Genomic DNA, 57671 nt, shown 5'->3' on the forward strand with positions numbered 1-57671 from the left:
ATATCTGCACACAAACGTGTTAAAGTATTTATCGCTTTGGCGCGCAACAAACCAACTTTTGCATCATCATCTTCATAATCGTTTTGCAATCGATCGTCAATTGTTTCGGAATTTGCAAAAGGCAACAGGAAGCTTTTCACTTCATCATAAGAAAGAATTTTCAGTCGATGGGCATCTTCCAGATCGATTATACTGTAGCAAATATCATCAGCAGCTTCAACCAAAAAAACCAAAGGATGGCGTTTGTAAATTAAATGATCAGCAGGTTCCTGTTCAATATGAAGTTCTGAAGCGATGCGCTCGAAACTTTCGGATTCGGATTGAAAAAAGCCATATTTTTTTCTGTGTAAAATCGTCTTTTGTTTGCCAACTATTGATGCACAAGGATATTTAGCGATAGAAGCCAATGTAGAATACGTAAGTGCATAAGCATCATTTCCTTTTCCTTTAAGCGGATGGGTGAGAATCCGGATGGCATTTGCATTTCCTTCAAAGTTAATTAAATCGTGCCATTGCTCAGGCGTCATATCTTTTTCATAAACTTTGCCATCACCATCAGTAAAATATCTGGAAATGGCGGCTTCACCGGAATGGCCAAACGCCGGGTTGCCTAAATCGTGGGCCAGAGATGCCGCCGCTACGATATTGCCAACTTCATTTAATAAAGGAACTTCTTTAATTAATTGTGGATGATGTTCTTCTAATGCATTTAGAAACATATTTCCCATTGAACGGGCAACACTGGCTACTTCTAAACTATGCGTTAGGCGGTTATGTACAAATACACTTCCTGGTAAAGGGAAAACCTGCGTTTTATTCTGCAAACGACGAAATGGAGAAGAAAAAATCAATCTATCATAATCCCGTTGAAAATCTGAACGTGCACGATCGCTGCTTGCGCCATATTGTTCTTGTCCAAACCGCTTGTTAGATAGTAAGTATTTCCACTCCATTTGATGTATGATATTTGGCGCGAAGTTAAGGATTTCTCATAAAGTAGATCCCTAAATAAACAATTACTGTTCTTCGTAATGGTAAGTTAAACCGCCATCTACAAAATATGTTGAGCCTGTAACATATTTGGCATCATCAGACGCCAAAAACGCAACAACAGCAGCAACATCTTCTGGTGTACCCATTTTTTTCATTGGGATATTATCCAATACTTTTTGCAATTTCTCTTTATTATCCAATAGCGATTTATTAATTGGTGTAGCAATTGCACCTGGTGCTACGTTATTTACTCTGATATTGAATGGAGCCAATTCTGTAGCCAAATTTCTGCAAAGCATTTTCAACGCGCCTTTACTTGCACAATATGCTGCGAAATGCGGAAATACAATTTCCTCATGAACAGAACTCATATTCACAATTACACCTTCAACGGCGGCTTCCATACAGTGTTTTACGAAAGCCTGCGTACCGAAGAAAATACCTTTCAGATTGGTATCCATCACCATATCATAATCTTCTTCGGTTATTTCCCAAAAATTTTGATTTTTCTCTACGCCGGCATTGTTTACGAGAATATCCAATCTTCCGTAAACGGAAATCGCATCTTCTACCAGTTGAACAACATTGCTGGCCACACTAATGTCTTGTGCCAAAAATGTTGCTTTTCTGCCCATCTTGTTGATCTCTGCAATTAATTTCTCGCCTCTTTCATCAAGCTTTCTTCCGTTTAGTATAATATCTGCACCTTCATTGGCCAATCTCATTGCACATGCTGCGCCAATACCTTGACTGCTCCCTGTAACCAACGCAACTTTATTCTTAAATCTTTCCATTTATCTTGTGTTTTTAAAGTAAAGCCACTAATGCGGTCCATCCGGTTTGATGACTTGCGCCTAAACCTTCGCCTGTATCTCCGTTAAAATATTCGTAAAAAAGTATGTAATCCTTAAAATAAGGATCGTGATTAAACTTGGTATTTCCGGCATATATCGCCCGCTCACCATTGGTATTTTTCAGGAACAATGATTTCAAGCGCTCACTCAGTTTTTCGGCTATTTCTTGAAGCGAAAAAAACTCGTTCGATCCAGTTGGATATTCTACCCGAAAATCATCCGTATAGTATTCATGAAAATGCTTCAGTGCATCAATCAAAAGATAATTTATCGGGAACCAAATTGGGCCACGCCAATTGCTGTTTCCACCAAATGTACCTGTATCACTTTCTGCCGGAATATATTTCACAGAATAATCACTTCCATTTAACCAATAACGATAGGGTTCTGTTTGATATACTTTTGAAATTGAACGGATGCCATATTCGGAAAGAAACTCTGTGGTATCTAACATTCTGCGCAGCAACATTTTCATTCGATGGCCACGCAATAACGAGAATAAATGTTTATCGTTTCCGCTGTTGTCTTCCCAATGGCTAACCAGTTGCACCAGATCCGGACGTTGAGACATAAAAGCCTGTAACCGGCTTTTCAATTTAGGCAAGTCTTTCCAATCTCGATCGCTAAATACAATGACTGCAAACATTGGAATGAGACCTACCAGTGTGCGTACGCGTAATCGGTCCCAATTGCCATCTGGCTTTCTGAGTAAATCGTAATAAAAGCCATCTTGTTCATCCCACAAACCGGCATGATTCTCTCCCATGTTAGACATTGAACCAGCAATGAACAGAAAGTGTTCTGAAAATTTAATCGCCATATCTTCATATGTTGGGTTGTGAACGGCTAGTTCTATACTAATCTGCAACATATCTAAAGCATACATCGCCATCCAACTGGTTCCATCAGCCTGTTCCAAAAAACCACCGCCAGGCACAGCTTCGCTTCTGTTAAATACGCCAATATTATCCAATCCCAAAAAACCACCTTCAAATATATTATTGCCTTCGCTGTCTTTTTGATTTACCCACCAGGTGAAGTTTAATAGTAATTTTTGGAACACTCCTTCAAGAAAAACAAGATCGCCTTCGCCTTTAAATTTTTTATCAAGTTGATAAACTTTATAGGCTGCCATTGCATGAACCGGTGGATTGGTATCGGTGAAATCCCATTCATAAGCCGGAAGCTGCCCGTTTGGATGTAAATAATTATTGCTGACCAACAAGCGCAATTGTTTTTTAGCGAAATCAGGATCAATTGGAGCAAGCGCAATGCAGTGGAAAGCAAGATCCCAGGCAGCAAACCATGGATATTCCCATTTATCAGGCATTAAGATAATATCTTTCGCTAGAAAATGTCTCCAATGGTGATTTCTGCCATTGGCCCGTTTATTGTCAGCAGACGCAATTCCACTCTTTCCATTCAACCATTCATTGACATCATAATTATAATATTGTTTGCTCCAGAGCAACCCCGCCCAAGCTTGCCGCTGAACAGATTTTTCTTCTTCATCACAATTTTCCCGATGGCGTGTATCGTAAAAAATATCGGCTTCTTGTTTACGCGCGGATAAAACTTCATCAAAATTTGCAAAAGGTTCTTTAAGCGAAGTATTTGTTAACCTGATTTTGAATGTGGCGCTACTTTTCCCATCAAGCATGCAACTGTGATGTATAGCAACTTTGGTTCCGCCTTTTGCCGGGTTTACAGCAGATTGTACTCCATAAACAAGATAATCGTTTATACCGTCTTTGAGATAAGACGATTGATTTTCCGTTCCGTAAAGTTTTTGATTATTGGTTTCGTTATCTGTAAATAGAAAAGTTGGATTTCCATCGGCGTAGCAATACAATTTACCCAATCCATCAGAACAGAGTAAAAGTTGGTTCTTTGCGATTGTGGTAATAGACGGCTTCATCTGTTTTTGTTGTCCACTCCAGTAATTCCGAAACCAGAGTTGTGGCAAAATATGAATTTGCGCAGCATTTTCGCCACGGTTAAACACGGTATACTCGATCAATATATCGTCTTCTGTATGTTTAGCATGCGTAATAAAAACATCAAAATATTGATCGTTATCAAATATGCCCGTATCAAAAATTTCAAACTCGGCTTGTTCGCGGTTTCGCTTTGCATTTTCAGTTATCAGCTGCGCATAAGGAAATTCTGCCTGCGGATATTTATACAGCATTTGCATGTAAGAATGTGTAGGCGTATTATCCAAATAATAGTACAATTCTTTTACATCTTCGCCGTGGTTGCCTTCGCCATTGGTTAAACCGAAAAAACGCTCTTTGAGGATAGAATCATTTCCATTCCACAGGGCCAGAGAAACGCATAACTTTTGTTCGTCATCGCTAATGCCAGCTATTGCTTCTTCACCCCACAAAAAAGCTGTACTTCTGGCTGTTTCATGTGTGGTATACTCCCAGGCATCGCCATTTATACTGTAATCTTCCCTAACAGTGCCCCACTGTCGTTCTGCAATGTATGGTCCCCATTTGAGCCAATTTTTATTGTTCTGATACTGGTCGTGTATGCGATCCTGCTCTGCGTTTTTTTTGTCATTTGCCATTTTCGGTACCTTGCTTAAATTCAACGTTGTATTTCGGGACAGCAATAAATATCTGATATAATACTCAATAAACTTCTATTTTAAAGTCATCATATTGAAAACCTTTTGAATTACAAAACGTTCTAATAACATCATTATCAATTAAATCATTATGAAAACGAGCATTTATAACAAGAGCGAACATTTGGAAGGTTATGTTGAGCAAAACGAACCGGATAAGCAAAAGAGCGATGTTCAGAAAGCATATGAAAAGGGTAACGAAGGAAATGAAGTAACCGCATATGGCAGGGAAACGGTTGCAAAAGAAAATGCAGAATGGCCGAAGGAAATTACAGCAAAGGATGGAATGGACAATTCGGGAACGCAGGGTAAAGATTCGCTTAGTGATGACAGTTATAATAGCCATGACGAAGAAAATACAATAACGAGCGCTGCAAGCAGAACCGGAAGTTCATCAGATGATTTTAAAAACAAAACAGCTCCGGGACAACGGACTGAAGATGATATTTTAAACAGTGGAATTTAAAAAACATAATTATGGGATTATTAAAATATGCCTTATTGGGCGCAGCAGCAGTTTATGGCTTTAAATATGCTACGAAAAAAAGAGAAACGGATGGTAAATCTTTAGTAGATGACTTTAAAGAAAAAAGTCCAGAAGTTTTGGAACGCATTAAAAGATATGGTGATGATATACGAAAAGACTATACACAAACATCAGATTTATACTGACAACCATTAGTTGCTAAAAACTACAGCAGGCATTGATATATATCAATAATTATACAGTTCTGGCATTGTAAATTGACGATAAGTTTTAGACATTTGTGGCGTGATTAAAACTCGTGGCAAAGATTAAACTACTATCACGAAACTGAAAACTAATAAAAGGGCTTATGCTACTTGATTAAATTTATTTAGCTGCCGAGTTTTATGATGAATTTCATCTACCTTAGAAATCATTCACAAACGAAAAGGGACCATTTTAAAATGATCCCTTTTTATTTTTTCTGAAATTAAGCTATTCCCGATATGTTTCTCCGGGTATGTGCATCATCGCTTAGAAACTCCGGATTTAACCCCTTACTTTTTACAGTATCTTTTTTAAGTTGCGGATTTGCCGAAATTGACACAGACACCTTTTTTATACTATTTCTAATGTTGAAATGACCATAGGTAACATCGTCCAAATCCCATTCTACTTCGCCAAATTCAGAGAAATTCGCATCCCACTTATTTTCTTTTGCGTGTTTCATAACTGTATTCCTTAATTTACCATTCATGAAGACAACGCGAAATTGAAACGAAAGGTTTCAATTATTTAAGCAAATAATCACAATCGGGCCTATCTACTTACAAACAGGGCACAGAATACGTACTAATACGTATATTTCAAGTATAAACACAATTAATTGAACTTATTTTTATTTCGATATTTGGAATTACAGCTAAAGCTTAATTATCATTTAACATTGAATACCCCTGTAAAAGTTCTAATCGCTGACGATCATACCATTGTGAGAAATGGGATTGTCTCACTACTGGAAAAGCAAAAAGAAATCAACGTTATCGCCGAAGCAAAAAACGGCGAAGAAGTTTTAGAATACCTTAAATCGGGAACTAGCCCTGAAGTTGTCATTACGGATTTAAACATGCCAAAAATTAATGGTTCGGAGTTGGCAAAAATCATTAACGAAGATTTCCCAAAAATCAGAATCTTAATTCTTACCATCCTTGATCAGGACAACTATGTAATGCAGGCCTTTAATTCTGGCGCACATGGTTATTTGCTTAAAAATGCAAACATTGCAGAAGTTGTTTTCGCCATTAGGCAAATTGCGGCAGGTTACAACTATTTAAGTACAGAAATTGGCATGAAACTACTGTTCCAACAAAAGAACAGGTTTATGCAAAATACATCTGCACTCCAAAAAGACTTTAATATATCTAATCGCGAGCTGGAAATTCTGAGCCTCATTGCAGAAGGCTACACCAATAGCGAAATTGCAGAAAAGTTGTTTACCAGTAAGAGAACAATTGAAGGCAACAGACAAAGCCTGCTAACCAAAACCGGGCAAAAGAATACGGCATCGCTGATCAATTTTGTTATTCGAAATGGATTGTTGGATTAATCGTAACCTTTATCAAAAAACCACATATAAAACAAAAGCCTTTCAATAATGAAAGGCTTTTGTTTTAGTGAAATCTATCACACTTTGATTTCAACTTCAACACCGCTAGGCAATTCAAGTTTCATCAATGCATCAACTGTTTTAGAGTTAGAACTATAGATATCCAATAAACGTTTGTAAGCGCATAATTGGAATTGCTCTCTTGCTTTCTTGTTTACGTGTGGTGAACGCAATACAGTAAAGATTTTTTTCTCTGTAGGAAGTGGAATTGGACCACTTACAACTGCACCCGTAGGTTTAACAGTTTTTACGATTTTCTCAGCAGATTTGTCTACCAAGTTGTAATCGTAAGATTTCAATTTGATTCTGATTCTTTGGCTCATTTTTATTTAATTATGTTCCCTGTTAGAGCTATTTATAACAGGGCCCGGATTTATCTTTCGAGGTTGAGGGAGAGAAGGCATAAGGCTTGGAGCTTAAAACCCTCCACCTTATGCCTTTTTACCTTCTACCCAATTAGTCTTCAGATTTAATTCTGCCTTTTGATTTAGCAATTACCTCATCTTGTACGTTTCTTGGCGCTGGCTCGTAGTGATCAAACTCCATTGTAGATGTTGCACGACCTGAAGTGATTGTACGCAATTGAGTTACGTAACCAAACATTTCTGAAAGTGGAACCAATGCTTTGATTACCTGTGCACCATTACGTGTATCCATACCTTGTAATTGACCACGACGACGGTTCATATCACCGATAACATCACCCATGTTTTCTTCAGGGGTTAAGATTTCGATTTTCATGATAGGCTCCATCAAAGCAGGTTTACATTTAGGTAAGGCTTCACGATATGCCATACGAGCAGCAAGCTCGAATGATAAAGCATCTGAATCGACTGCGTGGAATGAACCATCAATCAAACGAACTTTCATATCAGGAAGTGGATAACCCGCCAATACACCGTTAGACATTGCAGATGCAAATCCTTTTTCAACTGAAGGGATAAATTCACGAGGAATTGAACCACCTACAATTTCATTTACGAATTGCAAACCACCTTTTTCATAATCTGAATCGATTGGAGAAATAACAATTTTAATGTCCGCAAATTTACCACGACCACCAGATTGTTTTTTGTAAACTTCGCGGTGTTCTGCAGTTCCGAAGATTGCTTCTTTATAAGCTACTTGTGGCGCACCTTGGTTAACTTCTACCTTGAATTCACGTTTTAAACGATCAATCAAGATATCTAAGTGAAGCTCACCCATACCTGAAATTACAGTTTGGCCAGTTTCCTGATCTGTCTGTACTTTGAACGTAGGATCTTCTTCAGCCAATTTAGATAAGCCCATACCTAATTTATCCACATCAGCCTGAGTTTTAGGCTCAATAGCTAAACCGATAACCGGATCAGGGAAAACCATCGATTCAAGAACGATTGGGTTTTTCTCATCACACAAAGTATCACCAGTTTTGATGTCCTTAAATCCAACTACCGCAGCAATATCACCAGCAGCCACATTAGGCACAGGATTTTGCTTGTTTGCGTGCATTTGGAAGATACGAGAAATACGCTCTTTACTTTCTGAACGGGTATTGTATATATAAGAACCCGCTTCTAAGTTACCCGAATAAACACGGATAAAGCACAAACGGCCTACAAATGGGTCAGTTGCAATTTTAAATGCTAAAGCTGCAAATGGCTCATTAATGCTTGGTTTCAATAATACTTCTTCGTTTGTATCTGGATTAGTACCCACAACACCTTCAGAATCTAAAGGAGAAGGCAATAATTCCATTACATAATCCAACATGGTTTGAACACCTTTATTTTTAAAAGATGAACCACAAACCATAGGTACAATTTTAGCATCAAGAACTGCTGCACGTAAAGCGTCTAAAACTTCGCGTTCAGTAATAGTTTCTGGTGCATCGAAGAATTTTTCCATTAGAGACTCATCATAATCAGCAACTGATTCTAATAATTTCTCTCTCCACTCTGCAACCTCATCAATCATATCTTCAGGGATTGGAACTTCTGTAAAAGTCATCCCTTTATCGTGCTCATTCCAAACAATACCACGGTTGTTGATCAAATCAACTACACCTTTAAATTGATCTTCAGAACCGATAGGCAATTGCAATGGAACTGCATTGCTACCCAACATGTCTTTAACTTGTTTAACAACTTTCAAGAAGTCTGCACCAGAACGGTCCATTTTATTTACGAAACCAATACGGGCAACATTATAGTTGTTAGCCAAACGCCAGTTGGTTTCAGATTGAGGCTCAACACCATCAACAGCAGAAAACAAAAATACCAAACCATCTAATACGCGCAAAGAACGGTTTACCTCTACGGTAAAATCCACGTGTCCTGGTGTATCAATAATGTTCATGTGGTAGTTTTGGTCTCTGTATTTCCAGTTAACCGTAGTTGCAGCAGAAGTGATGGTAATACCACGTTCCTGCTCTTGTGCCATCCAGTCCATTGTTGCAGCACCTTCGTGCACTTCACCAATTTTGTGGCTTACACCTGCATAATAAAGGATACGCTCAGTTGTTGTAGTTTTACCTGCATCAATGTGAGCTGCAATTCCAATGTTTCTTGTAAATTTTAAATCTCTTGCCATGTTATGTTTTTGATTTATCTGATCTTAAATAATTACACCGATTTTGTAAAAACAAATCGGTGTAATTTATCTGATCAGTATAATCTTTTAATTAAATCTGTGTAATCTTACCAATCTGTTAATTACTAGAATCTAAAGTGAGAGAACGCTTTGTTAGCCTCAGCCATTTTATGCGTATCTTCTTTCTTTTTAACAGCAGCACCTTCGCCTTTTGCAGCAGCAACGATTTCACCAGCTAATTTCTCTTTCATGGTTTTTTCGCCACGTTTACGTGCATATGAAATTAACCATTTCATACCCAAAGCTGTTTTACGCTCAGGTCTAACCTCAGTTGGAACCTGGAAGTTAGCACCACCAACACGGCGAGACTTAACCTCTACAGCTGGCATGATGTTACTTAAAGCACGTTTGAATATCTCTAAACCGTTTTCACCAGCTTTTTTCTCAGCGATTTCAACAGCATCGTAAAAAATTGCATATGCGATAGATTTTTTTCCATCGTACATCATATTGTTTACAAAACGAGTTACCTGAACATCGTTAAATTTTGGATCAGGAAGAATAATTCTCTTTTTTGGTTTTGACTTTCTCATTTCTTATTTCCTCCCGATTATTTCTTTTTGCCTTTTGCAGGTGCAGCAGCTGCTTGTCCTGGTTTAGGGCGTTTAGTACCATATTTAGAACGACGTTGGTTACGACCAGCAACACCTGATGTATCCAATGCACCACGAATGATGTGGTAACGTACACCCGGTAAATCTTTAACACGACCACCACGGATCAATACGATCGAGTGTTCTTGCAAGTTATGACCTTCACCAGGGATGTATGCATTCACCTCTTTACCGTTCGTTAAACGAACACGGGCTACTTTACGCATTGCTGAGTTTGGTTTTTTAGGGGTAGTGGTATATACACGTGTACATACTCCTCTTCGCTGTGGACAGCTGTCCAACGCTGGAGACTTACTCTTGAACTCCAGTGCTACTCTACCTTTTCTAACTAATTGTTGAATGGTTGGCATTGTTGCTTTTTATGTTTCTTTTTTATTAATTTTTTCCATCAAACAGGCTAACACATAGCAAGCCCAGTAAATGGACTGCAAAAGTAGAACAATTTCTTTTAACTATCAAGGGGTTAGATAAAAAATTTTCAGTATCCTTTTTAGCGTTCTGGTCCAATCAGCTTCCCGGCTTAAGTGCAGACAAAGAATATACCTCTGATAAAATCAAAGCTTCGGTATATATAGGTGTTGCTGACGTTATTTAGAAAATCAAAGGCACTACTAATGGCCGGGCCTTGTCCCGCTAATGTTTCAAGCCAAGCCGAAAAAGCTTGGGCTTTCCACGTATATCGGGTTTAGGCTTGAAAGTTCCGTTCTGCAATACTTATATTACTTACAAACCGCAGTCGCGTCAATTTCGATCTGCATACCAGACAAAGCCAGCCTGCTCACCGGAATTAACGTGTTAACAGGAAACTTGCCATCAGGCCAAATTCCTTTTGAAACTTCGGTCAATATTTCATGTTTCTTCTCGTCATAATCTACAACTAGAGTAGTCAACTTGGCTACATCGGCAAATTGCAATCCTTCGCTATTTAATGCAAGCTCAATATTTTGAAATACAATTTCTACCTGAGTTTTAAAATCGTTGCTCAAAACTCCATCAAGACCACTTCCTCCCTGACCGGCAATATAAATAAGATCTGTATTCGCTCTAATTCTTGCAACGTGAGAATAACCATGCGCTGTTGGATCATATATTCCTTCTGGATTCGTGATTATTAAATTCTTATTTTCCATTTATTTTCTATTGGGCCATGAAGGTAAATAAAAGTGCTAAAGCGAGCGTCAAGCCTCTGTAATTCTAAAAGTAACAAGATGAAACAAATCAAATAAGATTGAGGCAATTGTTGTTTCTTTGCAAACAAAATATCCATCATGACGGAGTTACTCCAGCGACTTAAACTCAGCGATAATTTCCGAATCAAACTGAATACAACTGGCGATCACTTTATGCGAAGATTTGAGCAAAATGTAGATTTTGGCAATACTGGTACATTGAGCAATCCATTTGAAGCATTCAGCTTTGGTGTTCATCAATATAAAGGAAAAATAGACGGCCAACAATTCGAAATCCGGAAGAAGAAAAAACTTTTCGCATTCAGATCTAGCTTGGGTAAAGCTACTGGCAGATATTTTGAACAGGGCGAAACCTTGATAATTGAAGGTGAAATTACCGGATTCAGCAAAATATTTATTTCTGTATTTGCCTTTGCTATTTTAGTATACACCACATTTATTGCCCTTGCAATTTTCTCTAAAAGCGTCCCCATCTTTATCATCCCATTCGTATTTATACATGCCAGCATGCTCTTCGGAATACCGTATATCCTTATGCGCGGTGCCGTGCAACAACTTAAATACGATTTGGAACGTGAGTTTCATTTCATTGTGAAAGATTAAAATACTTTCGAGAATTAGTACAATACGGTACTTGCATGCACCATATTTTGCTTTCATTATGTTATTATTTGCTGAACGTTTCCAGATACAAATCTTCAATCTTCTTACGCGCCCAGGCTGTTTTTCTTAAAAACTTCAAGCTGGATTTAACGCTGGGATTATTGATGAAACACTCAAAACGTAATCGGTAGCCTAATTCGGCCCATCCATATTTCAATTGTAAATCGGTTACTATTTTTTCCAGTGTAACGCCATGAAGCGGATTATTTTTCTGTTGTTCGGCCATCTTGCAAAGGTATAAATTTCGCGACCCAAATGGTTGCGTATCCACATTCAGGATCTGAAACAACATGCAGAAGTACTTTAAACTGATTTTCTTCCAGTAGCGAACGGTATGCAGTTGTACTTAATGATGCATGGAATAAATTTTCTCCGCCATTTATCCCCCAGGCTTCTCCATTTTCAGTTCCGGATGTGAAAATAAGAATTCCACCGGGTTTTAAATGTTCTCTGAAAACACGAAACATTTCTGGTTGGTCAATGGCTGGCAAATGAAAAAAACTGTTCCAGGAAATTATAGCATCAAAAAGCTGATTTAACTGAAGCGCTCTCATATCTTGCAATACAAATTGATGGTACGGAAAGTTCGCTCTGGCAATAGCGAGCATTCTCTCACTGGCATCTACACCCAGAACGGTCATGCCGTGTATACTGAGATAGTCGAGAATGGGTTTTCCGGTACCGCAGCCAAGATCCAAAACAAAAGCGCCTTCACCAATTAAGGAAATTAAGGTATCGAGGTATTTCTTTTCAGATAAATCCTTCGGCCGGTTTTCATCAAACCAAACCGCAATTTTATTATATACTTTAAACACATTTTGGGATTCGTCTTTTTCCATGCAGCTGATCAATTTAAAAGCCATTCTTTTCAGAATGGCTTTTAAAAATAAGATATAAAATTAGTTTCCAGCTGCCCAGCTATTATTAGATTTATTTCCATCTGGCAGTACGTGTTTTGGATCTATCACCACCGAAACCACATCTTCTGTTGTTGGATAACGCACCAACCAAGTTTTTCCTTTCATCCAAACATCCACCGGAATCTTCAGCATTTCGGTTTTACCGCTTTTTGTTTTAATTTCTAAAATAATTGGCATTGGCATTTTTTCAAGATTATTTACACGAATGGTATACGCAACCAATTGTCCGTTTTTTTGCACCGGCTGCACATCGCCCAATCCCTGATCCATTTTCCAGTTGTTTAACCACCAGCTTCTCCAAAACCATGCAAGGTCTTCGCCAGCGCCATTTTCCATAGAACGGAAAAAATCAAATGGTGTTGGATGTTTAAAAGCCCAGTTTTTAATATACTGGCGAAAAGCGTAATCAAAGCGATCTTCCCCCAGAATCTGATCTCTCAAAATATCCAATCCCCATCCAGGTTTAGAATATAAATTTATACCGATGTTTCGCTCTGCCATTCCATCGGGCATTTGCATTATGTTATCTAAGTTTGGATTACCAATCGAACTATTTCCAATAGTATGCATATCGGCAACTCTTTCGGCATATTCACCATTGTTGAAGTTTTTGGACGAGATACCATTTATAAACGTGTTGAAACCTTCATCCATCCAACCAAATTTACGTTCGTTAGAACCCACAATCATTGGAAACCAAGTGTGGCCAAATTCGTGATCAATTACGCCCCAAGCGCTGCCATTTTTGGCTTGCCACCCGCAAAATACAATTCCCGGATATTCCATACCACCAATATTTGTTGCAACATTTACAGCCATTGGGTATGGATATTCAAACCATTTTGTAGAATAATGCTCGATAGTTGATTTAACGTATTCAACGCCACGGCCGTAACCATCTACTCCATTACTTTCTACTGGTTGAGCTGAAACCGCTAATCCGGTCTTACCACTTGGCAGCGTATATTTTGCAGCATCTAAAACAAATGATTTAGATGAAGCCCAGGCTGCATCTCTTGCATTCGTGATTTTAAATTTCCAGGTTAATTTTTCTTTCGCCGGGCGAGATTTTGGATCGGTTACTTCTGCTTCAGAACGGATATGAATAGTTTTATCGCTTAATTTAGCTGCATTCCAACGTTTCAACTGCTCTGTTGTAAAAACTTCTTTCGGATTAAGCAACTCGCCAGAACCCATCACGATGTGCGTTGCAGGCACAGTAATTGCAAAATTGATATCGCCATATTCGCAATAGAACTCGCCACCGCCCCAATATGGCAAGGTATTCCAACCTAGAACATCGTCATATACACACATCCGTGGAAACCATTGTGCAATAGCGAAAATTTCTCCATTTTTTGTGGATAAATGACCAGTTCTGTCCGATCCTTCTTTAGGCACCACATAGCTATAATCCATTTTAATGGTTACTACATCGCCATTTGCCGCCAGAGGCTGATCAAGACGAATCTGCATGCGGGTATCTTCTACAAGAGAAGTAAATTTAACAGCGCCGGCTTTTTGTGCAACGCTAATATTTTTAATTGAATATCCACCTACAAACTTCTCGCCTTGTGCGCCATATCTGCTTTTTGATGGTGTAATTGCAGCACCGCGAGAATTTTCTTTAAATGTATTTTGATCCAGTTGAAGCCATAAATACGGCAATTTATCCGGACTATTATTTTTATATGTAATGGTTACGCTTCCTGTAACGGTGTTTGTGTTCTCGTCTAAGTTTGCGTTGATGTTGTAATCTACTCTGTTTTGCCAATATTTGGCACCGGGCGCACCGTTAGCAGAGCGAAATTCGTTTCCATTTTGCGTGTAAAACAACGGGCCGAAAGCCTCTGCTGCATCGTAATTGCTATGAATGGTTGTGGTACTTTTTGGTTGCTGGGCATAGCTTTGAAAAACTATAGTGCAGCCGAGCAAACAGGTAGATATTAATCTGTTTATTTTGATTGTCATAATAAGGTTGTTATCAGCTGTAAATATAAAGAATAAGCACAAACCGTAGGGTTTGTGCTTACAATGTTACTGATTCTAACCAATCAACCTAATTTGTCTTCAAATTTGGCAAATCCTTCAGTGTTTTTTGCTCTGGAGTTAATTTTTGCCAGGCCGTAAAAGACTTTGATATATAGTATGGATAGGAAAAAGGTCTTTCGGCCATTACTTGTTCTGCAGTAGGCCGGTATAAGATCATAAAATTTTTAAGTTCCGTTCCGTTTAATTTAGTCAGATCGGTAACTGCCTTTTCTGTAAAATTTGCATCAACCTCTTGCATGTAAGCCTCTTTTTGTTCTAAAGCAGCTTCCTTGCGTTGTTGCTTTTTGTATTTGCCATATCCCAAATTTAAACCTAAACTACCAACTTTATCATTCATTCGTTTACGTTCCAGATTTCCACCAGTGGTTACACGTGTATATTTTTCTGCCAATGGATCTGCCGCATTTGTTATTCCCTTACTCATTTTTACGGCTTCTACATTTACTTCTCCAAGCGAATTTGTTCGCTCAGGCAAATAAATTGTTTTCTTCGATAAATCGGAAAGGTAAAGTGTATCGGTTTGGTAACCTACAAGTGAGAACTCTATCAAATCACCAATATTGGCCGCAATGGAATATTTTCCATCTGTGCTGGTTATTGTTGCTTTTTTTGTGCTCAAATTCCGGACAGCAACACTTGGTAGTGGAAGATTTTTTTTTGAATAGTCGAAAACTGATCCCGTAGTTACGGATTGTCCAAATGCAAAACCGGGAATAGCAATGAAGAGAATTAAGAGGAGCCTGTACATATTCAAAAATAATTTAGTTCGACAATGAAAATTTGCTTTTAACAAAGTTTAACATAAGAACAACTCAACTAAGCGAGTGTTTCAGAATATTTGTCATCATCGAATCCTATTAAAACTGCTTTGCCGTTTTGCTCCACAATCGGTCGCTTAATCGCGCTGGTATTGCCAAGCAAATACTCTATAGCGCTTTGTTGATTGTCTATCTTCAGTTGCTCTTCTTTAGTCAGTTTTTTCCAGGTTAAGCCCTTACGGTTCAATACGGTTTCCCAACCAAAAATATTGCTCCATTCGTTTAGTTTTTCTGCCGTAATGCCTTTTTTCTTAAAATCATGAAATTCAAAACCAACCTGGTGTGCTTTTAACCAATCCAGAGCTTTTTTAACTGTGTTGCAATTTGGTATTCCGTATACGATCATATCCTGAGTAAATTTGAATAAACGAATGAGTAAATTTTAAATACATGCACTATGTATGTACAGTAAAGGTATAAAATTTATCATTCATCACATTTTTGCTGCAATCTGTCACATTTTGAAATTCGGCTCCGTTCATATTCGTAGAATTGCAGTCTAGATACAAGGAAATGGAATATACTTCTTATAAAACAGAACAATTGCAAACCAAAGGCATTAACCAACTTGAGTTTTGGATATCGACCATCATTTACATTTTCGCACTCATTAGTGTTTGTACACAAACGGCTTACGGTTCTGTAAATTCGTATTTTTTTAATGAAAGCCAGATTAGCTACAGTGTTATTGCCAATTATTTTCTTCCAAATTTATTTAAAATCAGCGTGGTGTATGCTAGTTTTTTGTTGATTAATTTCTGTTTTATGCCACAGATTATCAAAAAAAGATACCTCACCATGAATGTTTTACTTACGGGAATCATCACTTTTGTGAGCATTTTGGTTTGGATGATTGCGAATACGTATTCAGAAGCGTATCGTTTATTGCGGTATTCAGATCTGCAAGAAGCTTATGATACGTTTTTTGGGGAAGCTTTTGTTTACATCACGTTTCTATATATTATTTTTAATGTATACGCCTATTTTAACGAGCAGGGCATCCATTTACTTAGCAAAATTCCATTTTTAAAATCAGATCGTTTCAACGTTGGCGACGAGTTGTTTAGTGTTATCCGCATTTGGTTAATTAGCATCATGATTGTAGGCGTAGTTTTATCTGCGCGCTTAGATTATGACATCTTTATCTTCTGGATAATTTCGCCGCCCGTGAATATCGGCCTTGCCTTTTTATCTATCTACTACGTGATTCCCAATCTTCGGAAAAATTTCAAAGGTTTTGGACGTTACTTTTGGGGAAATACGCTTATCAGTATTTTGATTTCATTATTGTTATTACTTTTCTTACTGGCATTTATGCGCAACGGAAATGCCATTCCACTGATTTTGATTTTTAATGCCATTGCGCTGGTTTGTGTAACCACACCACTTTCGTGGTACATCTATAAACACAAATTCGAAAAATTGTCTGAAATCCAGATGTTAAAATCTGAACTTGGAAAATCGGATGCAAATTTAAGCTTTCTAAAATCGCAGATTAATCCACATTTCCTCTTTAATGCTTTGAATACTCTTTTCGGAACTGCTTTGCAGGAAAATGCCGAAAGAACCGGCGAAGGCATCCAAAAGCTAGGCGATATGATGAGGTTTATGCTTCACGAAAATACATTAGATAAAATATCGCTTACGCGAGAAGTAGAATATCTGAACAATTATATTGATTTGCAAAAACTAAGAACCTCCCGTTCTGCTGATATACGTATAGAAACACAGATTGAAGAACAACTAAACAACCTGCAAATTACGCCCATGTTGCTTATTCCATTTATTGAAAATGCGTTTAAACACGGAATAAGCTTACAACAACCATCTCACATCAAAATCACGTTGCAAACCAAAGCGAAGACACTTTTCTTCGATGTAAACAACAGCATTTATATCAAATCAGATAATGATCCAGAAAAGCTGAAAAGCGGTATTGGATTAGAAAACGTAAAACAAAGGTTATCGCTGCTTTACTATGGAAAACACGAACTCATCATCCGCGAAAGTGCAAATGAGTTCTTTGTTCATTTAACATTGCAGCTTGATTGAGCGATTGTTATCTTGCCAAAATATTTTGACAGATGATTGCCATAGCTATTGATGACGAGCCCATTGCATTAGAGATAATTAAATCTCATGCCTCAAAAGTTCCCTTTATCGATCTAAAGGAGACTTTTACTGATGCTTTTGCAGCTATCGGCTATTTACAACAAAACAAAGTAGATTTAATTTTTCTGGACATTAAAATGCCTGATATCAGCGGAATTGATTTTTTGAAAAGCCTGAACAATCCGCCGATGGTTATCTTTACTACGGCTTACACAGAACACGCTGTGCAGAGTTTTGAATTAGATGCCGTAGATTACTTGCTTAAACCATTCTCACTTTCACGGTTTTTGAAAGCCTGCAACAAAGCACATGAATGGTTTAACTTGCGCGGCCAAAAACAAGAAGCCAAACCAGATTTTATTTTCATTAAAGATGGTTATGAACAAGTAAAAGTATTACTGAATGATATTTTATTTATCGAAGCTTCGGGCAATTACACGCAAATTCAGCTTGAAGGTAGATTGCTCAGTTCACGGATTACAATAAACGATCTGGCAGAACTGCTGCCAAAAAGTGATTTTATCCGCTGCCATAGGGCTTTTATAGTAGCTAAAAAGAAGATTTCCAAGTTTGACCGCAACCAAATCTGGATTGGAGAAAAAATTATCCCGATTGGCGCTACATACAGTGGCATCCAACTAATTGCTTAAATACATAAGCACTTAAATCTTACAAGCAACAAACATTAAGTTTTTTACATTTGTGGCATAACATTATCTTTGCCTTATGTCAACACAACTCAAAAATCTTTCTGATTTTTCTCATACAACTGTTCCGAGTGGAGCAAATTATACCTTCGGGATTATTGTTGCCGAATGGAATGCTGAAATTACCGGTGCATTATATAATGGAGCTTTAAAAACGCTTTTAGAAAATGGCGTAAAAGAAGAGAATATTATTTCTTTACCGGTACCCGGAAGTTTTGAACTTACTGGCGGAGCAGAAATTTTACTAAGCAAAAGAAGCGATGTAGATGCTGTAATCTGTTTAGGCTGTGTGATTCAAGGCGACACAAAACATTTTGATTTCATTTGCGATGCTGTTGCACAAGGCGTTACCAACGTTGGGATAAAATATAGCAAACCGGTTATTTTTGGCGTACTTACCACAAATAACTTAGAACAGGCACAAGATAGAGCTGGCGGTAAACACGGAAATAAAGGTGATGAAGCGGCAATTACAGCAATTAAAATGGCAGATTTTTCTGCAAATATTTAGTCTTGCGCTTTCAGAAACTATTTGTAATTTAGTGGTTTAAAAATCATCTCTCAGATATCCCGGCAACAGATTGGTATATTGAGAATAAAACGTATATCGATGAAAAAAGTAGCCATTTTATTATTGGCGGTGTTCTGCACCATTACCATTTTGGAATCTTGCTCTTCCAAACTTTGCCCGGCTTACGGTTCTTATCCAGAAGGCAAACGCAGAAGAAACTAACATCAGTTAGCGGATTTTCATTTTCAGGTCATTTGCAGAACATTCATTCTGCATTAATGTTATCTGATAGAAACAACAATTATTAATCATGACTTGGGTTAACTTAACTTCTATAGAGCAACTTGATGAAATCAAAAAATCAAGCGGCTATAGCCTTATATTTAAACACAGTACGCGTTGCTCCATCAGTATGATGGCCAAACGTAGTTTTGAATTTAGCTGGGATGTCATTCCTGACGATACAAAACTTTACTTTTTGGATTTAATCAGCTATCGCGATATTTCCAATCAAATTGCAGAAACTTTTCAGGTTGCACATCAATCGCCACAAATTTTACTAATTAAAGATGGAGACTGTATATTAGAAGCATCGCACAGCGATATTTCTGCAGAAGAAGTTGCAGAAGTTATTGCCGCTTAGTTTAAAATATTTTGCCATAAAAAAGGGCTTTGATTTTCGCAATCAAAGCCCTTTTCTTTTTCTAAACTGAAATTACACAATCTTTAAAGCAGCTGTTGTACGTGCACGTGTTGCTTTACACAACGCTTCGTTTTCCGCTAATGCCTGACCATAAGTCGGGATCATTTCTTTAATTTTAGACTGCCATTCTGCAGATGCAAGATCTTCAGCAAAACAACGTTTTAACAGATCAAGCATAATAGAAACTGCGGTGGATGCACCGGGAGACGCACCTAAAAGTGCAGCAATTGATCCATCAGCAGCATTAACCACTTCAGTACCAAATTCCAGTACACCGCCTTTTTCTTTATCTTTCTTAATCACTTGTACGCGCTGGCCGGCATGCTCAAGTTCCCAGTCTTTCATTTCTGCTTTTGGCAGATATTCTCTCAAAGCAGCCATTCTATCCTCTGGCGATTGCATAACTTGTTGGATTAGATATTTAGTCAAATCCATATTGTGCAAACCCACAGAAATCATTGGGCCAATATTATTAAGCTTAATGGATTTTGGTAAATCCATATAAGAACCATTTTTTAGAAATTTGGTAGAAAAACCGGCGTAAGGTCCAAATAAAAGCGCGCGTTTTCCATTAATCATCCGGGTATCTAAATGCGGAACTGACATTGGCGGAGCGCCTACAGCAGCTTTACCATATACCTTTGCTTCGTGTTGTTTGATAATATCGTCATTGGTGCATTTTAACCATTGCCCGCTCACCGGGAAACCGCCAAAGCCTTTTCCTTCCGGAATGCCAGATTTCTCTAGTAGCGGCAAAGAACCACCACCAGCACCAATAAAAACAAATTTTGCTACACGCTTTCTGATTTCGCCACTTTGCAAATTTTTTATTTTTACAACCCAGTTGCCGTTTCTGTCTTTCTTTAAATTGCGGATGTCAGAATTGAAATGTAAGCCTACCCCAGTTTTAGATTTTAATGTACCGAATAAATCGCGCGTTAGCGATCCAAAATTCACATCTGTTCCCAAATCCATCTTCGTTGCAGCAACTTTACTTCCGGTATCACGGCCATCAACAATTAGCGGCGCCCATTTTTCAATTACAGAAAAATCTTCTGTAAATTCCATATCATTAAATAAATCAGACTTCTGTAAAGCCTGAAATCTCTTCCGAAGATATTCTACATTTTTTTCGCCCCAAACAAAACTCATATGCGGAACTTTACGAATAAAATTTTCCGGACTGGAGATCATCCCTTTATCGACTAAAAAAGACCAGAATTGTTTTGAGACTTCAAATTGTTCGGCAATTTGAATGGCTTTATTGATTTCGACAGTTCCATCCTTTTTTTCTGGAGTATAGTTCAACTCACAAAATGCAGAATGGCCAGTTCCTGCATTATTCCATGCATCAGAGCTTTCTGCAGCGGCAACATCTAGCCGTTCGTAAATTTCTATACTTAAATTTGGTTCTAGTTCTTTCAATAAAACACCTAGAGTGGCACTCATTATACCTGCTCCAATCAAAATTACATCTGCGTCAGTTTTACCAACTGTCTTTTTATTCTTCGTCATCTTCTATTAGGTGTAGCAAATTTATGATGATTTTTGATCATCGCGCTAATCTTTCGACCTTTGAAAGTCAAAAATTTGCCTACAATATAGGATACTTTTCTCTTTTGAACAAATTTTAGAAAGGGATGACCAAAATTTATGCAAGTGATTAAAAACTTAGCCGTATCTGTCCTTGAAATTTGATTAAAATATGAATCTGTTGGAAAAGCTATGTTTTAAAACGTGTTGTTTACCAAACCCACAGTTGCGTAAAAGAGCGGTGAAACATTACAAGGCCCAAACATTTTAAGCATCTGAGTTTTCATTTGTATTGTTTAACTTTGCAACATGATTGATTTACCAGTTGTACCCGCTGTAACCGAAGTTAAACGTAAACCAGATTGGTTGAGAGTTAAATTACCTGTAGGCAAAGAATATGCACAGGTGCGCAGTTTGGTTGATACCCATAAATTACACACGATATGCGAAAGTGGTAATTGCCCGAATATGGGCGAGTGCTGGGGCGCAGGTACAGCAACATTCATGATTTTAGGCAATATCTGCACGCGTAGCTGTTCATTTTGCGCAGTAGCCACCGGGCGTCCTTTAGCTGTAGATCAAGATGAGCCAAACCGCGTGGCCAACTCGGTAAAATTAATGGGCGTTAAACACTGTGTGATTACTTCTGTAGATCGGGATGATCTTAAAGATGGTGGTTCTATAATTTGGGCAGAAACGCTTCAGGCCATCCGCAGAGAAAGCCCAATTACAACATTAGAAACACTTATCCCTGATTTTAAGGGCCAATGGGATAATCTTTATCGCGTATTAGAAGAAAGACCAGAAGTAGTATCGCACAATATGGAAACGGTAAAGCGCCTAACCCGCCAGGTACGTATACAAGCAAAATACGACAGGAGTTTAGAAGCTTTAAAAAGAATTTCTGAATTTGGATTGAGAACAAAAACCGGCATTATGCTGGGTTTGGGCGAAACGGATGAAGATATTTTTGAAGCAATGGACGATCTGGTAGCCAACGGTGTGCACATTTTAACTTTGGGACAGTACTTGCAACCTACAAAAAACCACCACCCGGTTGTAGACTGGATTCATCCGGATACTTTTGCAATGTATAAAGAAGTTGGAATGGCCAAAGGTTTAAAATATGTAGAAAGCGGCCCGCTGGTACGTTCTTCATACCATGCAGAAAAACACCTTTTCCCTATTGAAGGCATTAAATAATCATATTTAATAAGTATGGTTTTTATATTTATAACGAAGAAATTCAACCTATTTTAGGGTACAAAACTTTTTTTTGCATTTGATGTTAAGTATTGTACCTTAGTAAACATAGTGACTGCATATAAAAAACCATCCTTAACTGAACCTCAAATTGTTTTAGGACTTCAATCGAAAGATTCGCAAGTACTGAAAACAATTTACAGCATGTATTCCTCAGCGCTGTACGGTGTAATTTCGCGTATTGTAATCAATACCGAACTTGCCGAAGATGTTCTGCAAGAAACATTTGTAAAGATCTGGCAATCAGCCGGTAACTACGACGAATCTAAAGGTCGTTTGTTTACCTGGATGATGAATATTGCCCGTAACCTATCTATTGATAAACTCCGCTCGAAAGATTTTAAGAACTCCCTCAAAAACCAAGATATCGAAAATAACGTAAGTTTCGTTGAAGAGCAAAACAAGGTTACTTTTAATCCCGATGTTCTTGGTGTTAAGCAACTTGTAGACAATTTAAAACCTGATTTAAAAGAGGTTTTAGACTTAGTTTACTACAAGGGCTTTACACACGTAGAAACTGCAGAAAGGTTAAATCTGCCTCTGGGTACGGTAAAAACGCGTGTCCGTTTGGCTATAATTGAATTGAGGAGGAGTTTTAATTGAGCGTGGAAAATTTAAAGGCATATATCGAATCTGGGGTACTTGAACTGTACGTTTTAGGTGATTTACCATCTGAAGAAATGTTGCAGGTTCAAGAAATGGCATCCCGCTATCCTGAAGTTCAGGAAGAAATTTCGGCCATAGAAATCACTATGGAGCAGTATGCTATGCAAAATGCAGTAGAGCCATCTGCTGATGTTGAAGAACAATTGTTTAATAAATTGGGGCTTTTAACAGACAGTTTTGAAGAAGAACATAAAATTACTGAACCGATCAGCGAACCAAAAATCGTTAGAATGGATCATAGTGATGGTAAAATCAGGGTACTAAGATTTGCACTTGTGGCTTGTATTGCACTGCTGGTAATCAGTACTGCATCTTTAATCATCACTTACGGAAAATTAAACGACGCACATGATCAGATCGCGAGCCTGAATCTCGATAAAGAAAAATTTGCCGGTGTGGTAAGTCATCTTGAGTTTGAGAACAAAGGATTGGATAATATGGTTCAAATGAACGATAGCAAAGAATGGGCAACCATACGCATGCAGGGCCAGGCATTTAGTCCGTCTTCTAAAATGAATGTGTATTGGAACAAAAAAGATAAAAGTGTTCTGATCAATTATGTTGCGATGGATCTGCCTAAAACGGATGATACACATGAGTATCAGCTTTGGGCTCTTGTTAATGGAAAGCCAGTAAGCTTAGGTGTTTTTGGCAAAAAAGATTCTGTTGCCAATGAAGCCTTGTTAAAAATGCAAGCAATCCAAGAAGCGCAGGCTTTTGCTGTTACGGTAGAACCAATGGGTGGCAGTGTTAATCCGACTATGGAGAAATTAACTGTTATGGGCGGCGTTTAGATAAAATAAATCACCAAAGTACATAAAAGCCCCGGAAATATTTTCCGGGGCTTTTTTTATTAAACTGATAGGTTTTTAATTGTTACAGGCAACTGGCGGGCGATTTCGCCCGCGGGTACTACAAATCTCAGATGCGAAAGTTCATCGCCTGCTTTTCCATGCACGTAACAAGCCAACAGAGCCGATTCTGTTGGTGTGTAACCCTGTGCAACGAACGCCGCCAAAATGCCCGTTAAAACATCTCCCATCCCGCCCTGCGCCATCGCCGGGTTTCCACTTGGATTGATGTAAATTCTCCCATCTGGCACGCACACAAATGTATATTGGTTTTTCAGCACGATTACCAACTTTCTCGCTTGTGCCTCTATTCTTGCTTTCTGAACTCGGGCCCACCAATGCTCGTGATCTCCAAATATGCGGTCAAACTCTTTCATGTGTGGTGTAAGAATGGTATTTTCAGGTAGTTTATTCAACAAATCTTTACGCTGCGACAGAATGTTCAATGCATCTGCATCAAGAATTAGTGTATAAACAGATTGGGTAATAAGTTGATCTAAAAGCACCTCGTTTTGTTTTGAAATACCTAAACCTGGCCCAACAGCTATCGAATTATAAGCCTCAAATTTTTCAATTTCTATAGATCCATCGCGGGTTAATGCCATTACTTCTGGCAAACTGGTATTCAGCGCAATTAATCCGGTTTGCGGGATACAGGCAGTTGTAAGTCCGGCACCGCTGTGCAAACAAGCGCTGCTGGCTAAAAGTGCCGCGCCCATCGTATTTACGTTACCAGCTACAATCAAAGCATGTCCATAAGTTCCTTTATGCGTAAAACACTTTCTTGATTTTAGCATTTTTCTAAAATCCGAATCTTCCATTAACGTAAATTCGCTCTTCTGTTCTTGAATGAAGGTTTCATCAAGTCCGATATTTACCACCATAAATTCTTCTGTTGCAGCGATAGATTCAGGAAAGAAGAAATTTATTTTAGGCCGTTGAAATGAGATGGTTTTATTCGCTTTTATTCCACTAAATCCTGTAGTTATTGGCCCTTCTGAAAAAAAACCGGTTGGTACATCGACGGCATAAATTTTCTTGTGCTGCGCATTAATGATTTGTGCCAGATCTGCATATTTCCCCTCCAAAGGTTTATTTAAGCCAGAACCCAGAATGGCATCAATTATTAATGAGCCTTTCAGTTTTTCACAATCAGCAGGTTGGCTAACCTGAATCATTTTAAGTGCCGATTCTTTGATACGTTGTTTGTTTATGGCAAAATCAGGCGTTTCTTTCTTACTAAAATTGACGAGATAAATCGTGATATTTTGGTAACCATATGCAGACAACAAATGCGCGATAGCAAGTCCGTCGCCACCGTTATTTCCTTTCCCACAAACGACAGAAATCATCTGATCCCGATCTGGCTCATCAAGAATAAAGGCGTGTGCAAAAGCGCGTGCGGCCTGCTCCATCAAATCTATAGAAGCAATTGGCTTATTTTGGATGGTAAATTCATCCGCTTTCCGCATTTGATCGGCTGTAATCAGGTTTAGCATTTTCTAAAGGTATTTATATAGTAATGCAAGATATTGAGTTTTTGTTTGGCTCTTGGAGATTCGCAATTATTTATTACCTTAATGCCCTTATCCGTAATTTTTGCGGGTAACATGATAAATTAAAATCTCAAACATGAATCAAAAACCATCAAACGCATTTATTGCGGCTGCCTGGCTGGCATTAGGAATTGGAATGATTGGCTTCATTGTAGGCCTGTGGCGCTCTGATATGCTGCTTAATGAAAAAGGTTACTATTTCACCGTACTTATGTTCGGTTTGTTTGCTGTAATTTCATTACAAAAAGCGGTAAGAGACAGACTGGAAAATATCCCGGTAACGGATATTTATTACGGTATAAGCTGGTTTTCTACTTTACTTACCATTGCTCTGCTCGTAATCGGGTTATGGAATGCAACCTTATTGCCAAGCGAAAAAGGTTTTTATGCATTTGCATTTTTATTGTCTCTCTTTGGTGCAATTTCTGTACAAAAAAATACCCGCGATGCGCAGGTTTTAAAAAAAGAAGATTAATTTTTTAAAGGGCCGATAGATTGTCTATTGGCCTTCTACATTCATCGGAACTGCGTCAATCAATGCCGACTCAAAAACCAACAACTCTTTCCGGACAGCAAATTGAGTCTGAAAAATAATCTGTCCAAAAGTATTTATAGCCTTCATCAGTTCTTCCACCTGTAGATTAAAGTAAATTTTTCCACCAAAATAAGCCTTATCTGTTTCGAGATAGTGTTCAAAATCCGTTCTTGATTTTTGCTCTAAATTGTATAGCGGATGAACAAGCAAATCCTGGATAGCGGCCTTAAAGTTTTTTTCTTCCTTTTTCAGCATAAACATATTCTGCTCGATCAATTCGAAGGTCATCGAAGTATGCACAAATGCACTTGTCTGCACCATCTTATTATAAATTGCTTCCTGTTCTAAAAACACCAGTGCAATCTTATTGTACTTTACATACTTCTCATTAAACGTTTCTAAAAGATTTTGTTCAGTGGCAAGTTGTTTGAATGCATAATAGATTTGTTTATCCAAATCATCGAGTGTAATTTCAATCTTTTTAATCTCTTCTTTCAGGTAAACAATAAATGCCGCTGCATCGAATTTTGAATATCGGACGCCATCATAATCAAAAGATTTTATATCTAAGTTTCCGCTGGCAACATCCTGAATTATAGCAAGATCTGAAAGCAATGCCTCTCGTTCATAAATCAGATCCAACGTTTGGTCGCCAAATACCTTACTAACCTTAATACTTGTATGTTCGTTTTCCTGTGCTATTGTTTCTTTTTGTACATATGGATTTCGAAAGTCAAAAAATCCATTAAAAACATCGGGAAGTGAATTTTCCTTACGTTCTTTAAGAAATTCAGCTTCAAAAGCTTGTTCATCAGTAACAATAGGCGTATCCGAAAAAGTTACCGTTTCAAATAATTTAGCCGTAATTTGTTCCATGACCACTTCTTTGTTATTTAGTAGTGTTGTAGAAATACCACTACCGTAATTGCGCAGTGGCAGATTGAGGTTTTGCAAATGTACAATACGATCTGCCGTACTCGGATGTGATGCCCACTGATCTTTTAAAACCAATTTACTTTTATTGAATTTTTTATGGGTATCCTGTAAAATTAAAGGAAGATTATCTTTAAAATCAAGCTTTTGATCCTTTGCAAATAAGCAAATCAAAAAATAATGCTGCGGAAAAATATTATTGGTTTTTTCATTACATCTGATTTTAGCATCGTAGAAAGAATAAATGCGATTCATGGAATAATCGGCCAGTTGCAAGCGCAGCAAAGAATTAATTAAAGGCGCAGAACCTGCCACATGTGCCGCAACTGTATCGGCATGGAATTCCATTTCTCTTGAAAGCGCCATATGGCTTAAGTTAACCCTGGTATACACTTTTCTTAAAATATACTGAATACCTTCTATTACTTTAGCGGCCAGCATAACAAATAAGGCGATAAAGTTGCTCATACTTGCCCATTTATTTATGGCATTTCCAAAACCGTCGTTTTCGTTAAGTACATTGTAAATAATTCGGTTTACATTGTAAACGTATGCACCAACACGCATGCTTTTCTGCGAGAAGTGACCAAACTCATGTGCTAAAATGGCTTTAAGTTCATCAATGGATACGGAATTCATCAGCCCCAAACCAATTTGCAGATTCTTCCTAACCGGGAAAAACATACTCCAGAAACTCGAATCGTAAAAAACCGAGGCATTTACTTCTGACGAGAAATACACGCGTTTTGGGAAATCTGTTCCTACCTCTTTCACGATTCCGGAAATCATTTTGAATAATTCCGGTTGTTCACCTGGTTTAATTTCAGTTAAATGTGATCGGTCTATTACCACCCGCCGAAAGATAAACTTCACCAAAAAGATTAAAATCAATACGCCAAAAGACATTAAACCCAAACCCAATGCGAAGGTGATAAACATCGGTTTTATTGCAATGATCAGCACGCCGCCCATTGCGGCCAAAACTGTGAGTGCTATAGCCAGTAATATTAAAACGAAATAGGTTGCTATAAATAAAACAATAGACCAAACGGCCTGCTTGGCCATTTTTCTAAATTCGGTAGAAGGTTGGAGCGCGTCAGTTTGCATTTTGAAAAGAATAGTCATGCAATATAACAAAGCCCGTTGAAGTGTGCCTTAATAATCTGCATAAAAACGATCAGATAAAATTTCAGCAATTCAGGTGTTAAACATTGTTTGTTATTCTAACGTGATCCGTGTATTTTGTTCCTTTCAAAAAATCAAAAATGTCGGATACTTTAAAAATTGGTGTTATCGATTGCAGTAAGTTTGAAATTTATGCAAATTGGGTTCACAGAGACTATTCAAATATTGAAATTATTCGCCTCGGCCACAAATTCAACAATTTCAATGCCATTGAAAATTGTGACGGCATTGTGCTTACTGGCGGAGAAGACGTTCATCCGCGCTATTATCATCAACCAGAATATTATGTTTATTGCCATCAGGATGATGTAGACGAAAAACGGGATGAATTCGAATTTGCAGTTCTAAACTATACAGAAAAAAATAGAATCCCAGTTTTTGGAATTTGCCGCGGCATACAGGTTGCCAATGTTTTTTTCGGTGGAACTTTAATTCCGGATATTGCAAGTTGGGGTAAATTTAACCACGCTAAAATGCCTGATAAAAGCGACCGTTACCATGAAATTATCGTAAATCCATCTTCTTGGTTAAGTCAGATCGTGAATACAAATGCAGGTTTGGTAAACAGCAATCACCATCAAAGTCCGGATAAAGTTGGCAAAGGCTTAGTCGCCTCTGCCATTACAACTGACGGTGTCATAGAAGCGATTGAACGCCAAGAAACAGAAAACCATGCATTTCTGTGTTTGGTACAGTGGCATCCTGAACGGATGAAAGATCAGCTTAGCCCGTTTTCCAAAAACCTTCATGAGGCATTTATTGCCGCTGTAATTCAAGAAAAAATCAACAGATGATTGGCACAAACCAACCCCGGATTTCCGGCGAAATTGCCGATAACGTGTTTAAAATGACGTACTATTTTCTTACTCAAAATCAGTTTCGAGAATTGTAAGAAATATAACAGCCCATGTAGAGCTTGTCAAAAAGATTACAAATAACCAGAGAGTTCCACTGTTACTTTATCTTAAAAATTCGCCTGTAGCCGATAGGGAAACCCGAAAATTCTCTACAGAAAAATTGCCTGAAATATATACTGCAATGGCTATGAAATCTAAAAAAGGTCTTTCACAATTTATCATCAAGCTATTGTTTAAACTGAAAAACCACCCATTCCTATCCAATCTTTTTCTGACGATGTTGATCAGTAGAATGGCTTTGGCAATTTTCTGGCTAACAATTTGCACGGCGCATTAATCTTTTTTTGATACATTGCAGATTAATAGTTAAAGGTTAACCTACATTTAATTTTGATGAAGAAGTTATTTCTATTCCTGTCAATCTGCGCGATTGGTGCAGGAAGTTTTGCACAGACTATTGTGAACGAAACTGAAATTGGCGAAACAGATGGCGCAGTACAAACAGCCATTGCAATTATTCCTGAACCGGTTTCTCTAATGAAAAAATCTGGCATGTTCGTTCTCCCGGAGAACGTTACTATCCAGACAACCAAAGGCGCAGATCTTAAAGAATCAGTAGAGTTTCTATCCGAAAAAATTACGACCGCTACAGGTAAATTTGTAAACACAGTTGCTTCTGCCAGCAATCCAACCATAAAAATGGTTTTAAATACGCAGAATGATGCCCAATTGGGTTTAGAAGGATATCGTTTAAGTGTAAATCCTTCGCAGATTATTATCACTGCAAATAAACCTGTCGGTATTTTTTATGGCGTGCAATCTTTATTGCAGCTGTTTCCGGCAGAGATAGAAAGTAAGGAAGTTGTGGCGAATATAGAGTGGAAATCGCCTTGCGTAGATATTGTTGATTACCCAAAACTCGGCTGGCGAGGATTGATGTTTGATGTTGCGCGGCATTTTTTCACCAAACAAGAAGTGAAACAATTTATAGACGATATGGTCCGCTATAAATTTAATCTGCTTCATCTACATTTAACAGATGATGAAGGTTGGCGGATTGAAATTAAAGGTTTACCAAAACTTACAGAAGTGGGTGCCTGGAGTGTAAAGAAGGTGGGTACTTTCGGCGATTTTATTCCGCCAACTGCAGATGAACCGCGTACATACGGCGGCTTTTATACGCAAGAAGACATCAAAGAATTGGTACAATACGCACAAGAACGTTTCGTAAATATTATGCCCGAAATTGATGTACCAGGACATAGTTTAGCGGTAATTTCATCGTATCCGGAATTGTCTTGCACAGCAGATGCCGTAAATTATAAAGTGCGTTCAGGTGAAAAAATTATGGATTGGAGCCGCGGAGCGCCACCTTTAGCTTTGGTAGACAATACGCTTTGCCCTGCAAACGAAAAGGTTTATGCTTTTTTAGATACCGTAATTACTCAAGTGGCTAAACTTTTTCCTTTTGAGTATATTCATATGGGCGGAGATGAGGCACCGCACAATTTCTGGGAAAAAAATGAGCAGGTAAAGCAACTGATGCAGCGCGAAAACCTAAAAACAATCCCGCAGGTACAGGCATATTTTGAAAAACGTGTAGAGAAAATCGTCGTATCTAAAGGAAAAAAATTTATGGGGTGGGATGAAATTCTAGAAGGTGGCGTTTCTCCAACAGCCTCGGTAATGAGTTGGAGAGGTATGAAATATGGTATTCAGGCAGCCAACGATAAGCACAATGTAGTAATGAGTCCAACAGAATTTGCTTATCTGGATTATATGCAAGCTGATGCCATTACAGAACCTCGTGTGTATGCGTCATTGCGCTTAAATAAAGCTTATCAATTTAATCCTCTACCGGCAAGTGTAAATGCCAAATACGTCATCGGCGGACAAGCAAACCTTTGGACAGAACAAATTTTTAATTTCAGACAGGTTCAATATATGGTTTGGCCACGTGCATTTGCTATTTCTGAATCTATCTGGAGCCCAATCGAGAAAAAAAACTGGACTAATTTTGTAGACCGTACCGAGCAACATTTCAAAAGGCTGGATTTTGCCAATGTGAAATATTCTCCGGCTTTGTATGATCCGATATTTACGGTAAAAAGAAGCGCGGATAAACAACTTTTAGTGGAGCTGACAACTGAAACAGATGGACTGGATATCTACTATAGCTTTGACAACTCAAGTCCGGATCGGTTTTATCCAAAATATACCGAAGCACTTACCGTACCTAAAGATGCGAGCATGCTACGTGTAATTACGTACAAAGGCAAATCACCTATCGGAAGGTTAATCAGCATGCCGGTTTCCGAATTACAAAAACGCGCCAGATAACATAAGTCTTGACATAAAAAAACCTTCAGATGTAAATATCTGAAGGTTTTTTTATGTTTTAAATATTCTCTATTACTGACCGTTTACAAACCTGCAGTCGCATTTCCGGCTTTCTGTATGCCTTTAAGTTCAACATCAAAAACCAACGGCGTAAATGGATTGATGGACGCACCACCATTTTCGCCATATGCAAGTTTAGATGGAATAATGAGTTTTACTTTTCCACCAATGCCCACCAACTGTATACCTTCTATAAAACCTTTCGGCAACATTACAAGAGGCAGTGGACGCGGGGTGTATTGTACCTGCGGAGAATAAATTCCGGCTTCTTTAGCAATTTTTTCATTTGTGGTATCAAATACATTTGGTTTACTATCGCTTTTTTTATTGGTAAAAGTACCGGTATAATTGACAAGAACAGTATCTGCAAGTGCCGCACGTTCTGTGTTACCCGGATTTTCGATGACGTATTGAAGTCCAGATGCAGTTGTTTTCACCTCCAGGTTATTTTCTTTTACATAGTTAGAAATTTTCCCGGCTTCAGAAGCTTTATTTTTTTGGATCAACGCTTTATATTCTTCTTCAAAGAAGTCACGTTTCTTTTTTTCAAAAACACTATCGGGTTCATTTTGAGCTTTATGCAATACCTTTTCAATTTTCACAGTGAAGGTTGCATAATTGTCTTTCGCATTTGACGGTTTGGGAACGCTAGAGTATTTTGCCATAGAATCCAGATTCAGTTTAAATACTGCGCTGTCTCCCTCGCCAAGTAATTTCAATCCGGCGGTCATATCGCCAACAAACATTTGTTTACTGATTTGAAAAAAAGCTGGTCTTTCATTATCATATGTATTAACCATAATAGAATCGCCATTTTTAGTGTCAACCACCTGGATTCCATTCATTTTTACATAATCGCCTTCTTTGATTTTTTCTTTACCATCATTACGGATGATCCTGTAGGTTAGGTCGCCCTCTCCTTTTTCAAATCTGTTGCATGCACTTAAACCCAAAGCTGCGGCAAAAAGTACAATCATTGTTTTTTTCATTGATATTCTATGATTTAGGTTTTGGACATGGATGATTTTTCCGTGTCCTAAAAATCGCAGGCAAAGATAGCCGATAATCTTTTTCCGTCCATTATCTATCTGCATAAAAACCTCAAATGAATGGTATTGTTTGATTATTCTGACCAAAAAAAAGCCCCGGCTTTTGGCCAGGGCTTAGAATAGTATTTTTAGCAATTATTATTTTGCAGCTGGTTGAGCAGCTTTTGGTTTAAGAATATCTACAATTTCGATTTCAAAAACGATTGGGCTGTACGGCATAATTCCTGCCTGAGGCGCACCTTGCTCGCCATAACCTAATTTTGAAGGGATAATTGCAGTGATTTTTCCGCCTTTACCAATTAACTGAAGTGCTTCAGTAAATCCAGGGATGGTACCTCCAACTGGCATTTTGGTAGGACCATATGGTCTGCCTGGCATAAATTTGTTTTCTGCTTTAGCCAATTTTTCATCGCTTGTATCGAAAACAGGATAATCTCCTTTATCGTTCTTTTTGGTCAATCTTCCAGTGTAGTTGATGTTTACAGTATCGCCAAGAACTGCTCTTTCCGCGTTTCCTGGTGCTGTAATGATGTATTGTAAACCACTTGCTGTAGTTTTGGTTGTCAATTTATTGTCGGCAATGTAGCTTTTTAATTTACCATCTTCAGCACCTTTTTTCTTTTCTACGGTTGCTGCATAATCTTTCTGGAAAAACTCGCCGGCACGTTTCTGGAAAGTAGAATCTGCTTCGTTTTTCTCTTTTTTAAATACTTTTTCAATTTTAACAGTAAAAGTAATGTATTTATCGTTTTTAAACTGCTCTGGTTTAGGCTGTTTTGTGTGCAAAGCCATTGTATCCAAATTCACTTTAAATGTTGCACTGTCACCTTCACCAAACATGGTTAATACATCATTCATATCACCATCATAAGTTTTCTTTGCTACCGGAAAAACAGCAGGCATTTCTGTATTGTAAGTACTTTGCAAAAGTGAATCTTTATCATTTTTCTGAATAAAGTTCATTTTAACAATATCACCTTCTTTAATTTTTTCTTTTCCTTCTGTGTGGTGAATGGTATACAACAAACCTCCGGCACCCTTTTTCTCTTTGTTACAAGCTGCTAAACCTAAAGTTGCTGCTGCTAGAATAATAATTCCCTTTTTCATTTAATTTATTTGAATTTAAAGTTGTTTTCTTTTGCTGTTAAGCGATTAATTGATTTTTATATTCTTCTAAAATTGAAGTAAATTTATCTACTACTTCATTTAATGACAATTCTGATGCTCCACCCGCAGCATTGCGATGGCCGCCACCACTAAAATATTTTTTACAAATCTCATTGGCCGGAAAATCTCCTGTAGAACGAACAGAAAGTTTTACTTTGTCTGGTCTTTCAATGATCAACGCAGCCAGTCGGATTCCGTTTATCGATAGCGCATAATTTACTACACCTTCGGTATCGCCGGTTGCACTATGAAATTTTTCCAGTTCTTCTTTCGTAACCGAGATGATTGCGGTATTGTATTCTCTGATAATCTGAAGTTTATTAGACAAGCAGTAACCCAAAAAACGGATGCGATTTTCGCTTGAATTGTCATACACCAATTGGTGAATTTTCCAGTGTTCTGCGCCAAAATCAATAAGGCATGCTGCGATGCGGTATACCTCTGAAGTTGCAGATGGAAAACGGAATGAACCAGAATCGGTCATAATTCCGGTGTATAAGCAAGTGGCTACATCTTTATTAATACCTGCTTCATCATTCAATTGATTTACAATAAAATCAAATACCAGTTGAGCGGCAGCACATGCATTAATATCCCAATGGCGATAATCGTCAAAATCTTCTGGTTCAAGGTGATGATCAATCATCACTTTTCGTGCTCCAGCTGCCCTTACCAATTCGCCCAGTTCATTAATGCGACTAAGTGTATTAAAATCTAAACAGAAAATTAAAGAGGCTTCATCAACCAATTGCGTTGCTTTTTCTTGTTCTTCGGTAAAAATTACAACATCTCCGTTATTGGGCATCCAATGTAGAAATGTAGGGTAATCTGTTGGTGTAACCACACGTACATGGTGGCCTTTCTGGATCAGATAAGCATATAAACCGAGTGACGAACCCATGGCATCGCCATCTGGTTTATGATGTGTAGTAATTACAATTCGCTGTGGCGTAGCCAGTAATGTTTTTAATTCTGTTAACGTAAGCATATGTTTTTTGCGCCTGCAAAGCTAAGTATTTTTAACATTAATAAACGCTAATTAACGTTATCCTTTTCATATTAATACATAAAAACGTATTTTTGCAAAAAAATTTTCGACAACGAACACGATGAGCACAAACAGAACTTTTACAATGATTAAGCCCGATGCAGTTGCAAATGGCCACATCGGAGCTATTTTAAATGACATCACTACTGCTGGATTTAAAATCATTGCTTTAAAATATACTAAACTTACAGAAGAAACTGCTGGCCAGTTTTATGCTGTACACGCAGAGCGTCCTTTCTACAAAGACCTTGTAGCTTTTATGTCTTCAGGTCCAATTGTGGCTGCAATTCTTGAAAAAGACAATGCTGTTGAGGATTTCAGAAAATTAATCGGCGCTACAAACCCAGCTGAAGCTGCAGAAGGAACAATCCGTCAGAAATATGCAAAATCTATCGATGCAAATGCTGTTCACGGTTCAGATTCTGATGAAAACGCAGAAATTGAAGGTAACTTCTTCTTCAAAGCAGACGAGCGTTTCTAAGCTTTAAGAGATTTAGAGAATTGAAACCCCGGATTTTTTCGGGGTTTTTCTTTTTGAAAAGAATGGTATCTTTCGCCCCGAAATATACCCTATAAAAATATAAACACACGATGAAAAAAATATTAGTTACGCTTGTTGCTTCCGGAATAGCCTTAACAGCAGCCGCACAAACCAAGCCTGTGGCAAAAAAAACTGCCGCTAAAAAACCTGCCGCAACAGCTAAACCCGCGGTATTGGCATTAAAATCGGGAATCGATTCTACCAGTTATGCTTTTGGAAGTTCTATTGGCGCAAGCCTGAAAACAACGGGAATTTCTTCTTTCAATTACGATGCTTTGTTGAAAGGTTTAAAAGATGTGATTAATGGAGCTGCTCCTTCTATGACGCAACAACAAAGTCAGGAGGCAATTAGCCAAGCCATTTCCAATGCCAATAAAAGCAAATTTACTGCAAACATTAATGAAGGGAAAACATTTTTGGAGCAAAATAAAAAACGTGCCGGCGTACAAACTACGGCAAGCGGTTTACAATATGAAGTGATCACAGCCGGAACCGGAATTAAGCCAACAGCAACAGATTCTGTTCTGGTACATTATAAAGGAAGCTTGCTTAACGGTAAGGTGTTTGACAGTTCTTATGATCGCGGCGAGCCGATAACTTTAACATTGGGCCAGGTAATTAAAGGGTGGACAGAAGGTTTACAATTAATGCCTGCAGGTTCTAAATACAAATTTTTTGTACCATATGATCTCGCTTACGGAGAACGTGGTGCCGGACAAGACATTCCGCCATACAGTGCATTGATTTTTGAAGTAGAATTGTTAAAAGTAAACGGGAAATAAACGTTTTGGAAAAACATTCTCTTTCTACTGATGTTTGACTATAAAACGATCAGTATGAAAAAAGTATTTCCTTTATTAACCATTGCATTTTTGGTTTCAACACTCAGTAGTTGTGAACTTATCGGCGGAATATTTAAGGCAGGCGTTTGGACCGGAATCATTGTTGTGGTTGTGGTTGTTGCCTTAATTATCTGGATTCTGGCCAAGATATTTGGTGGCGGAAAAAGTTAAACAAATGCAAAACACAAAACATAAAAAAAGGTATAAGAACAGTCTTATACCTTTTTTATGTTAAATGCCCTGACGGTACTAAAGAAAAACAATTTCATTAATAACTTCGTTACCGGCGTGTTCATTTAGTTTTTGAATGATGCCTTGCCGAACCAGAACCAATTCATTTTTGATAACTGATGATTCTATCCGGATAAACAATTTCTTATCGTGGATATACAATTTCTTTGTTCTGTTTGCAATGGCGGTGCCCATAATTTCTGGCCAAATGGCTAAAATAGAAGTTTCATCAAATTTGCGGCGCAACCGGTATACATCAAGCATTTTGCTGATGGCATCTTTCATGGTTACATCATTCGGTTTACGCATGGCTTATCTCTCCGTTATCTACTGTGAACAAAGTTACATCAACTTCTATCTTTTCAAAAATAGATTTTACCCTTTCTATTCCGGTATCGGTAATAAAGATCTGACCAAAATCGTGATGCGAAACCATTTGCATTAATTTCTGCACACGGTGATCATCAAGCTTATCAAAAATATCATCCAATAGCAACAGCGGCTTAAATCCCTTATGCTTAGATAGATATGCATACTGAGATAATTTAAGCGCTATGAGAAACGATTTTTGCTGACCTTGAGATCCGAATTTCTTTAGTGGCATTTCATGGATAGAAAACACCAGTTCATCTTTATGTATTCCGGTAGTTGTACGTTCCAGAACCCGGTCTTTCTCTACAGATTTTTGCAACAAAATCTGAAATGGAAGCTCAGAAAGCTGAGATTGATAAAACAACTGAACCGATTCTTTTGCATCTGTTAAATAGCTGTAGTATTGATTAAACAGCGGAACAAACTCATCCATAAACTGTTTTCTCTTTTCAAAAATCCGGTTTCCGGAAACAATCAATTGCTCGTCCAGAATTTCAAGTAAAGTGGGATCGTATTTTCTGGTGATGGCAATTTGTTTGAGTAAAGCATTTCTATTCAGCAGGCTTTTGTTGTATGAAATGAGTACATCAAGATAATTGGAATCGGTTTGAGATATTACATTATCGATGAATTTCCGCCTTTCTTCGCTTCCCTCCATAATCAGATTTACATCGTAAGGAGAAATCATTACCACAGGAAACAAACCAATATGATCGGCCAGTTTATCGTATTCTTTCTTATTCCGTTTAAATTGTTTTTTCTGATTACGCTTTACGCCACAGCTAATTTTTTCATTTTTATTGTTACGGTCAAAATCGCCTTGTACCATAAAAACTTCTTCGCCGGTTTTAATCTGCTGGCTATCTATCGGATTAAAATAACTTTTACAGAGGCAAAGGTAATGTATGGCATCAAGCATATTCGTTTTGCCCGATCCGTTATCTCCGGTAAAAATATTTACAGTATCTGAGAACGGAACTGCGGCATCGCCATAGTTTTTGAAATTGAGCAGAGTAATATTCTTTAACCACATAAATAGCCTGCAATTTACCTATTTTTCATCTTAACGTAACAAATGTTAAATAAATACTTGGCGGGAAAGCAAAAAATGTATCTTTAATCAACTTAGTTAGAATGGTTGCACAAAAATTATTAGAAGGAAACGTTCTTTGGGCCTTTGATCATGAGCTTGTAAAAGAAGGCACTCAGGGTTTGTTTAAGAAAATTGCTGGTGTGTTCTCTTTTTTGCCCCGTTTACACAAACATAAAGGCGAAATTTTACTGGCTTCCAGCGGAATTTATATTGCCGGCGAAACAGAGTTAAGTCTTCCTTTATCAGAAATTGAGGAAGTGTATATGGGATTTGATGATATTTTCCCTGCTTCATCTACAACAAATTTTGGAATGTTTTGGCAACCTATTCGTATAACTTCATCCAGAAATGCCCTTGAAAGACAAATCATTTATCTGATTATCGATTATTCGGGTCTTTTCACCAATAACCAAACCTGGTTTCATACCTTAATCCGTTTGCTTAAATAGTATTCTTCTTCGTATTGGCTAAACAACTAATGTATAATCAAATACTTACAAATAAAGGTTGATACTTTGACTTAAAAATGTATTTTTGCAATCTCAATTTTTTAAACAAACATGTCTACAACAGATAATCAGACTATTCAACCTAGAAAAGGTTCATTTATACAGGAAAACAATAAAAGCTTGTTATTCATCGCAGGTGCTATTGTTTTGTTGGTTGGTGTATATTTATGGTATCAAGGCGTCTACTTAAAAGGCCGTGCAGAAGAAGCAGCAAGTAAAATGTTCAAATCTGAGCAATTTATAGGTGTAGATTCACTTTCAAATAAAGCGGTTAAAGGGGAAGGCGGATATATGGGCTTAGAAGCTATTGCAAAAGAATATGACAATACTAAATCGGCTAATTTGGCTAATTTGTATCTTGGTGGTATTTATTTGCGCAAAGGCGAATACAAACAAGCTATCGATGCATTGAGCAAATATTCTGCTACAGGTAGTCCGGTTGCAGATCCGTTGGCTTTAGGCTTATTGGGAGATGCATACAGCGAATTGAAAGATTACAAGCAAGCGTCTACATATTACAAGAAAGCTGCAGATAAAGCAAGCAAATTCACTTCTCCTATGTTTTTGAAAAAACTAGGTTTGGTAAGCGAAAATCTAAACGATTTTAAAGGTGCTGTTGATTCTTACACAAAAATTAAAACGCAGTATCCTGAAAGTGCTGAAGCACAATTGATCGACGCGTATATCGCAAGAGCTCAAGAAAAAGTGAAATAATTACATTATACAATATTAAAAAGGCCATCAAATTAATTTGATGGCCTTTTTTGTATCCAAAGAACTTTGATGAAAAATGTATCCTTTGGGGATTATTTATTGAAAGCGGTCATTGTTTTTGCGGGACCCATTGTAGCGAAACTTTTAATCAGCTCTACACTCTTATCAATTAATGCAGGCAATTCAAGCTGTTCTTCTTTATCAAACTTACCCAGAACAAAATCAACCTGTCGGCCTTTAGGATAATCATCGCCGATACCAAAACGAAGGCGAGCATAATTTTGTCCGCCGCAAACCTCTTCTATGCTTTTTAAGCCATTGTGACCGGCACTGCTTCCTTGCAATTTCAAACGTAGTTTTCCGAGAGGCAAGGCAAGGTCATCTACAATAACCAAAACATTTTCCGGCGCAATTTTGAGTTCTTTCATCCAATAATTTACTGCTTTACCACTCAGATTCATGAAAGTTGTAGGCTTAATAACATGGAATTTCTTGCCTTTAAAACCAACCTCGGCGTAGTAAGCCAAGCGAAGCAGATCGAAACTTCCATTAAGTCCTTTTACCAGTTCATCGGCAATGTCAAATCCGATATTATGCCTGGTTTGTGCATATTCGGGTCCAATATTGCCCAAACCGACGATTAGATATTTCATGGCGCAAATGTAAAAGATAAAGAGGAAAGCTGCAAAGAGATTTAACAGCACACGCAGAAAGCCGAAAAATGGTTGAGCGTTGAAAAAAAAAGCGGTACAAATTTCTTTGCACCGCTTTAGGGTTTTGGATATCACAGTTGACCTGCGAAACTTAATACTACTTTCTACCTTTAGCAGCTTCAGTTTCTGCTTGTTTCAATGCTCTAGACATTGCTACAGAAACGATAGTATCTTCAGGAGTGTTGGTGATTACATAGTTATCGCCTTTTAAATCGCGAACACGGAATAAACTACCTACTTCTAATTTCTCTAAGCTTACTTCTACGTTTTGAGGCATGTTAGCTGGTAAAGCTTTAACACGAAGTTTACGTAATTTCTGGATCAATTTACCCCCCATTTTAACACCTGGAGAAGTTCCGGTTAATTTAACAGGAATTTCCATAACGATTTCTTTCTCGTCAAATAACTGAAGAAAATCGATGTGCATTAACACATCTGTTAATGGATGGTATTGAGTGTCTTTTACGATTGCTTTAGTTTTAGCACCGTTAACTTCAATCTCAACAAAGTTTACTTCCGGCGTGTAAATTACGTCTCTTAAATCAGCAATTACAACAGCAAAATGTTGTTGTTCTTTACCTCCGTACAATACCGCTGGAACTTTACCTTCGTAACGAAGTTCCTTGGCATCGCGTTTCCCTACGTTCTCTCTTGGAGAACCGCTAATAGCGATTGTTTTCATTTTATTTATATTTATTTATTTGTATTTAGCATTTGGTAATCTGGCACCAAAACTTTCGTTTCTAACCATTTACCGCCTACCTTTTTAATTTTTCTTTTGTTCTGCGTTTGGAGGCTGGCGCTTACTCTCTCGGATCGTTTAACGCCTATACCTTAAACAAATCACTAATTGAACCATGTTCATTTACATTGGCTATTGCTCTTGCAAACAAACTTGCAGTACTTAACACTTTTATTTTCGAGCTTTCTTGTTTCAACGGAATTGTATCCGAAACAATAAGCTCAGTAAGAACCGAATTTTCTACAGTTTCAATAGCCTTACCAGATAATACAGCATGTGTACAAACTGCACGCACACTTGCCGCGCCATTTTCCATAATTAAAGCCGCTGCTTTAGAAAGAGTTCCGGCGGTATCGCAAATGTCATCAATCAAAACCACATCTTGCCCGGTAACATCACCAATGATTGACATGGATTCAATTTCATTTGCCCGTTTACGGCGTTTATCGCAAATGATCACTTCTGCATTGAAAAACTTAGCAAAAGTACGTGCACGATAAGAACCGCCCATATCTGGCGATGCAATCGTGAGGTTAGGCAGTTTTAGGCTTTTGATGTACGGGACAAAGATTACCGATCCATCTAAGTGATCTACCGGAATATCAAAGAACCCCTGAATCTGAGCTGCATGTAAATCCATCGTCATAATGCGGTGAATCCCTGCTGATTTTAACAAATTGGCCACCAATTTAGCACCTATTGCAACACGAGGTTTGTCTTTCCGATCTTGACGAGCCAAACCATAATAAGGCACCACAGCAGTAATGTAATGTGCAGATGCGCGTTTAGCAGCATCAACCATTAGCAAAAGCTCCATTAGGTTGTCACTTGGTTGGTATGTAGATTGGATTAAAAAAACGTCGCAGCCGCGGATTGACTCATCAAAAGATGGTTGAAATTCCCCATCACTGAATTTATGAATCGTTACGTCGCCAAGAGGCTTGCCGTAATGTTCAGCAATTTTGAGCGATAATTCTCTAGAACCTGTTCCGGAAAAAAGCTTTACCGGGTTAAACTGCAATGGCATGATCCGTGTGTAGTTTACGGTTAAAAAAAATCGGATCATATCTGTGTAGATACGATCCGAACTAAAATTTAGTTGTCCGACCTGGATTCGAACCAAGACAAACGGTACCAAAAACCGTTGTACTACCCTTATACTATCGGACAAACTGTTTATCGAAAATCTCTCTTCGAAAGGGAATGCAAATGTAGAAAGCTTTTTTTAATTCTGCAAGAGTGATTTTAAAAAAAATTAAAATTTATTCGTGCTTCTTTCTTATTGCGATGCAAAGATAAAAAAAACATGAAACAATGTGCAACATTTCTATTTTTTAGGTGACTTTTTAAGATGAAAAAACCTAACTCTTTTACTATCAAGGAAAAAAAATTCTATATGCATTACACTAAAATGAATAACCTAACGGGATCGTTTTGCCGCGGCATCGTTACGTCTAGCTATTTGCCCAGGCTTAATGACACTGTAAGTTTCTGGAACTATGGCGGATTTAATATGACAGCATTTAAAATGCTGAACACTTTATCATTGCTACCCACTCTTTATATGTTCTTATCGAAAACAAGCCCGATAAACAGCTGATTAAAATAAAGCTTTTAAGTAATTATGTGATCGACATTAAATCCGGATTAAATCGGCATTTTGCCATTAATTTTTGTTAAATCAATCTACAAAATTGCAAGGATTGTCGACTAGAATGGTTAATTTCGGCAGCATTTTTATGTAAAAACAAGATTTCATTAACAATATCAAAATTCAATGAATTATTCAAAAGTCAATAATATAGTAGGCTGGATCTGCTTCTTCATTGCTACATTAACGTATGTTTTAACTTTAGAACCTTCTGCAAGCTTCTGGGATTGCGGTGAGTTTATTGCATCGGCATTTAGAATGCAGGTTGTTCACCAGCCTGGCGCACCGCTTTTCTTAATGATTCAGCGGTTTTTCTCCATTTTTGCTTTTGGCGATTTAACCAATATTGCATATTGGATGAACATCGGCTCTGCAGTATCAAGTGGTGCAACAATTCTATTCCTGTTTTGGTCTATAACGGCGATTGCAAAGAAAACTGTCGTTAAAACGGGCGAAGTAATTTCTACCAGTCAGCTCATTAGCATTATGGGTGCAGGTGCAGTTGGTGCATTGGCCTATACTTTCTCTGATAGTTTCTGGTTTTCTGCAGTAGAATCTGAAGTTTACGCACAGTCTTCTTTGTTTACAGCAATTGTATTCTGGGGAATTTTGAAATGGGAAGCACACGCAGATGAGCCAAAAGCAGATCGTTGGTTGCTTTTCATTGCCTATATCATGGGGCTTTCTATTGGTATTCACTTATTAAATCTACTAACAATCCCGGCGATTGCTTTTGTTTATTACTTTAAACGAACCGGAAAAGCAACTACATCGGGCATTTTCAAAACCTTAATTGTAGGCATTCTTATTCTTGCCGTTATACAATATGGAATTATTCAATACCTCGTTTCATTTGGTGCCTATTTCGATTTGTTTTTTGTTAACACCTTAGGTTTAGGTTTTGGAACCGGCGTATTGTTTTTTGCAATCCTACTTATTGCGGCATTTGTTTTCGGAATCAGATATTCAATCAAACACCAAAAAAGATTACTGAATCTCGGTCTTATTTCAGCAGTGCTGATCATTTTCGGATATGCATCTTTTTCTATGATTATTATCCGCGCAAAAGCAGAACCGAATTTGAATAACAGTGCACCAAAGGATGCTTTTTCATTTTTAAGTTACCTTAACCGTGAGCAGTATGGTGATCGTCCATTGCTGTTTGGCCCGAATTACAACTCAGAAAGAAGTGGCGTAGAAGAAGGTAAAACACTTTGGAGAAAAGGCGCAGAGAAATATGAGGTTGCAGGTAAAAAGAACGATTATAAATATAGCGACAATACTTTATTGCCAAGGATGTACAGCGGAGATGATCCACGCCATGTAGACTTTTACAAAGAATGGATGCACCTTGATGATTCTAAAAAACCAAATGTGGTGGATAACGTTGGCTTTTTATTCAGTTATCAAATTGGCTACATGTACATGCGTTATTTCCTTTGGAATTTTGCCGGCCGCCAGAACGACGAACAAGGTCAGGGCAGCGGTTATGAAGGCGAATGGATTAGCGGCATTAAATCTATAGATGCATTACGCATGGGCGATCAAAGTCATTTGCCACCATCTACTATTGATAATAAAGCATATAACCGCTTTTTCTTTTTGCCATTAATCTTGGGAATTATGGGCGCAATCTGGCATTTTAACCGCAATCAAAAAGATGCTGGTGTAGTTGCCTTATTGTTCTTCTTTACCGGTATTGCTATTGTGCTTTATCTTAATCAAAAACCTTTAGAACCGCGTGAACGTGATTATGCTTATGTAGGGTCGTTTTACGCTTTCGCCATATGGATTGGGCTTGGTGCACTTGCCATTAAAGAGTGGCTGTTCAAAAAGCTCACACCAACAATGGGTGCTGGCTTAGCAACGGCAATTGGTTTACTTGCTGCGCCGGTAATTATGGCTGAGCAAGGTTGGGACGATCACGACAGATCGACCAAATTGGTTGCCCATGATATTGCATTGGATTATTTACAATCTTGCGCACCAAATGCGATCCTGTTCACCTATGGTGATAATGATACGTATCCGCTTTGGTACATTCAGGAAGTAGAAAATGTCCGTCCGGATGTTCGGATTGTAAACTTGAGTTTGTTTGATACAGATTGGTATATAAACGGTTTAAGACAGAAACAAAATGAATCTGCGCCATTACCAATTACGATGAAACCAGAACAGTATGTTCAAGGCGAACGTGACGTAATGCCTTACGACGATTATAAAATTGCAGGCAATGTAGAGTTGAAAAACATTGTTGATTTATTATTATCAGATAACCCGGAAGACAAAGTTGCCATGCAAGACGGTAGCAAATCGAATTTTCTGCCAACTAAGAATTTTAAAATGACAATTGATCCGCAGCAGGTTTTAAAAACCGGAACGGTTCCGGCTGCTGATGCAGGTAAAATTGTTTCAGAAATGGACTGGAAATTCAACAAAGGATATCTAACAAAAGGCAATCTTGCTATGCTGGATATTTTGGCACACAACAATTGGGAACGCCCGATTTACTTCGCATCTACAGTACCTTCAGAACAATATAATGGTTTGGATAAATATCTTTACACTGAAGGTTTAGCCATGCGTTTACTTCCATTGACTCCAGATACCACAAGTACAGAAGAGCGCTCTGAGCAATCTAATCTGCCTGCTTTGTACAACAATGTAATGACGAAGTTTAAATGGGGCAATATGAAAACGGCAACATACCTTGATCCGCAGTCATCTGACGATACCTTCATTTTTACCAATATCTTCAGCAATCTTGCCGGAGGTTTAATTAAAGAAGGTAAAACTGCAGAAGCGAAAAAAGTAATGGATAAATATTTTGAGGTGATGCCTGAAAGATTCTTTGGAATCAGAACGGTTGTAGTGAAATTCTACATCGCTGAAAATCTTTATAAACTGGGAGAAACCGCCAAAGCGAATGATATGATGTTGAAGTCCGGTGATTATATCAATAAAGAACTCGGTTATCTTGCAGATATTTCCCAATCAAAAGGAAGCCTAACAGGAATGCAAAACGTTCAAACTGGTTTATATTACCTAGACCGTATGGTTAGAACCAGTAAAGCATCTGGTCAGGAAAAAGTAAGCAATCAGTTGCAAGCGATTTTCAACGGATTGGAAGCACGTTTCTCTGCTTATTTCCCTCAGCAACCTGCTCAATAGGATCATACTTAATTTAAAATACCAAAGCCGTTACATCGCAAAATGTAACGGCTTTTTTGTTTTCCGAGCCAAAGCAACCACCAAAATTTATGCTTTCTAAATCAAAACAAAGCAAACCGAACTGACAATCAACACAAAACATTATATTTAAGCATGTCTGATCAATACAAAATTCGTGATCCCGATGCTATTTATTTTCTCACTTTTACTATCGTTGATTGGGTCGATATTTTTACACGTATAGTGTATAAAGACATCGTTATTGACGCGTTGAAATTTGCTCAATCGAAAAAAGGCATGAGCATTTACGGATATTGTTTGATGACGAACCACATTCATCTTATTGCTGCATCGAAAGAAAATTTTAAACTTTTTGAAGCAATACGGGATTTCAAAAAATTCACCAACAAAGCAATTATAAAAGAAATTACAGAGGGAAACGAGAGTCGGAAGAAATGGCTCCTGAATAAATTTAGCTTTGCAGGGCGATATTCACAACAAGTCGAAAATTACAAAGTGTGGCAAAATGGTTATCACGCAATACAATTGGACGATTTCAAATTAACAGTTCAGAAGCTAAATTATATTCACCAAAATCCAGTGCGAGCCGGTATTGTTTATGAACCGGAAGATTACATTTATAGTTCTGCTTCCAATTACAGCAGTTTGCCGAGTATATTAAAAGTAGAACTTTTAGACGTGTATTGATCGTCGTGATTGATTTTGGAACAACGAATTTAATTTTGCAGTTTCTAGCGCTCGTTTCCAACGAGTGCATTATAGCTTTTCGATTGTATCGAAACTCCAAGCAAAAATCTTGTTGAAAACAATCTGCTACTTCACCACTCGTTATAAACGAGCGGGAGTAACACAACGCTTGCGCTCGTTTCCAACGAGTGCATTATAGCTTTTCGATTGTATCGAAACTCCAAGCAAAAAATCTTGTTGAAAACAATCTGCTACTTCACCACTCGTTATAAACGAGCGGGAGTAACACAACGCTTGCGCTCGTTTCCAACGAGTGCATTATAGCTTTTCGATTGTATCGAAACTCCAAGCAAAAAATCTTGTTGAAAACAACCTGCTACTTCACCACTCGTTATAAACGAGCGGGAGTAACACAACACTTGCGCTCGTTTCCAACGAGTGCATTTGGCTTTTCGATTGTATCGAAACTCCAAGCAAAAAATCTTGTTGAAAACAATCTGCTACTTCACCACTCGTTATAAACGAGCGGAAGCAACACAACACTTGCGCTCGTTTCCAACGAGTGCATTTAGCTTTTCGATTGTATCGAAACTCCAAGCAAAAATCTTGTTGAAAACAATCTGCTACTTCACCACTCGTTATAAACGAGCGGAAGCAACACAACACTTGCGCTCGTTTCCAACGAGTGCATTTAGCTTTTCGATTGTATCGAAACTCCAAGCAAAAATCTTGTTGAAAACAATCTGCTACTTCACCACTCGTTATAAACGAGCGGGAGTAACACAACACTTGCGCTCGTTTCCAACGAGTGCATTTAGCTTTTCGATTGTATCGAAATTCCAAGCAAAAATCTTGTTGAAAACAATCTGCTACTTCACCACTCGTTATAAACGAGCGGAAGCAACACAACACTTGCGCTCGTTTCCAACGAGTGCATTTAGCTTTTCGATTGTATCGAAACTCCAAGCAAAAATCTTGTTGAAAACAATCTGCTACTTCACCACTCGTTATAAACGAGCGGGAGTAACACAACACTTGCGCTCGTTTCCAACGAGTGCATTTAGCTTTTCGATTGTATCGAAACTCCAAGCAAAAATCTTGTTGAAAACAATCTGCTACTTCACCACTCGTTATAAACGAGCGGGAGTAACACAACACTTGCGCTCGTTTCCAACGAGTGCATTATAGCTTTTCGATTGTATCGAAACTCCAAGCAAAAAATCTTGTTGAAAACAATCTGCTACTTCACCACTCGTTATAAACAACCGAGAATAACATTACCCGAAAACGGACTCAAATAAAAAATCCCGCTCAACTCGGTTGAACGGGATGTAAATTATATTAGTGAATGATTATTCGTTTACAACACCCATTTCGCAGAATTTGTTAATTCGTTGCTCGATAAGTTTGTCGGTTTTAATTTTAGTTAACGCAGTTAAATCTTTAACCAAATATTCTTTTAACGTTTTCCCCATCAATTCCGGATCTTGATGTGCGCCACCCAAAGGTTCAGGGATAATACCGTCAATTAATTTGTTGCCAAACATATCTTCTGATGTTAATTTAAGGCAAGCTGCTGCTTTCTCTTTGAAATCCCAACTTCTCCAAAGGATAGAAGAACAAGATTCTGGTGAGATTACAGAATACCAGGTATGTTCAAGCATATAAACTTTATCGCCAATACCAATTCCTAAAGCACCGCCAGAAGCACCTTCACCAACAACTACACAAATGATTGGAACACGCAAAACAGACATTTCAAGAAGATTACGTGCAATCGCTTCGCCTTGTCCGCGTTCTTCTGCTTCCAAACCTGGATACGCACCCATTGTATCAATAAAACTGATAACAGGTTTGTTAAATTTTTCTGCTAAACGCATTAAACGCAAAGCTTTACGATATCCTTCAGGGTTTGCCATTCCGAAATTGCGAAACTGACGTTCTTTGGTATTCTTTCCTTTTTGATGACCAATAACCATAACGGTTTGGCCGCTAATAGTTGCAAAGCCACCAATAATTGCCTTATCATCTTTTACGGTTCTATCGCCATGCAATTCGATGAAATCATCGCAAATCATATTGATATAATCCAAGGTTTGCGGCCTGTCTGGATGGCGGCTCATTTGAACTTTATTCCATCCGGTTAAATTGTTGTATAAATTTTCGGTGGTTTCCTGTAATTTACCTTCAAGTTCATCTAACGTGGCAGACATATCTACCTTAGTTTTTTCTGCAACTTGTTTAACCTTTTCCATTTGCTGAACTAAATCAGCAATTGGTTTTTCAAAATCGAATGACGTTTTTATCTGCTCCATAATCGGGCTGTAAATTTAGGGATAAATATTTAATTATGAATGCTTCTGATTCGGAATACAATAATATCCTGCTTTAACTTGCATAAACGAGGTATTTACTTTCAATCTATTTACAAAACTTAGCTGTTTTTAGAACTTTGCCGAAGCGCCTGTTTTTGGCAAAGCATTTATGATAAAATCGCGAATGTGGTTATTGGCTGTTTTTAAATCTTCTTTGCGTAAATACATCATATGTCCACTACGGTAGCCCTCCCAACTCATGCGGTCTTTTAGTTTTCCGCCGGCATCCAATTGCCACATACTATATTTTGCGTTGAAATAATCGCAGGCTCCATCATAATATCCAGACTGAACCAGTAAATGTAAATACGGATTTTGTGCCATAGCCTGTCGTAAATTATCGCCGGTACGATCGCCACTGTTATCCCATGGATAAACCGATCCAAACATATTATATTTCAGGTCAGTTTTGTAGTTCAGCTCGTTTCTGATATACATATTGATGGCAGGCGTAAAAGAGTGTAACCACGAAGTAAGTTCGGCATTGTAATCCGGGCTATCTCCGGCAGACATTTTATCAATTCCGCGGTATCGCGAATCCAATCGGCCAACAGTAAAACCGCTATCTCTCATGAGTGCTTTCCAAAAGAAATTTGTCGGTACATCAAGATTATAATCCAGAATATCTTTCTCAGACAGGCCAGAATACTGTGCCATTTTTGCGGCGATTGTTTTCTTTTGATCTGCCGCCAACGTATTCCCCTGAGCAATTGCCGGAATGAGTTCTTTAATCGTAAACTGTTCTACCTCTGGCAACACACTTGTTAAATCTTTGTGCTGTAAATCCGCGGAAAGCATTTTATGATACCAGGCCGTAGCAGCGAAATAAGGCAAGCGAAGTGCCGCATCTACCGGGCCGCTGCGCTGGATGCCAAGCTCTGTCGGAGAAACCAATACAACTCCGTTTAAATACATCCATTGGCTATTTTGTAATTCTAATGCCAATCCGGAAACACGGGTTGTTCCGTAACTTTCACCGATTAAAAACTTCGGCGAAGCCCAACGGTTGTTGCGCGTTACAAAAGTGTTGATCCATTCTGCAAGATATTTGATATCTGCACGAACGCCAAAAAATTTATTTGTTGGAATATCTTTACTTACTGCTCTGGAATATCCTGTATTTACAGGATCAACATAAACAATATCTGCTACATCGAGAATGGAATATGGATTTTCTTTGTATCCATAAGGTTGAACCGGATAGCCTTCATCATCAATATTCAAAACCACAGGGCCGGTATACGCAATATGCATCCAGACAGAAGCTGAACCCGGACCTCCGTTAAAGGAGATTACTAATGGTCTTTTCTCTCGATTTTGAACATCGCTCCGTTCATAATACGTATAAAACAAACCAGCAATTGGCTTTCCATCTTCATCCCAAACGGGCAAAGTACCCGTTGTGGCTTTATAAGCAACGGATTTTCCGCCAATGGTTACCGTGTGATTGGTAACTACTGCACTTTCTACTTTAATGTTCCGATCATTTGCAGAAGTTTTCGGTTCTTCTTTTGGTATTTGCGGCACAGCCGATGGAATATCTTTAGATACATTTCGCCGTGGCGATTGCTGTGCATGTGCAAGGCAGCCTGCAAGAATCAGACTGCTTAGTATAAGTTTAGTTTTCATGTATTTGATTTGGCAGTTAAATATCAAATTATAACTGCCCGAATCAAAGACCGCATTATAAATGTTACTGTAGAAACAGGTCGAAAATTTTAAATCCCTAAAACTGATTTTTACTTCAATGTATTTTTACTAAAAATATGGTATTCTCCTGGTGCCAAACTCATATTATATGTGGTTCCGCTTAAATTTATTGAACTGCCCACTGCATCCAACCAATTTCCGGATGAACCGAAATCAACATTTGCTGTCTGACTTGCTACATCAAAATTACCAACAACAATTACGGTATTTATGCCTTCTGTAAGTTTGATGTATTTGATCGCTCCAGACAGATTATATGTAGAATTGCTTGAATTAAAAATGGTATTGTTTTTTTTCAGTTTAATAAATTTTGCATAGGCATCATATAAAGCCTTCCGGTTTGCGTCTGTGTAATATTCCCATCTTATGGGTTTCTCGCCGGTGCGGCCGTTGTAATCAATATTTACATCGTAACCAAGCTCTCCAAATTGCCAGATCATTTTCGGGCCAGGAATACTAAATAAAAATGCAGCGGCAAGTTCCTCGCGTTTTAGCGATGTAGCCAGGTTATTTTTAATGACGTAATTGCCAGATGCATTTCCGTAAGTGATATTTTTAAAATTCAGTCGTTCTTCATCATGGCTTTCTCCGTAAGTCACCAAATTTTCTGATTTTGAGAACCCGTGTTTGGCGTAAAAACCCCAGGAGAAATCAGAATTACCCAACCAACCCATTGTAGCTTCATTCATGTTGTAGTTGAGGTTATTCCACAACATCATCCCTTCATCGGCCAATACTTTCTCTTCAGATTCTTCTGCAAAATGTTCCAGAATCACATAAAAATTATTCGGGTCTATGCTCTTGATGTAGCTATTATACTCTTTCCAGATTGCCACTCTGCTTGCATCATACAAACGAAATTGTGTATCGTCTGTTGATGCTTTTTGTGTAAAACCTTTGGAGAGATCAAACCGGAAACCATCAATTTTATACTGTTGCATCCAGAATTTTATCACATTTTTAGCAAAATATTTCGTCGCCACACTTTCGTGGTTAAAATCAAAACCAACGTTAAAAGGATGTTTTGCATCTACATTAAACCAAGGACTTGAAGTTGTAGGCTTAGCACCATCGAAATACAACTGAACCATCGGAGATTGCCCGAACGAATGGTTTAGTACCATATCTAAAATTACGGCAATTCCTCTTCCATGACATTCATCTATAAAACCCTGAAGAGCGGTTTTGGTGCCGTAATATTTATCTGGAGCAAAATAAAATGAAGGATTATATCCCCAGCTTAAATTTCCTTCAAACTCATTTACGGGCATCAATTCTATCGCGTTAATACCTAGAGCAGATAAATAGTCTAGCTTTGCCAGCGTAGAAGCATAATTGTGATCGCTGGTAAAATCACGGATTAGCAATTCATAAACCACCAGATTGTTTTTATCGGGGCGTACAAAGCTTGTATTTTTCCAGTTGTAAACCGATTGATTGGCTTGCATTGTACTCACAATTCCAGTTGTTTTTCCTGTCGGATAACTTTTCAGATTCGGGTAAGTTGAAGCAGTGATGTAACTGTCGTTATCCGGATCGAGAATTTTTTCACAATATGGATCGGCTACTTTTAAATTCCCGTCTACCAGAAACTGATATGCATATTCTGTATTTGGATTTAAGTTATCGATTTGTGTCCACCAGTTATTTCCATCACTTGTTTTTTTCATTGGGTTTGCTGTCGCAGACCAATTGTTAAACTCGCCGATTAGCGCTACAGAAGTTTTTCCGGGCGCATATAAAGTGACAATTGCCGAAGTACCATTATTAATAAAGGCGACACCGTCTTTTGCGCCTGATGGCAACTCGCCGTTATTGGTAACCGGATTGGGGTTGGCATTCTCTTGAGTATTTTTTTTGCAAGAAACACCCAGGCCCGCCACTGCAAGCAGCAGGTAAATCACTTTTCTCATAAAATTATTTGGTTAGGGAAATTTTAAATTTGAAAGATTTAAGATTCTTTTTTTGTTTGGATATAGAGCACGGAAACGGCACCGAGAATCATAAAAATACCGGCCAGAACAATAGCATATATCGCTTTATCGTTGTACAAATGTTTTACAATCATACCGCCAAAGAAACCGTTTACAATTTGCGGCATGGTAATAAAGAAGTTGAAAATCCCCATATACACGCCCATTTTCCTTGCGGGAATTGATCCTGATAGGATGGCGTATGGCATTGCTAAAATACTTCCCCACGCTAAACCAACACCAATCATAGAATAGATAAGATAATGCGGATCTGTAATGAAATAAATAGACAATAAGCCAATACCGCCGGCTGTAAGAGAAATTGCATGCGCTATTTTTTTACTTGTGGCTTTGGCTATAGCAGGCAAAAGCAATGCATAAATAGCAGAAACGCCATTGTAAATACCGAACAACACACCAACCCAGTTGCCTGCATCAGCAAATTTTACCGATGAGGTATCGCCTGGCGCAACATTGTAAATGTGCTGAGCGATGGCGGGAGTTGTAAATACCCACATAGAAAACAATGCAAACCAAGAGAAAAACTGAACCAAACCCAATTGGCGCATGGTAACAGGCATATTTGAAAAATCGCGAACAATACTCTTCAAACCTGTTGCTTTAGATTCGTCTGGAGAATGTTCGTGGTATTCATTCATTTCTTCCGGACTATATTCTTTTGTAGATGCAATCGTGTACAGAATTGTTCCAAGCAAAATTGCTGCGCCGAAATAAAAAGAGTAAATCACATTGTGCGGAACCTGCCCTGCTGCCGCAACTTTATCTACACCGAAGTATTCTGATAAAATATAAGGCAACCACGAGCCAGCAATTGCACCCGCACCAATTAGAAAAGTTTGTACAGAAAAACCAAAACTGCGTTGATCATCGGGCAATTTATCCGCCACTAAAGCTCTGAAAGGTTCCATAGCCACGTTGATAGATGCATCCATTATCATAAGCATGCCGGCACCAATGATAATTGGAGGCAATAAACTCGCCATTAAGGCAGAATTTGGCATCAGAATTAGCGCAATAGCGGTTAAGATTGCGCCAACCAAAAAGTAAGGGCGACGTCTCCCCAATCGATTCCAGGTTTTATCACTATAATGGCCAATAATAGGCTGAACAATCATTCCGGTAATGGGTGCAGCAAGCCAAAAAAGAGAAAGATGCTCTACATCGGCGCCGAAAGTTTGCAAAATTCGGCTTGCATTTCCATTTTGTAAAGCAAATCCAAACTGTATTCCGAAAAAGCCAACGCTCATATTTATAATCTGGAGGTTAGACAGTTTCGGTTTTGATTTTACTAATGCCATTATCGTTCTTGATTTTAAAATACTATAATTTGTGCAGAAACAGGCGCCACAGATACAGGCACACTTGTTCCGGCAGGAATATTTAATTGTCTTCCGGTCAATAAATCGGTTACCCGCTCAGCGTGTTTTGCGCTTAGGATATGTTCTGGAATCTGGATGTTTGCTTCCATATTTTGATGGCGATCAAAGTTTACAACAATCAGCAAACGCTGCTTTGCCGTGTAGCGGATAAACGCATACATCCTATTGTTCATATTCCCGCTTTGCGGAACATCATAAATTTCGCCATTGGCCACAGCATCACTTTCGGTTGTAACCTTTAACAATTGTTTATAATAAGCGCGAAGATTTTTTTGCTCGTCATTTAGCTGTTGGCCATCAAAAGCGCCATTATTCATCCATTTCTGATGATTTGGAACACCCCAATAATCAAAAATAGTTGTTCTGTTGTCATCGCCTCCGTAACCTTCGGCACCAATTGCGGGTTCTCCAACTTCTTGTCCGAAATACAGCATAACCGGCCCTTTACCTAAAGTTGCCGAAACCACCATTGCAGGCAAAGCCAGCTCGGCTTTTCCCGCAAATCCTGCAGATGCAATCCGTTCTTCATCATGGTTTTCTAAAAAGCGCAGCATATGTTCGCCAAAACCAGCACTTTCTACCTGCCAAACCTGTCTGATGTCTTTCACATCTGCAGATGGCTCGTTCTTTATCAATCTTTTTAATCCGTCATATAAACCCACTTTATCATACAGGTAATCGAATTTACCTTCAAAAAGATATTGTTTGTATACTTGTGGATTGTAGGCTTCGCCAAGAAAAATTAAATCTGGGTTCACAGTTTTTACTTGTGGAATTACCCAATTCCAAAAAGCAATGGGAACCATTTCGGCCATATCACACCGAAAACCATCAACGCCTTTATTTGTCCAGAAGATTAGGATATCACGCATTTTTGTCCACACTGGCGGGATTGGATCAAAATATTGCTGTTCGCCGTTCTGATAATCTACGCCATAATTTAACTTAATGGTTTCATACCAATCGTCATATTTCGGACTGGCCGAGAAAACATTATTTCCTGTTGCTTTTGCCGGATTTTCATCGAACTTTCCGTCTTGTATGACAGATAACGGCGTCGTTTTTCCATTTGTAGGAACCACGAAAGCTTGACCCGGAACATAGTAAAAATCGTTCTGCGCACTAAAACTTGTATGGGTATTGTCGTTGCTGCCAAAATCTTTAACATTTTCAGGTCTGGCATAAGAATGGTAACCGCGGGCAACGTGATTGGGTACAAAATCAATCAGTACTTTCAAGTTTTTAGCGTGCGTTCTTTTTACGAGCGCTTCAAACTCCTGCATCCGGTTATTTACGTCAACAGCAAGATCTGGATTAACATCATAATAATCGCGTATGGCATAAGGAGAACCTGCTCGGCCTTTAACCACATCTGCATCATCTACCTGGATTCCGTATGCCGAGTAATCTGTTAAACTGGCGTGTGCAATTGCGCCGGTATACCAAACGTAATTGGCGTGCAGTTCTTTAATGCCGTCAAGTGCCTTGTCGGTTATGTCATTAAATTTGCCAGAACCATTCTGTTCTATAGTTCCGTAAGAAACATTTGCAGTTTGTTTGTTGCCGAATAAACGTGGCAACAACTGGTAAATCACCATTTGCCGATCAGTCATGTTTTTTGTCTTTTTTTGTGCGAAAGATGATGTAGAGAGCATTGTAAAGGTAAAGAAAAGCGCCGCCAAACTCGCCATAGCATTGAGATTGCTACGTTTCCCAAAATAGCAGAGAGTCGAAAAACCCACTTTACCTTCAACCGTTAAACCCTCAATCTTTCTCATACCAATTCGGTATTGTTTACTTCAATCTCGCCATTTGCAGCCAGTTTATACAACTGATTTCTGATGCCGATTTCCAGTTCAGCATGTGCATTATTTTTAATGCTGATGCCTTCGGCAGATATTTTAACTTTCAATGTTGTGCCTCTAAAGCCAATCATAAATGAAAATGAATTCCATTTTTCTGGTAAAAATGGATTGAAATGCAATTTACCATCGCGTACACGCATACCGGCAAAACCTTCTACAACACTCATCCAGGTTCCCGCCATTGAAGTAATGTGCAAACCATCTTCTGTATCGTTGTTGTAATCGTCCAGATCTAAACGTGCAGTGCGCAAATAAAATTCGTAAGCACGCGCTTCATCATTTAATTTGGCAGCTAAAATACTGTGTACGCAAGGTGATAAAGAACTTTCATGAACCGTACGTGGCTCATAAAAATCAAAATTTCTTTTCAGCGTATCCAGATCGTAATCCTCTTCAAAGAAATATAAACCCTGCAATACATCCGCTTGTTTAATAAAACACGAACGCAGAATGCGGTCCCAGCTCCATTTCTGATTAATTGGACGGTCACTTGCAGGCAGATCTTTTACCAAAATCTGTTCCTTATCCATATAACCATCCTGCTGCAAGAAAATTCCTTGTTCGGCATCTGCCGGATAATACATTTTTTCTATAATATCTGCCCAGTCTGCAAATTCCTGAACATTAAAATTCAGCGCTTTTAACAAAGCGTCATATTGCTCAGGAGATTGCTTTTTAACCACCTCTGCGGATTCAGTTGCATATTTTAAACACCACGCAGCCAAAGTATTGGTATACCAGTTGTTGTTTACATTGTTTTCGTACTCATTCGGGCCAGTTACACCGAGCATTACATATTGCTGTTTTTCGGCACTCCAGTTTACGCGCTGTTTCCAGAATCGTGCAATTCCAATTAACACTTCCAAACCGTAATCAGAAAGATAGCTTTGATCGTCTGTATATCGGATATAATTATAAATCGCGAATGCAATGGCACCGTTACGGTGAATTTCTTCGAAAGTAATTTCCCACTCGTTGTGGCATTCTTCGCCATTCATAGTCACCATAGGATACAAAGCTGCACCATCTTTAAAGCCAAGTTTAGCTGCATTTTCTATGGCTTTGTCCAATTGTTTGTGGCGATAGATCAGCAAGTTTTTGCTCACTTCCTGAGGGGCAGTTGCCAGGTAAAAAGGAACACAATATGCTTCAGTATCCCAATAGGTAGAACCTCCGTATTTTTCGCCTGTAAAGCCTTTCGGACCAATATTCAGACGATCGTCTTTTCCGGTATACGTTTGGAAAAGCTGATAAATATTAAATCGGATTGCTTGTTGTGCAGCAACATCACCTTCAATTACAATATCACTTTCTTCCCATTTCGCTGCCCAGGCTTCTGCTTGTTCATTGAATAATGTGTCGAAACCTTTTGCACTGGCTTTTGCTATCGCAGATTTTGTTTCCGCAATCAGGGTTTCTTTCGGATAGTTTTCTGAAGATAAATTCGCTGCGATTTTAATCAGACTGATTTGTTCATTTTCCTGAACATCAATTTCGAATGTCTGCCCAACAAATTTTTCTTTGCGTACAGCTTCCGGATTGATGTTAACCGCTGTATCGTTTTTATACAATTGTATAGCACTTCCGGTACAAACTTCAAAAGCGGTTTTTTTGGTAACCAGTTTCAAATACGCTTCAGTTCCGTTAATTTCATCGGCAACGAAATCCCAGAATTTTTCATCATAGTTGCTGTCCTGATTTTTAATATCACCATCAATAAACGGCGTAAACATAATTTTACCGCTAAAATTAACCGGCGTAATCTGATAATTAATGGCACCAATTTCATCATCAGAAATGCTGCAAAAACGAGTTGCTTTAACAGAAACTGTTTTGCCGTTTTTCAATTTTGCCGTAAAAATACGTTGAAGATAACCGGCATGCATGTTTAATGTCCGTGTGAAATTGCTTACTTCAGCATTTGCCAGATCCAGAATTTCGCCATCAATGCGGATTTCGATTCCAACCCAGTTTGCTGCATTAAGTACTTTTGCGAAATACTCTGGATAGCCATTTTTCCACCAACCTACACGGGTTTTATCTGGATAATAAACGCCGGCAACATAGTTGCCCAACAACGTTTCGCCGCTGTAGGTTTCTTCAAAATTGGCCCTTTGCCCCATCCGGCCGTTACCCAAACTGAAAATGCTTTCTGAAATTTTATTCAAATGTGGATCAAAACCTTCTTCGATAATGTTCCACTCATCTGCTTTGATGTAATTCTTCATAACTTATGTTTTCGTCATTGCGAGGTACGAAGCAATCTCTTACGAGTGTTCTTGCTCACAGTGATTTTCTTGATTAGATTGTTTAGTACCTCGCAATGACGAGCAATTGCCCAACCTATAATTCTTCTAAATCTTTAACCGTTAATTTGTCTAATCCGCTTACCACAACATCTGCATCGGTAAGTACACTTTTTTCGCCAATGCCTATTGCTTTCATTCCGCCGCGTTTTGCTGCTTCTACACCAGCAACAGCAT

Annotated in this window: 54 protein-coding genes and 1 pseudogene (2 of these 55 only partly in view); 23 read left to right on the plus strand and 32 right to left on the minus strand. The window is 38.3% G+C overall.

Annotated elements, in window-relative coordinates; translation table 11 throughout:
• The 3 genes from ACJVDH_RS17170 to ACJVDH_RS17180 form a co-directional block, all read right to left on the minus strand.
• On the minus strand, window positions 1-953 hold the 5' portion of the coding sequence (locus ACJVDH_RS17170; RefSeq protein ID WP_443944630.1) for a deoxyguanosinetriphosphate triphosphohydrolase. 391 nt of this gene lie to the left of the window's left edge; only the first 953 of its 1344 coding nucleotides appear in the window; it begins with the start codon at window positions 951-953; its stop codon lies beyond the left edge, outside the window.
• Between the two features lie 63 nt (window positions 954-1016).
• Window positions 1017-1787 (minus strand): SDR family NAD(P)-dependent oxidoreductase, encoded by a 771-nt coding sequence (locus ACJVDH_RS17175; protein WP_443944631.1) that lies wholly within the window; start codon window positions 1785-1787, stop codon window positions 1017-1019.
• A gap of 13 nt (window positions 1788-1800) precedes the next feature.
• Window positions 1801-4422 (minus strand): MGH1-like glycoside hydrolase domain-containing protein, encoded by a 2622-nt coding sequence (locus tag ACJVDH_RS17180; RefSeq protein ID WP_443944632.1) that lies wholly within the window; start codon window positions 4420-4422, stop codon window positions 1801-1803.
• 151 nt (window positions 4423-4573) lie between these two features.
• Between ACJVDH_RS17180 and ACJVDH_RS17185 the strand changes: the two genes are divergently transcribed.
• The gene (locus tag ACJVDH_RS17185) at window positions 4574-4948 is read left to right on the plus strand and encodes a hypothetical protein (protein ID WP_443944633.1); all 375 of its coding nucleotides are present in this window, start codon (window positions 4574-4576) and stop codon (window positions 4946-4948) included.
• Window positions 4949-4959: 11 nt separating this feature from the next.
• A complete protein-coding gene (locus ACJVDH_RS17190; protein ID WP_443944634.1) occupies window positions 4960-5154 on the plus strand; it encodes a YtxH domain-containing protein in 195 nt (64 codons plus the stop codon).
• Between the two features lie 284 nt (window positions 5155-5438).
• On the opposite strand, the gene ACJVDH_RS17195 is transcribed toward ACJVDH_RS17190, so the two are convergent.
• A complete protein-coding gene (locus ACJVDH_RS17195) occupies window positions 5439-5678 on the minus strand; it encodes a hypothetical protein (RefSeq protein ID WP_443944635.1) in 240 nt (79 codons plus the stop codon).
• A 216-nt stretch (window positions 5679-5894) separates the two neighbouring features.
• Here ACJVDH_RS17195 and ACJVDH_RS17200 point away from each other — a divergent pair, with 216 nt between their 5' ends.
• Window positions 5895-6554, plus strand: coding sequence for a response regulator (locus ACJVDH_RS17200; protein ID WP_443944636.1), 660 nt, complete (start codon window positions 5895-5897; stop codon window positions 6552-6554).
• Between the two features lie 77 nt (window positions 6555-6631).
• Here the strand turns inward: ACJVDH_RS17200 and rpsJ are convergent, their stop codons facing one another.
• The 5 genes from rpsJ to ACJVDH_RS17225 all read right to left on the minus strand — a co-directional run bounded on the left by rpsJ (window position 6632) and on the right by ACJVDH_RS17225 (window position 10989).
• On the minus strand, window positions 6632-6937 hold the full coding sequence (gene rpsJ, locus ACJVDH_RS17205) for a 30S ribosomal protein S10 (protein WP_008244591.1): 306 nt from the start codon (window positions 6935-6937) through the stop codon (window positions 6632-6634).
• Between the two features lie 133 nt (window positions 6938-7070).
• Window positions 7071-9185 (minus strand): elongation factor G, encoded by a 2115-nt coding sequence (gene fusA, locus ACJVDH_RS17210; RefSeq protein ID WP_443944637.1) that lies wholly within the window; start codon window positions 9183-9185, stop codon window positions 7071-7073.
• A 125-nt stretch (window positions 9186-9310) separates the two neighbouring features.
• Window positions 9311-9778 (minus strand): 30S ribosomal protein S7, encoded by a 468-nt coding sequence (rpsG, locus tag ACJVDH_RS17215; RefSeq protein WP_443944638.1) that lies wholly within the window; start codon window positions 9776-9778, stop codon window positions 9311-9313.
• A 17-nt stretch (window positions 9779-9795) separates the two neighbouring features.
• The gene (rpsL, locus tag ACJVDH_RS17220) at window positions 9796-10209 is read right to left on the minus strand and encodes a 30S ribosomal protein S12 (RefSeq protein ID WP_010599925.1); all 414 of its coding nucleotides are present in this window, start codon (window positions 10207-10209) and stop codon (window positions 9796-9798) included.
• A 369-nt stretch (window positions 10210-10578) separates the two neighbouring features.
• On the minus strand, window positions 10579-10989 hold the full coding sequence (locus ACJVDH_RS17225) for a RidA family protein (RefSeq protein ID WP_443944639.1): 411 nt from the start codon (window positions 10987-10989) through the stop codon (window positions 10579-10581).
• Between the two features lie 138 nt (window positions 10990-11127).
• Here ACJVDH_RS17225 and ACJVDH_RS17230 point away from each other — a divergent pair, with 138 nt between their 5' ends.
• Window positions 11128-11652, plus strand: a complete 525-nt coding sequence (locus tag ACJVDH_RS17230; RefSeq protein WP_443944640.1) for a hypothetical protein — start codon at window positions 11128-11130, stop codon at window positions 11650-11652.
• A 64-nt stretch (window positions 11653-11716) separates the two neighbouring features.
• Here the strand turns inward: ACJVDH_RS17230 and ACJVDH_RS17235 are convergent, their stop codons facing one another.
• The 5 genes from ACJVDH_RS17235 to ACJVDH_RS17255 form a co-directional block, all read right to left on the minus strand.
• On the minus strand, window positions 11717-11938 hold the full coding sequence (locus tag ACJVDH_RS17235) for a VF530 family DNA-binding protein (RefSeq protein WP_443944641.1): 222 nt from the start codon (window positions 11936-11938) through the stop codon (window positions 11717-11719).
• Window positions 11916-12551 carry a class I SAM-dependent DNA methyltransferase gene (locus tag ACJVDH_RS17240; protein ID WP_443944642.1) on the minus strand — a complete coding sequence of 212 codons (636 nt, stop codon included), beginning with the start codon at window positions 12549-12551 and terminating at the stop codon, window positions 11916-11918. The genes ACJVDH_RS17235 and ACJVDH_RS17240 overlap by 23 nt, the downstream gene beginning before the upstream one ends.
• Window positions 12552-12611: 60 nt before the next feature.
• Window positions 12612-14603: a M1 family metallopeptidase gene (locus ACJVDH_RS17245; protein ID WP_443944643.1), complete on the minus strand. Its 1992-nt coding sequence runs from the start codon at window positions 14601-14603 to the stop codon at window positions 12612-12614.
• Between the two features lie 88 nt (window positions 14604-14691).
• The gene (locus ACJVDH_RS17250) at window positions 14692-15432 is read right to left on the minus strand and encodes a carboxypeptidase-like regulatory domain-containing protein (RefSeq protein WP_443944644.1); all 741 of its coding nucleotides are present in this window, start codon (window positions 15430-15432) and stop codon (window positions 14692-14694) included.
• 68 nt (window positions 15433-15500) lie between these two features.
• Entirely contained in the window at window positions 15501-15848 is a 348-nt protein-coding gene (locus ACJVDH_RS17255) for a Spx/MgsR family RNA polymerase-binding regulatory protein (RefSeq protein ID WP_443944645.1), read from the minus strand.
• 167 nt (window positions 15849-16015) lie between these two features.
• Here ACJVDH_RS17255 and ACJVDH_RS17260 point away from each other — a divergent pair, with 167 nt between their 5' ends.
• The 5 genes from ACJVDH_RS17260 to ytxJ all read left to right on the plus strand — a co-directional run bounded on the left by ACJVDH_RS17260 (window position 16016) and on the right by ytxJ (window position 19475).
• Complete coding sequence (locus ACJVDH_RS17260; RefSeq protein WP_443944646.1) at window positions 16016-17554, plus strand: sensor histidine kinase; 1539 nt, start codon at window positions 16016-16018, stop codon at window positions 17552-17554.
• 32 nt (window positions 17555-17586) lie between these two features.
• Window positions 17587-18264, plus strand: a complete 678-nt coding sequence (locus ACJVDH_RS17265; protein WP_443944647.1) for a LytR/AlgR family response regulator transcription factor — start codon at window positions 17587-17589, stop codon at window positions 18262-18264.
• 76 nt (window positions 18265-18340) lie between these two features.
• The gene (gene ribH / locus ACJVDH_RS17270; RefSeq protein WP_443944648.1) at window positions 18341-18832 is read left to right on the plus strand and encodes a 6,7-dimethyl-8-ribityllumazine synthase; all 492 of its coding nucleotides are present in this window, start codon (window positions 18341-18343) and stop codon (window positions 18830-18832) included.
• 99 nt (window positions 18833-18931) lie between these two features.
• Window positions 18932-19054: a hypothetical protein gene (locus ACJVDH_RS17275; protein WP_255420130.1), complete on the plus strand. Its 123-nt coding sequence runs from the start codon at window positions 18932-18934 to the stop codon at window positions 19052-19054.
• A gap of 88 nt (window positions 19055-19142) precedes the next feature.
• Window positions 19143-19475 (plus strand): bacillithiol system redox-active protein YtxJ, encoded by a 333-nt coding sequence (gene ytxJ, locus ACJVDH_RS17280; protein WP_443944649.1) that lies wholly within the window; start codon window positions 19143-19145, stop codon window positions 19473-19475.
• A gap of 72 nt (window positions 19476-19547) precedes the next feature.
• Here ytxJ and ACJVDH_RS17285 read toward each other — a convergent pair whose 3' ends face one another.
• Window positions 19548-21050 (minus strand): malate:quinone oxidoreductase, encoded by a 1503-nt coding sequence (locus tag ACJVDH_RS17285; protein WP_443944650.1) that lies wholly within the window; start codon window positions 21048-21050, stop codon window positions 19548-19550.
• 327 nt (window positions 21051-21377) lie between these two features.
• Here ACJVDH_RS17285 and lipA point away from each other — a divergent pair, with 327 nt between their 5' ends.
• The 3 genes from lipA (at window position 21378) to ACJVDH_RS17300 (ending at window position 23791) form a co-directional block, all read left to right on the plus strand.
• Window positions 21378-22271: a lipoyl synthase gene (lipA, locus tag ACJVDH_RS17290; protein ID WP_443944651.1), complete on the plus strand. Its 894-nt coding sequence runs from the start codon at window positions 21378-21380 to the stop codon at window positions 22269-22271.
• Between the two features lie 111 nt (window positions 22272-22382).
• On the plus strand, window positions 22383-22934 hold the full coding sequence (locus tag ACJVDH_RS17295) for an RNA polymerase sigma factor (protein WP_443944652.1): 552 nt from the start codon (window positions 22383-22385) through the stop codon (window positions 22932-22934).
• A gap of 2 nt (window positions 22935-22936) precedes the next feature.
• Window positions 22937-23791, plus strand: coding sequence for an anti-sigma factor (locus ACJVDH_RS17300; RefSeq protein WP_443944653.1), 855 nt, complete (start codon window positions 22937-22939; stop codon window positions 23789-23791).
• 59 nt (window positions 23792-23850) lie between these two features.
• Here the strand turns inward: ACJVDH_RS17300 and ACJVDH_RS17305 are convergent, their stop codons facing one another.
• Complete coding sequence (locus tag ACJVDH_RS17305; RefSeq protein ID WP_443944654.1) at window positions 23851-25347, minus strand: NAD(P)H-hydrate dehydratase; 1497 nt, start codon at window positions 25345-25347, stop codon at window positions 23851-23853.
• 133 nt (window positions 25348-25480) lie between these two features.
• Between ACJVDH_RS17305 and yiaA the strand changes: the two genes are divergently transcribed.
• Window positions 25481-25879, plus strand: coding sequence for an inner membrane protein YiaA (gene yiaA / locus ACJVDH_RS17310; protein WP_443944655.1), 399 nt, complete (start codon window positions 25481-25483; stop codon window positions 25877-25879).
• 24 nt (window positions 25880-25903) lie between these two features.
• On the opposite strand, the gene ACJVDH_RS17315 is transcribed toward yiaA, so the two are convergent.
• Window positions 25904-27979, minus strand: a complete 2076-nt coding sequence (locus ACJVDH_RS17315; RefSeq protein WP_443944656.1) for a M48 family metalloprotease — start codon at window positions 27977-27979, stop codon at window positions 25904-25906.
• Window positions 27980-28137: 158 nt separating this feature from the next.
• On the opposite strand from ACJVDH_RS17315, the gene ACJVDH_RS17320 reads away from it, so the two are divergent.
• The 3 genes and pseudogenes from ACJVDH_RS17320 to ACJVDH_RS17330 all read left to right on the plus strand — a co-directional run bounded on the left by ACJVDH_RS17320 (window position 28138) and on the right by ACJVDH_RS17330 (window position 31254).
• Window positions 28138-28851, plus strand: a complete 714-nt coding sequence (locus ACJVDH_RS17320) for a gamma-glutamyl-gamma-aminobutyrate hydrolase family protein (protein WP_443944657.1) — start codon at window positions 28138-28140, stop codon at window positions 28849-28851.
• A 73-nt stretch (window positions 28852-28924) separates the two neighbouring features.
• A pseudogene (locus tag ACJVDH_RS17325) lies at window positions 28925-29251 on the plus strand (DUF7793 family protein); the annotation flags it as partial.
• Between the two features lie 56 nt (window positions 29252-29307).
• Entirely contained in the window at window positions 29308-31254 is a 1947-nt protein-coding gene (locus tag ACJVDH_RS17330; protein WP_443944658.1) for a beta-N-acetylhexosaminidase, read from the plus strand.
• An 83-nt stretch (window positions 31255-31337) separates the two neighbouring features.
• On the opposite strand, the gene ACJVDH_RS17335 is transcribed toward ACJVDH_RS17330, so the two are convergent.
• The 3 genes from ACJVDH_RS17335 to ACJVDH_RS17345 form a co-directional block, all read right to left on the minus strand.
• The gene (locus ACJVDH_RS17335) at window positions 31338-32303 is read right to left on the minus strand and encodes an FKBP-type peptidyl-prolyl cis-trans isomerase (RefSeq protein ID WP_443944659.1); all 966 of its coding nucleotides are present in this window, start codon (window positions 32301-32303) and stop codon (window positions 31338-31340) included.
• A gap of 198 nt (window positions 32304-32501) precedes the next feature.
• A complete protein-coding gene (locus ACJVDH_RS17340; RefSeq protein WP_443944660.1) occupies window positions 32502-33470 on the minus strand; it encodes an FKBP-type peptidyl-prolyl cis-trans isomerase in 969 nt (322 codons plus the stop codon).
• Between the two features lie 37 nt (window positions 33471-33507).
• Complete coding sequence (locus ACJVDH_RS17345) at window positions 33508-34518, minus strand: DHH family phosphoesterase (protein ID WP_443944661.1); 1011 nt, start codon at window positions 34516-34518, stop codon at window positions 33508-33510.
• A 121-nt stretch (window positions 34519-34639) separates the two neighbouring features.
• Between ACJVDH_RS17345 and ACJVDH_RS17350 the strand changes: the two genes are divergently transcribed.
• The 3 genes from ACJVDH_RS17350 (at window position 34640) to ACJVDH_RS17360 (ending at window position 36132) form a co-directional block, all read left to right on the plus strand.
• A complete protein-coding gene (locus ACJVDH_RS17350; RefSeq protein WP_443944662.1) occupies window positions 34640-35059 on the plus strand; it encodes a nucleoside-diphosphate kinase in 420 nt (139 codons plus the stop codon).
• Window positions 35060-35169: 110 nt separating this feature from the next.
• Window positions 35170-35901 carry an FKBP-type peptidyl-prolyl cis-trans isomerase gene (locus ACJVDH_RS17355; protein ID WP_443944663.1) on the plus strand — a complete coding sequence of 244 codons (732 nt, stop codon included), beginning with the start codon at window positions 35170-35172 and terminating at the stop codon, window positions 35899-35901.
• Between the two features lie 54 nt (window positions 35902-35955).
• A complete protein-coding gene (locus tag ACJVDH_RS17360) occupies window positions 35956-36132 on the plus strand; it encodes a hypothetical protein (RefSeq protein WP_443944664.1) in 177 nt (58 codons plus the stop codon).
• Window positions 36133-36210: 78 nt separating this feature from the next.
• Here the strand turns inward: ACJVDH_RS17360 and ACJVDH_RS17365 are convergent, their stop codons facing one another.
• A complete protein-coding gene (locus tag ACJVDH_RS17365) occupies window positions 36211-36501 on the minus strand; it encodes a DUF721 domain-containing protein (protein ID WP_443944665.1) in 291 nt (96 codons plus the stop codon).
• Complete coding sequence (gene recF / locus ACJVDH_RS17370) at window positions 36494-37597, minus strand: DNA replication/repair protein RecF (protein ID WP_443944666.1); 1104 nt, start codon at window positions 37595-37597, stop codon at window positions 36494-36496. The genes ACJVDH_RS17365 and recF overlap by 8 nt, the downstream gene beginning before the upstream one ends.
• A gap of 101 nt (window positions 37598-37698) precedes the next feature.
• On the opposite strand from recF, the gene ACJVDH_RS17375 reads away from it, so the two are divergent.
• Together ACJVDH_RS17375 and ACJVDH_RS17380 are read left to right on the plus strand one after the other, a co-directional pair.
• Window positions 37699-38106 (plus strand): hypothetical protein, encoded by a 408-nt coding sequence (locus ACJVDH_RS17375; RefSeq protein WP_443944667.1) that lies wholly within the window; start codon window positions 37699-37701, stop codon window positions 38104-38106.
• Window positions 38107-38217: 111 nt separating this feature from the next.
• Window positions 38218-38880, plus strand: a complete 663-nt coding sequence (locus ACJVDH_RS17380) for a tetratricopeptide repeat protein (protein WP_443944668.1) — start codon at window positions 38218-38220, stop codon at window positions 38878-38880.
• Between the two features lie 92 nt (window positions 38881-38972).
• On the opposite strand, the gene pth is transcribed toward ACJVDH_RS17380, so the two are convergent.
• The 3 genes from pth to ACJVDH_RS17395 form a co-directional block, all read right to left on the minus strand.
• On the minus strand, window positions 38973-39533 hold the full coding sequence (gene pth, locus ACJVDH_RS17385) for an aminoacyl-tRNA hydrolase (protein WP_443944669.1): 561 nt from the start codon (window positions 39531-39533) through the stop codon (window positions 38973-38975).
• A 157-nt stretch (window positions 39534-39690) separates the two neighbouring features.
• The gene (locus tag ACJVDH_RS17390) at window positions 39691-40275 is read right to left on the minus strand and encodes a 50S ribosomal protein L25/general stress protein Ctc (protein ID WP_443944670.1); all 585 of its coding nucleotides are present in this window, start codon (window positions 40273-40275) and stop codon (window positions 39691-39693) included.
• A 145-nt stretch (window positions 40276-40420) separates the two neighbouring features.
• Window positions 40421-41362, minus strand: coding sequence for a ribose-phosphate pyrophosphokinase (locus ACJVDH_RS17395; protein ID WP_443947633.1), 942 nt, complete (start codon window positions 41360-41362; stop codon window positions 40421-40423).
• Window positions 41363-42112: 750 nt separating this feature from the next.
• Between ACJVDH_RS17395 and ACJVDH_RS17400 the strand changes: the two genes are divergently transcribed.
• Complete coding sequence (locus ACJVDH_RS17400) at window positions 42113-45157, plus strand: DUF2723 domain-containing protein (protein ID WP_443944671.1); 3045 nt, start codon at window positions 42113-42115, stop codon at window positions 45155-45157.
• A 153-nt stretch (window positions 45158-45310) separates the two neighbouring features.
• On the plus strand, window positions 45311-45865 hold the full coding sequence (locus ACJVDH_RS17405; protein WP_443944672.1) for an REP-associated tyrosine transposase: 555 nt from the start codon (window positions 45311-45313) through the stop codon (window positions 45863-45865).
• Between the two features lie 1352 nt (window positions 45866-47217).
• On the opposite strand, the gene ACJVDH_RS17410 is transcribed toward ACJVDH_RS17405, so the two are convergent.
• The 7 genes from ACJVDH_RS17410 to pgmB all read right to left on the minus strand — a co-directional run.
• Window positions 47218-48180, minus strand: coding sequence for an acetyl-CoA carboxylase carboxyltransferase subunit alpha (locus tag ACJVDH_RS17410; protein WP_443944673.1), 963 nt, complete (start codon window positions 48178-48180; stop codon window positions 47218-47220).
• Between the two features lie 129 nt (window positions 48181-48309).
• Window positions 48310-49869 (minus strand): S10 family peptidase, encoded by a 1560-nt coding sequence (locus ACJVDH_RS17415; RefSeq protein WP_443944674.1) that lies wholly within the window; start codon window positions 49867-49869, stop codon window positions 48310-48312.
• Between the two features lie 110 nt (window positions 49870-49979).
• Complete coding sequence (locus tag ACJVDH_RS17420) at window positions 49980-51863, minus strand: alpha-amylase family glycosyl hydrolase (RefSeq protein ID WP_443944675.1); 1884 nt, start codon at window positions 51861-51863, stop codon at window positions 49980-49982.
• A 38-nt stretch (window positions 51864-51901) separates the two neighbouring features.
• Complete coding sequence (locus tag ACJVDH_RS17425) at window positions 51902-53242, minus strand: MFS transporter (protein WP_443944676.1); 1341 nt, start codon at window positions 53240-53242, stop codon at window positions 51902-51904.
• Between the two features lie 14 nt (window positions 53243-53256).
• On the minus strand, window positions 53257-55101 hold the full coding sequence (locus tag ACJVDH_RS17430) for an alpha-amylase family protein (RefSeq protein WP_443944677.1): 1845 nt from the start codon (window positions 55099-55101) through the stop codon (window positions 53257-53259).
• On the minus strand, window positions 55098-57416 hold the full coding sequence (locus ACJVDH_RS17435; RefSeq protein ID WP_443944678.1) for a glycoside hydrolase family 65 protein: 2319 nt from the start codon (window positions 57414-57416) through the stop codon (window positions 55098-55100). Before ACJVDH_RS17435 ends, ACJVDH_RS17430 begins: the two co-directional genes overlap by 4 nt.
• Before the next feature lie 115 nt (window positions 57417-57531).
• A protein-coding gene (gene pgmB / locus ACJVDH_RS17440; protein WP_443944679.1) for a beta-phosphoglucomutase crosses the window boundary here: on the minus strand, window positions 57532-57671 show its 3' portion. The gene runs 541 nt beyond the window's last position; only the last 140 of its 681 coding nucleotides appear in the window; the start codon falls outside the window, past its right edge — the gene reads right to left on this strand; the stop codon is at window positions 57532-57534.

Origin of the sequence: Pedobacter terrestris (assembly GCF_052343045.1) — a bacterium.
In the GTDB taxonomy this organism is placed as follows: Bacteria; Bacteroidota; Bacteroidia; order Sphingobacteriales; family Sphingobacteriaceae; genus Pedobacter.

Coding starts and splice junctions, on each gene's coding strand:
- ACJVDH_RS17175 (WP_443944631.1), bottom strand. CDS start 1,787: ATGGAAAGATTTAAGAATAAAGTTGCGTTGGTTACAGGGAGCAGTCAA.
- ACJVDH_RS17180 (WP_443944632.1), bottom strand. CDS start 4,422: ATGGCAAATGACAAAAAAAACGCAGAGCAGGATCGCATACACGACCAG.
- ACJVDH_RS17185 (WP_443944633.1), top strand. CDS start 4,574: ATGAAAACGAGCATTTATAACAAGAGCGAACATTTGGAAGGTTATGTT.
- ACJVDH_RS17190 (WP_443944634.1), top strand. CDS start 4,960: ATGGGATTATTAAAATATGCCTTATTGGGCGCAGCAGCAGTTTATGGC.
- ACJVDH_RS17195 (WP_443944635.1), bottom strand. CDS start 5,678: ATGAAACACGCAAAAGAAAATAAGTGGGATGCGAATTTCTCTGAATTT.
- rpsJ (WP_008244591.1), bottom strand. CDS start 6,937: ATGAGCCAAAGAATCAGAATCAAATTGAAATCTTACGATTACAACTTG.
- fusA (WP_443944637.1), bottom strand. CDS start 9,185: ATGGCAAGAGATTTAAAATTTACAAGAAACATTGGAATTGCAGCTCAC.
- rpsG (WP_443944638.1), bottom strand. CDS start 9,778: ATGAGAAAGTCAAAACCAAAAAAGAGAATTATTCTTCCTGATCCAAAA.
- rpsL (WP_010599925.1), bottom strand. CDS start 10,209: ATGCCAACCATTCAACAATTAGTTAGAAAAGGTAGAGTAGCACTGGAG.
- ACJVDH_RS17225 (WP_443944639.1), bottom strand. CDS start 10,989: ATGGAAAATAAGAATTTAATAATCACGAATCCAGAAGGAATATATGAT.
- ACJVDH_RS17230 (WP_443944640.1), top strand. CDS start 11,128: ATGACGGAGTTACTCCAGCGACTTAAACTCAGCGATAATTTCCGAATC.
- ACJVDH_RS17235 (WP_443944641.1), bottom strand. CDS start 11,938: ATGGCCGAACAACAGAAAAATAATCCGCTTCATGGCGTTACACTGGAA.
- ACJVDH_RS17240 (WP_443944642.1), bottom strand. CDS start 12,551: ATGGAAAAAGACGAATCCCAAAATGTGTTTAAAGTATATAATAAAATT.
- ACJVDH_RS17245 (WP_443944643.1), bottom strand. CDS start 14,603: ATGACAATCAAAATAAACAGATTAATATCTACCTGTTTGCTCGGCTGC.
- ACJVDH_RS17250 (WP_443944644.1), bottom strand. CDS start 15,432: ATGTACAGGCTCCTCTTAATTCTCTTCATTGCTATTCCCGGTTTTGCA.
- ACJVDH_RS17255 (WP_443944645.1), bottom strand. CDS start 15,848: ATGATCGTATACGGAATACCAAATTGCAACACAGTTAAAAAAGCTCTG.
- ACJVDH_RS17260 (WP_443944646.1), top strand. CDS start 16,016: ATGGAATATACTTCTTATAAAACAGAACAATTGCAAACCAAAGGCATT.
- ACJVDH_RS17265 (WP_443944647.1), top strand. CDS start 17,587: ATGATTGCCATAGCTATTGATGACGAGCCCATTGCATTAGAGATAATT.
- ribH (WP_443944648.1), top strand. CDS start 18,341: ATGTCAACACAACTCAAAAATCTTTCTGATTTTTCTCATACAACTGTT.
- ACJVDH_RS17275 (WP_255420130.1), top strand. CDS start 18,932: ATGAAAAAAGTAGCCATTTTATTATTGGCGGTGTTCTGCACCATTACC.
- ytxJ (WP_443944649.1), top strand. CDS start 19,143: ATGACTTGGGTTAACTTAACTTCTATAGAGCAACTTGATGAAATCAAA.
- ACJVDH_RS17285 (WP_443944650.1), bottom strand. CDS start 21,050: ATGACGAAGAATAAAAAGACAGTTGGTAAAACTGACGCAGATGTAATT.
- lipA (WP_443944651.1), top strand. CDS start 21,378: ATGATTGATTTACCAGTTGTACCCGCTGTAACCGAAGTTAAACGTAAA.
- ACJVDH_RS17305 (WP_443944654.1), bottom strand. CDS start 25,347: ATGCTAAACCTGATTACAGCCGATCAAATGCGGAAAGCGGATGAATTT.
- yiaA (WP_443944655.1), top strand. CDS start 25,481: ATGAATCAAAAACCATCAAACGCATTTATTGCGGCTGCCTGGCTGGCA.
- ACJVDH_RS17315 (WP_443944656.1), bottom strand. CDS start 27,979: ATGCAAACTGACGCGCTCCAACCTTCTACCGAATTTAGAAAAATGGCC.
- ACJVDH_RS17320 (WP_443944657.1), top strand. CDS start 28,138: ATGTCGGATACTTTAAAAATTGGTGTTATCGATTGCAGTAAGTTTGAA.
- ACJVDH_RS17330 (WP_443944658.1), top strand. CDS start 29,308: ATGAAGAAGTTATTTCTATTCCTGTCAATCTGCGCGATTGGTGCAGGA.
- ACJVDH_RS17335 (WP_443944659.1), bottom strand. CDS start 32,303: ATGAAAAAAACAATGATTGTACTTTTTGCCGCAGCTTTGGGTTTAAGT.
- ACJVDH_RS17340 (WP_443944660.1), bottom strand. CDS start 33,470: ATGAAAAAGGGAATTATTATTCTAGCAGCAGCAACTTTAGGTTTAGCA.
- ACJVDH_RS17345 (WP_443944661.1), bottom strand. CDS start 34,518: ATGCTTACGTTAACAGAATTAAAAACATTACTGGCTACGCCACAGCGA.
- ACJVDH_RS17350 (WP_443944662.1), top strand. CDS start 34,640: ATGAGCACAAACAGAACTTTTACAATGATTAAGCCCGATGCAGTTGCA.
- ACJVDH_RS17355 (WP_443944663.1), top strand. CDS start 35,170: ATGAAAAAAATATTAGTTACGCTTGTTGCTTCCGGAATAGCCTTAACA.
- ACJVDH_RS17360 (WP_443944664.1), top strand. CDS start 35,956: ATGAAAAAAGTATTTCCTTTATTAACCATTGCATTTTTGGTTTCAACA.
- ACJVDH_RS17365 (WP_443944665.1), bottom strand. CDS start 36,501: ATGCGTAAACCGAATGATGTAACCATGAAAGATGCCATCAGCAAAATG.
- recF (WP_443944666.1), bottom strand. CDS start 37,597: ATGTGGTTAAAGAATATTACTCTGCTCAATTTCAAAAACTATGGCGAT.
- ACJVDH_RS17375 (WP_443944667.1), top strand. CDS start 37,699: ATGGTTGCACAAAAATTATTAGAAGGAAACGTTCTTTGGGCCTTTGAT.
- ACJVDH_RS17380 (WP_443944668.1), top strand. CDS start 38,218: ATGTCTACAACAGATAATCAGACTATTCAACCTAGAAAAGGTTCATTT.
- pth (WP_443944669.1), bottom strand. CDS start 39,533: ATGAAATATCTAATCGTCGGTTTGGGCAATATTGGACCCGAATATGCA.
- ACJVDH_RS17390 (WP_443944670.1), bottom strand. CDS start 40,275: ATGAAAACAATCGCTATTAGCGGTTCTCCAAGAGAGAACGTAGGGAAA.
- ACJVDH_RS17395 (WP_443947633.1), bottom strand. CDS start 41,362: ATGCCATTGCAGTTTAACCCGGTAAAGCTTTTTTCCGGAACAGGTTCT.
- ACJVDH_RS17400 (WP_443944671.1), top strand. CDS start 42,113: ATGAATTATTCAAAAGTCAATAATATAGTAGGCTGGATCTGCTTCTTC.
- ACJVDH_RS17405 (WP_443944672.1), top strand. CDS start 45,311: ATGTCTGATCAATACAAAATTCGTGATCCCGATGCTATTTATTTTCTC.
- ACJVDH_RS17410 (WP_443944673.1), bottom strand. CDS start 48,180: ATGGAGCAGATAAAAACGTCATTCGATTTTGAAAAACCAATTGCTGAT.
- ACJVDH_RS17415 (WP_443944674.1), bottom strand. CDS start 49,869: ATGAAAACTAAACTTATACTAAGCAGTCTGATTCTTGCAGGCTGCCTT.
- ACJVDH_RS17420 (WP_443944675.1), bottom strand. CDS start 51,863: ATGAGAAAAGTGATTTACCTGCTGCTTGCAGTGGCGGGCCTGGGTGTT.
- ACJVDH_RS17425 (WP_443944676.1), bottom strand. CDS start 53,242: ATGGCATTAGTAAAATCAAAACCGAAACTGTCTAACCTCCAGATTATA.
- ACJVDH_RS17430 (WP_443944677.1), bottom strand. CDS start 55,101: ATGAGAAAGATTGAGGGTTTAACGGTTGAAGGTAAAGTGGGTTTTTCG.
- ACJVDH_RS17435 (WP_443944678.1), bottom strand. CDS start 57,416: ATGAAGAATTACATCAAAGCAGATGAGTGGAACATTATCGAAGAAGGT.